48 protein-coding genes (2 of these 48 running past the window's edge) are annotated in these 57671 nt (G+C 67.6%); 29 read left to right on the forward strand and 19 right to left on the reverse strand.

What is annotated here, in order from left to right; genetic code table 11:
• The 4 genes from rpoA to Q0907_RS02190 all read left to right on the forward strand — a co-directional run.
• Positions 1–252, forward strand: partial view of a DNA-directed RNA polymerase subunit alpha gene (gene rpoA, locus Q0907_RS02175; protein ID WP_056878832.1) — the end only. Its footprint begins 747 nt before the window's first position; the window shows 252 of its 999 coding nt (coding positions 748–999); the start codon falls outside the window, past its left edge; the stop codon is at positions 250–252.
• A gap of 183 nt (positions 253–435) precedes the next feature.
• Positions 436–810, forward strand: a complete 375-nt coding sequence (rplQ, locus tag Q0907_RS02180; protein WP_296279029.1) for a 50S ribosomal protein L17 — start codon at positions 436–438, stop codon at positions 808–810.
• Between the two features lie 155 nt (positions 811–965).
• Positions 966–1481, forward strand: coding sequence for a disulfide bond formation protein B (locus Q0907_RS02185; protein ID WP_299341029.1), 516 nt, complete (start codon positions 966–968; stop codon positions 1479–1481).
• 51 nt (positions 1482–1532) lie between these two features.
• Positions 1533–2927, forward strand: a complete 1395-nt coding sequence (locus Q0907_RS02190) for a 3-deoxy-7-phosphoheptulonate synthase class II (RefSeq protein ID WP_299341031.1) — start codon at positions 1533–1535, stop codon at positions 2925–2927.
• Between the two features lie 15 nt (positions 2928–2942).
• On the opposite strand, the gene Q0907_RS02195 is transcribed toward Q0907_RS02190, so the two are convergent.
• From Q0907_RS02195 to typA, 4 genes are all read right to left on the reverse strand, one after another.
• Entirely contained in the window at positions 2943–6461 is a 3519-nt protein-coding gene (locus Q0907_RS02195) for an EAL domain-containing protein (RefSeq protein WP_299341033.1), read from the reverse strand.
• Positions 6462–6560: 99 nt separating this feature from the next.
• Entirely contained in the window at positions 6561–8165 is a 1605-nt protein-coding gene (locus tag Q0907_RS02200; RefSeq protein WP_299341036.1) for an amidase, read from the reverse strand.
• Positions 8166–8218: 53 nt separating this feature from the next.
• Complete coding sequence (locus tag Q0907_RS02205; protein ID WP_299341038.1) at positions 8219–8689, reverse strand: DUF2127 domain-containing protein; 471 nt, start codon at positions 8687–8689, stop codon at positions 8219–8221.
• Between the two features lie 15 nt (positions 8690–8704).
• The gene (gene typA, locus Q0907_RS02210; RefSeq protein WP_299341041.1) at positions 8705–10534 is read right to left on the reverse strand and encodes a translational GTPase TypA; all 1830 of its coding nucleotides are present in this window, start codon (positions 10532–10534) and stop codon (positions 8705–8707) included.
• Positions 10535–10893: 359 nt separating this feature from the next.
• Between typA and Q0907_RS02215 the strand changes: the two genes are divergently transcribed.
• The 6 genes from Q0907_RS02215 to prpE all read left to right on the forward strand — a co-directional run bounded on the left by Q0907_RS02215 (position 10894) and on the right by prpE (position 19240).
• Positions 10894–11391: a peptidylprolyl isomerase gene (locus Q0907_RS02215; protein ID WP_296279036.1), complete on the forward strand. Its 498-nt coding sequence runs from the start codon at positions 10894–10896 to the stop codon at positions 11389–11391.
• A gap of 54 nt (positions 11392–11445) precedes the next feature.
• Positions 11446–12222: a hypothetical protein gene (locus Q0907_RS02220; protein WP_299341044.1), complete on the forward strand. Its 777-nt coding sequence runs from the start codon at positions 11446–11448 to the stop codon at positions 12220–12222.
• 129 nt (positions 12223–12351) lie between these two features.
• Positions 12352–13554, forward strand: coding sequence for a pyridoxal phosphate-dependent aminotransferase (locus Q0907_RS02225; RefSeq protein WP_299341046.1), 1203 nt, complete (start codon positions 12352–12354; stop codon positions 13552–13554).
• A gap of 79 nt (positions 13555–13633) precedes the next feature.
• Positions 13634–14617, forward strand: a complete 984-nt coding sequence (locus tag Q0907_RS02230; protein ID WP_093487338.1) for a malate dehydrogenase — start codon at positions 13634–13636, stop codon at positions 14615–14617.
• 141 nt (positions 14618–14758) lie between these two features.
• Positions 14759–17185 carry a prolyl oligopeptidase family serine peptidase gene (locus Q0907_RS02235; RefSeq protein ID WP_299342598.1) on the forward strand — a complete coding sequence of 809 codons (2427 nt, stop codon included), beginning with the start codon at positions 14759–14761 and terminating at the stop codon, positions 17183–17185.
• Between the two features lie 153 nt (positions 17186–17338).
• Positions 17339–19240, forward strand: coding sequence for a propionate--CoA ligase (prpE, locus tag Q0907_RS02240; protein WP_299341052.1), 1902 nt, complete (start codon positions 17339–17341; stop codon positions 19238–19240).
• Positions 19241–19243: 3 nt separating this feature from the next.
• Here the strand turns inward: prpE and Q0907_RS02245 are convergent, their stop codons facing one another.
• Together Q0907_RS02245 and Q0907_RS02250 are read right to left on the reverse strand one after the other, a co-directional pair.
• Complete coding sequence (locus tag Q0907_RS02245; RefSeq protein ID WP_299341054.1) at positions 19244–20650, reverse strand: M14 family zinc carboxypeptidase; 1407 nt, start codon at positions 20648–20650, stop codon at positions 19244–19246.
• Positions 20651–20733: 83 nt separating this feature from the next.
• Positions 20734–21960 (reverse strand): citrate synthase family protein, encoded by a 1227-nt coding sequence (locus Q0907_RS02250; protein WP_299341057.1) that lies wholly within the window; start codon positions 21958–21960, stop codon positions 20734–20736.
• Between the two features lie 146 nt (positions 21961–22106).
• Between Q0907_RS02250 and prpB the strand changes: the two genes are divergently transcribed.
• The 3 genes from prpB (at position 22107) to Q0907_RS02265 (ending at position 24957) form a co-directional block, all read left to right on the forward strand.
• Positions 22107–22991 (forward strand): methylisocitrate lyase, encoded by an 885-nt coding sequence (prpB, locus tag Q0907_RS02255; protein ID WP_299341060.1) that lies wholly within the window; start codon positions 22107–22109, stop codon positions 22989–22991.
• A gap of 148 nt (positions 22992–23139) precedes the next feature.
• On the forward strand, positions 23140–24291 hold the full coding sequence (gene prpC, locus Q0907_RS02260; RefSeq protein ID WP_299341062.1) for a 2-methylcitrate synthase: 1152 nt from the start codon (positions 23140–23142) through the stop codon (positions 24289–24291).
• Positions 24292–24459: 168 nt separating this feature from the next.
• On the forward strand, positions 24460–24957 hold the full coding sequence (locus Q0907_RS02265; RefSeq protein WP_299341065.1) for a hypothetical protein: 498 nt from the start codon (positions 24460–24462) through the stop codon (positions 24955–24957).
• Between the two features lie 16 nt (positions 24958–24973).
• Here Q0907_RS02265 and Q0907_RS02270 read toward each other — a convergent pair whose 3' ends face one another.
• The 10 genes from Q0907_RS02270 to Q0907_RS02315 form a co-directional block, all read right to left on the reverse strand.
• Positions 24974–25585: a glutathione S-transferase N-terminal domain-containing protein gene (locus Q0907_RS02270; RefSeq protein WP_299341068.1), complete on the reverse strand. Its 612-nt coding sequence runs from the start codon at positions 25583–25585 to the stop codon at positions 24974–24976.
• Positions 25586–25807: 222 nt separating this feature from the next.
• A complete protein-coding gene (locus tag Q0907_RS02275) occupies positions 25808–26263 on the reverse strand; it encodes a cell wall hydrolase (RefSeq protein ID WP_296279047.1) in 456 nt (151 codons plus the stop codon).
• A gap of 515 nt (positions 26264–26778) precedes the next feature.
• The gene (locus Q0907_RS02280; RefSeq protein ID WP_299341071.1) at positions 26779–28818 is read right to left on the reverse strand and encodes an NADPH-dependent 2,4-dienoyl-CoA reductase; all 2040 of its coding nucleotides are present in this window, start codon (positions 28816–28818) and stop codon (positions 26779–26781) included.
• 88 nt (positions 28819–28906) lie between these two features.
• Positions 28907–29104, reverse strand: coding sequence for a hypothetical protein (locus Q0907_RS02285; protein ID WP_299341074.1), 198 nt, complete (start codon positions 29102–29104; stop codon positions 28907–28909).
• Positions 29104–30132, reverse strand: a complete 1029-nt coding sequence (locus Q0907_RS02290; RefSeq protein ID WP_299341076.1) for a hypothetical protein — start codon at positions 30130–30132, stop codon at positions 29104–29106. The genes Q0907_RS02285 and Q0907_RS02290 overlap by 1 nt, the downstream gene beginning before the upstream one ends.
• Positions 30129–33557, reverse strand: coding sequence for an SbcC/MukB-like Walker B domain-containing protein (locus tag Q0907_RS02295; RefSeq protein ID WP_299341079.1), 3429 nt, complete (start codon positions 33555–33557; stop codon positions 30129–30131). The genes Q0907_RS02290 and Q0907_RS02295 overlap by 4 nt, the downstream gene beginning before the upstream one ends.
• Positions 33544–34185 carry a DUF4194 domain-containing protein gene (locus Q0907_RS02300; RefSeq protein WP_299341082.1) on the reverse strand — a complete coding sequence of 214 codons (642 nt, stop codon included), beginning with the start codon at positions 34183–34185 and terminating at the stop codon, positions 33544–33546. Before Q0907_RS02300 ends, Q0907_RS02295 begins: the two co-directional genes overlap by 14 nt.
• A complete protein-coding gene (locus Q0907_RS02305) occupies positions 34182–35627 on the reverse strand; it encodes a Wadjet anti-phage system protein JetA family protein (RefSeq protein WP_299341085.1) in 1446 nt (481 codons plus the stop codon). The genes Q0907_RS02300 and Q0907_RS02305 overlap by 4 nt, the downstream gene beginning before the upstream one ends.
• A gap of 195 nt (positions 35628–35822) precedes the next feature.
• Positions 35823–36839, reverse strand: coding sequence for a zinc-binding alcohol dehydrogenase family protein (locus tag Q0907_RS02310; RefSeq protein WP_299341087.1), 1017 nt, complete (start codon positions 36837–36839; stop codon positions 35823–35825).
• 81 nt (positions 36840–36920) lie between these two features.
• Entirely contained in the window at positions 36921–38123 is a 1203-nt protein-coding gene (locus Q0907_RS02315) for an MFS transporter (RefSeq protein ID WP_299341089.1), read from the reverse strand.
• Positions 38124–38220: 97 nt separating this feature from the next.
• Between Q0907_RS02315 and Q0907_RS02320 the strand changes: the two genes are divergently transcribed.
• On the forward strand, positions 38221–39135 hold the full coding sequence (locus Q0907_RS02320; RefSeq protein WP_299341091.1) for a LysR family transcriptional regulator: 915 nt from the start codon (positions 38221–38223) through the stop codon (positions 39133–39135).
• 6 nt (positions 39136–39141) lie between these two features.
• Here the strand turns inward: Q0907_RS02320 and Q0907_RS02325 are convergent, their stop codons facing one another.
• Positions 39142–39945 (reverse strand): class III extradiol ring-cleavage dioxygenase, encoded by an 804-nt coding sequence (locus Q0907_RS02325; RefSeq protein WP_299341094.1) that lies wholly within the window; start codon positions 39943–39945, stop codon positions 39142–39144.
• A 311-nt stretch (positions 39946–40256) separates the two neighbouring features.
• Between Q0907_RS02325 and Q0907_RS02330 the strand changes: the two genes are divergently transcribed.
• The 4 genes from Q0907_RS02330 to Q0907_RS02345 all read left to right on the forward strand — a co-directional run bounded on the left by Q0907_RS02330 (position 40257) and on the right by Q0907_RS02345 (position 43272).
• Positions 40257–41357, forward strand: a complete 1101-nt coding sequence (locus tag Q0907_RS02330; protein WP_299341097.1) for an OmpA family protein — start codon at positions 40257–40259, stop codon at positions 41355–41357.
• Between the two features lie 200 nt (positions 41358–41557).
• Positions 41558–42067, forward strand: a complete 510-nt coding sequence (locus Q0907_RS02335; protein ID WP_296279058.1) for a hypothetical protein — start codon at positions 41558–41560, stop codon at positions 42065–42067.
• A gap of 42 nt (positions 42068–42109) precedes the next feature.
• Complete coding sequence (locus Q0907_RS02340) at positions 42110–42907, forward strand: pseudouridine synthase (RefSeq protein WP_299341100.1); 798 nt, start codon at positions 42110–42112, stop codon at positions 42905–42907.
• Positions 42908–42981: 74 nt separating this feature from the next.
• Positions 42982–43272 (forward strand): hypothetical protein, encoded by a 291-nt coding sequence (locus Q0907_RS02345; protein ID WP_299342660.1) that lies wholly within the window; start codon positions 42982–42984, stop codon positions 43270–43272.
• Between the two features lie 26 nt (positions 43273–43298).
• On the opposite strand, the gene kbl is transcribed toward Q0907_RS02345, so the two are convergent.
• Entirely contained in the window at positions 43299–44498 is a 1200-nt protein-coding gene (gene kbl / locus Q0907_RS02350; RefSeq protein WP_299341103.1) for a glycine C-acetyltransferase, read from the reverse strand.
• 173 nt (positions 44499–44671) lie between these two features.
• Here kbl and Q0907_RS02355 point away from each other — a divergent pair, with 173 nt between their 5' ends.
• The 6 genes from Q0907_RS02355 (at position 44672) to Q0907_RS02380 (ending at position 51012) form a co-directional block, all read left to right on the forward strand.
• Positions 44672–46138, forward strand: coding sequence for a porin (locus Q0907_RS02355; protein ID WP_299341106.1), 1467 nt, complete (start codon positions 44672–44674; stop codon positions 46136–46138).
• A 16-nt stretch (positions 46139–46154) separates the two neighbouring features.
• Positions 46155–47171, forward strand: coding sequence for a sulfate ABC transporter substrate-binding protein (locus Q0907_RS02360; RefSeq protein WP_299341109.1), 1017 nt, complete (start codon positions 46155–46157; stop codon positions 47169–47171).
• A gap of 1 nt (position 47172) precedes the next feature.
• Positions 47173–48033 (forward strand): sulfate ABC transporter permease subunit CysT, encoded by an 861-nt coding sequence (gene cysT, locus Q0907_RS02365; protein ID WP_299341111.1) that lies wholly within the window; start codon positions 47173–47175, stop codon positions 48031–48033.
• A 1-nt stretch (position 48034) separates the two neighbouring features.
• Positions 48035–48994, forward strand: coding sequence for a sulfate ABC transporter permease subunit CysW (cysW, locus tag Q0907_RS02370; RefSeq protein WP_299341114.1), 960 nt, complete (start codon positions 48035–48037; stop codon positions 48992–48994).
• Positions 48995–49006: 12 nt separating this feature from the next.
• Entirely contained in the window at positions 49007–50077 is a 1071-nt protein-coding gene (locus Q0907_RS02375) for a sulfate/molybdate ABC transporter ATP-binding protein (protein ID WP_299341116.1), read from the forward strand.
• A gap of 188 nt (positions 50078–50265) precedes the next feature.
• Positions 50266–51012, forward strand: a complete 747-nt coding sequence (locus Q0907_RS02380; RefSeq protein ID WP_299341118.1) for a TorF family putative porin — start codon at positions 50266–50268, stop codon at positions 51010–51012.
• A gap of 72 nt (positions 51013–51084) precedes the next feature.
• Here Q0907_RS02380 and tdh read toward each other — a convergent pair whose 3' ends face one another.
• Positions 51085–52119 (reverse strand): L-threonine 3-dehydrogenase, encoded by a 1035-nt coding sequence (tdh, locus tag Q0907_RS02385; RefSeq protein WP_296279068.1) that lies wholly within the window; start codon positions 52117–52119, stop codon positions 51085–51087.
• A gap of 181 nt (positions 52120–52300) precedes the next feature.
• Here tdh and Q0907_RS02390 point away from each other — a divergent pair, with 181 nt between their 5' ends.
• The 5 genes from Q0907_RS02390 to Q0907_RS02410 all read left to right on the forward strand — a co-directional run.
• Entirely contained in the window at positions 52301–54469 is a 2169-nt protein-coding gene (locus tag Q0907_RS02390) for a S46 family peptidase (RefSeq protein ID WP_299341121.1), read from the forward strand.
• 110 nt (positions 54470–54579) lie between these two features.
• On the forward strand, positions 54580–55224 hold the full coding sequence (locus Q0907_RS02395) for a histidine phosphatase family protein (RefSeq protein WP_296279070.1): 645 nt from the start codon (positions 54580–54582) through the stop codon (positions 55222–55224).
• Between the two features lie 42 nt (positions 55225–55266).
• On the forward strand, positions 55267–56079 hold the full coding sequence (locus Q0907_RS02400) for a TonB family protein (protein WP_299341123.1): 813 nt from the start codon (positions 55267–55269) through the stop codon (positions 56077–56079).
• 8 nt (positions 56080–56087) lie between these two features.
• Positions 56088–57353: a bifunctional tetrahydrofolate synthase/dihydrofolate synthase gene (gene folC, locus Q0907_RS02405; protein WP_299341126.1), complete on the forward strand. Its 1266-nt coding sequence runs from the start codon at positions 56088–56090 to the stop codon at positions 57351–57353.
• A 67-nt stretch (positions 57354–57420) separates the two neighbouring features.
• A protein-coding gene (locus Q0907_RS02410) for an SPOR domain-containing protein (protein ID WP_299341129.1) crosses the window boundary here: on the forward strand, positions 57421–57671 show its beginning. It continues 763 nt past the right edge of the window; the window shows 251 of its 1014 coding nt (coding positions 1–251); its start codon is at positions 57421–57423; its stop codon lies beyond the right edge, outside the window.

Here is a 57671-nt window from a genome sequence, read left to right on the forward strand (position 1 = left end):
CCGGTGCTGCTGCGCCCGATCGACGACCTGGAGCTGACCGTGCGTTCGGCCAACTGCCTGAAGGCCGAGAGCATCTACTACATCGGCGACCTGATCCAGAAGACGGAAGTCGAACTGCTCAAGACCCCGAACCTCGGCAAGAAGTCGCTGACCGAGATCAAGGAAGTTTTGGCGCAGCGCGGCCTGTCCCTGGGCATGAAGCTGGAAAACTGGCCGCCGGCCGGTGTCGCCCAGCACGGCATGCTCGGCTGATGATGTAACCCGGAGCTCCCGCGTCCGCGCGGGAGTTCCGTTGCAACACCACGTCGACGGACCTGAAGGCCCGCGGCGCTCCGGTCAAGGATGGCCGGTTAGGACCACCCGCAGTCCACAGTTGCAACGCCTGGATGGCGACAGCGAAGTCCAACGTCCCACTCTTCTTTAGGAATCCAACCCATGCGCCACCAGAAAGCCGGCCGCAAGTTCAGCCGCACCAGCGCCCATCGCGAAGCGATGTTCCGCAACATGGCCGCCTCGCTCATCAAGCACGGCCTGATCAAGACCACCCTGCCGAAGGCCAAGGAACTGCGCCGTGTCGCAGAACCGCTGATCACCCTCGGCAAGATCGATGGCGTCGCCAATCGTCGTCTCGCGTTCTCGCGCCTGCGCGACAAGGAAGCCGTCGGTACGCTGTTCACCACGCTCGGCCCGCGCTACCAGTCGCGTCCGGGTGGCTACCTGCGCATCCTGAAGTGCGGCTTCCGCGCCGGCGACAACGCCCCGATGGCGTACGTCGAGCTGGTGGACCGTCCGGAAGCGGCGGCCGAGTAAGCCTCGCCCCTCGCGATACCCGAAACCCCGGCCCCGGCCGGGGTTTTTGTTTTCCGGCGTGCGGAGGGGCTGTCCCGATGCGTCAGATCGCCGCGGGGTGACGTCACGGCCGATCGGCGTGGATAATGCGGACAGACCTCACGTCCTGGGTGCCGATGAATCCTCTCCGCTGGAGTTTCCGTGCGCAGTGCTTCCTGGGTTTCGCCATATGCGCGGGCCTGCTTGGCTATGCGCTGTACGTGCAGTTCGTGCACCAGTTGGAACCCTGTCCTTTCTGCATCTTCCAGCGGCTGGCGTTCGCCGCGACCGGCGTGTTGTTCCTGCTTGGCGCGTTGCAGGGGCCGCGCAAGCCCGGGGGCCGGCGCATGTACGGCGCGCTCGCCTTCCTGGGAGCCGCCGCGGGCATCGGCATCGCGGGGCGTCATGTCTGGGTCCAGCTATACCCGCCGCTGATGCCGAGTTGTGGCCCTGGCTGGGATTACATGATCGAGAACAATACCTGGCTGGGCGTCCTGCAGAAGGTGCTCGCCGCCAAGGGCGACTGCAGCACCATCGACTGGAGTTTCCTGGGCCTCACGATGCCGATGTGGAGCCTTGTGTGGTTCGGGGCGCTGGCCATCTGGGCGCTCTGGATCGGCTTTCGCGCGCGCAGGACCTCGACCTTCCGCTGATTTGACGCGGCGCACCAATCTGGCACGATGGTGGGCCCCCAGGAGTCCGCCATGAATCCGTCCGACCGCAACCTTCGCGCCGTCACTCTCCCGCCCCACTGGGCGCCGGGCAGCTGGCGGGAAAGGACGGCGATGCAGATGCCGATCTATCCCGATGCCGCGGCGCTCGAGTCGGCGCTGGGCGAGTTGCGCCAACTGCCGCCGCTGGTGACATCGTGGGAGATCTTCGCGCTCAAGAAGCAGCTTGCCGAGGCGCAGGAAGGCAAGCGCTTCCTGTTGCAGGGTGGCGACTGCGCGGAGAACTTCAGCGACTGCGAATCCGGGCTTATCTCGAACCGGCTCAAGGTGCTGCTGCAGATGAGCCTGGTGCTCGTGCATGGCCTGCGGCTGCCGGTGGTGCGGGTGGGCCGGTTTGCGGGACAGTATGCCAAGCCGCGGTCAGCGGACATGGAGACGCGCGATGGCGTGACGTTGCCCAGCTATCGCGGCGACGTGGTCAATGCGCCGGACTTCACGGCGGAAGCGCGCGTGCCGGACCCGCGTCGCATGATCAAGGCGCACGCGCGCTCGGCGATGACGATGAACTTCGTGCGTGCACTGATCGATGGCGGCTTCGCCGACCTGCACCATCCGGAGTACTGGAACCTCAACTGGGTCGGCTATTCGCCACTGGCGGCCGAGTACCAGCAGATGGTCGCCTCGATCGGCGACGCGGTGAGGTTCATGGAGACCTTGTCCGGTTCCGAAGTGCACAACCTCAACCGGATCGACTTCTACACCTCGCACGAAGCACTGCTGCTGCCTTACGAGGAAGCGCTCACCCGCGAGGTGCCGCGCCAGTGGGGCTGGTTCAACCTCAGCACGCACTATCCATGGATCGGCATGCGCACCGCAGCGGTCGATGGTGCGCACGTGGAATACCTGCGCGGCGTGCGCAATCCCATCGCGATCAAGGTGGGGCCGTCGGTGACGCCGGACCAGTTGCTGCGCCTGATCGATGTGCTGAATCCCGAAGACGAAGCGGGTCGCCTGACGTTCATCCATCGCATGGGTGCCGCGCAGATCGCCGGCAAGCTGCCGCCGTTGCTGGACGCGGTACGCCGCGATGGCCGTCGCGTGCTGTGGGTCTGCGACCCGATGCACGGCAATACGGAAAGCACGAGCAACGGGTTCAAGACGCGCCGCTTCGACAACGTGCGCAACGAGGTCGAGCAGTCGTTCGACCTGCATGCGGCGGCCGGGACGCGGCTGGGTGGCGTGCACCTCGAGTTGACGGGTGAAGACGTCACCGAATGCACCGGCGGGGCGCGGGAGCTGACAGATGCGGACCTGGAGCGTGCCTACCGCTCGACGGTCGATCCGCGCCTCAACTACGAGCAGTCGCTCGAGATCGCGATGTGCATCGTGCGCAAGCAGAACCAGCTGGCAGCCCCGTCGGCGCGCTGATCCCGGGCGCCGCCGTCAGGACCAGTGCGTATCGGCGCTGGGGGCGAGCTGGGGGATATGCCAGGTGGTGGCACGGGCATAGAGTTTCGCGAATTCGGCGGCCGGCAGCGGCTTGCTGAAGTAGTTGCCCTGTAGTTCGTCGCAGCCGTTGGCGGCCAGCCACGCGGCCTGCGCCGGCGTTTCCACGCCTTCGGCGATCGTGCGGCACTGCAGTTGCGCTGCCAGGCTGATGATGGCGCGGGTGATGGCGGCCTGGTTCGGTTCGGATACATCGCGTACGAACGACTGGTCGATCTTCAGTACGTTGAATCCGTAATTGCCCAGGTAGCTGAGGCTCGAGAAGCCGGTGCCGAAATCGTCGATGGCGATGCGCACGCCCAGGGCCTTCAGTGCGCGCAAGGTGCGATCGGTGCGTTGCACGTCGCGCATCAGCGTGGTTTCGGTGACTTCTAGTTCGAGGAACTCGGCGGCCAGTCCGCTGTCCTTCAGCGCCTCGACCACCGTATCCACCAGGTCGTCGGTGTCGAAGTTGGCGGCGGCGATGTTGACCGACACGCGGATCGGCGGCAGGCCGGCCTGCTGCCAGATCCGGTTCTGCCGGCACGCGGCGCGGATCGCCCACTGGTCGATGTCGACGATCAGGTTGGTTTCCTCGGCGATCGGGAGGAACTCGCCCGGCATCATCAGGCGTTCGCCGCGCTGCCAGCGTGCGAGGCCCTCGACCCCGACGATGCGACCGGTGAGGCGATCGACCTGCGGCTGGTAATGGAGGGAAAGATCGCCGTTGCGCAGGCTTCGCCGCAGGCTGTTCTCCAGTTCGATGCGGGCGTCCACGCTGGATGCCAGCTCGCGCGTGTAGAAACGCGTGGCGTTGCGGCCATTTCGCTTGGCCAGGTACATGGCCGCATCGGCACGCATCATGAGCGTCGCCGCGTCGTAGCCGTCTTCCGGGAACAGGCTGATGCCGATGCTGAACGCCTGGTGCAGTTCGTGCGAGGCCACCGTGTAGGGCGTTCCGCTGAGGGCGAGAAGACGGTCGGCGATCTGCAGCACGCTGTCGCGCGTCACTACATTCGGCAGCAGCACCACGAACTCGTCGCCTCCCGTGCGGTACACGGTGCCGAGATTGCCGATGTTGCGCTGCAGGCGTCGCGCGACCTGCTGAAGCAGTTCATCGCCGGTGTGGTGGCCGAGGGCATCGTTGACGTGCTTGAAGAGGTCGAGGTCCAGGAACAGTACCGCGATGCCGTTGCCATGGTTGGTCGCGTGCGTGATCGCCTGGCCCAACCGCTCGTTGAGTTGCAGCCGGTTCGGCAGCCCGGTCAGGACATCGTGGTGGGCGAGGAAGGTCATGCGCGAGCTGAGTGCGCGGGATTCGGTGATGTCGCGCAACACCATGACGGTGCCCACCATGCGCTCGTCGCGGTCATGGATGGCCGACAGCGAACGTTCGACCAGCATGCGGCTGCCGTCGCGGCGCAGCAACTGCAGGTCGCCCGGCTGCCCCATGGTGTGGGGTTCCTCGACATTCGGCTGCGTATCGATGCGGACCAGCGAAGCGACCTGGTCCAGGGGGTGCCCCAATGCCTGGTCCAGTCCCCAGCCGCACAGCGCTTCCGCGGCGGGGTTCATGTAGGTGACGCGGCTTTCGATATCGACGGTGATCACCGCTTCGCTGATCGACGTCAGCGTCACCTCGGCCAGTTCGTTGGCGTCGTGCAGCGCGTGTTCCAGGCGGGCCTTCTCCGTGATGTCGATGGACATGACGAAGAAGCCGCAGACCTTGCCGGTGTCGTCGACATCGGGCGTATAGAAGCTGTGCATGCTCCGGGTGCCGTCGGCAGTGGCGAAGCTGCTTTCGAACTCGCCATCGCGCCCGGACAGTGCGGCATCGATCTGCGGCATGCGGCGCAGGTAGGCGTCCTCGCCGAAGAGATCGCGCATGTGGGTGCCGATCCTGGGGGGGCTGCGCCACTGGACCTGGTCGGCGAAGGCGCGGTTGTGGAAAACCAGACGGTGCGCTGCATCGAATTGGGCAATCAGTGCGGGCAGGCGATCGGTGACGCGCTTGAGGTGGTCGCGCGCCATCGCCAACTCGCGGTGCGCGCGCCGCTGTTCACCGACGTCGTTCCCCATCAGGTACCAGCCGGCGATCCTGCGGCCGGGCTCCACGTCGGGGACCAGATAGAGATGAACCGGTCGCGCCGGCCGGCCCAACTCGCCTTCCCAGGTCGTCCAATGGTCCGGCGTGCAGTCCTGCATGGCGCGCCTGAGCGAGGCGAGGAAGTCGGGAGCGTCCGCATGGACGTCGTCCACGTGCCTGTCGCTCCAATCCGTCGGCGTGCCGGACCATGCGCGGCATGCGCGATTGGCGAAGCCGTAGCGGCCATCCCCATCGATATACGCGATCAGCGCGGGAAGGTGGTCCGCAACCGCATCCAGCAGGGCGCGGCTGCGCCGCTCCGTCCGCGCCAGGTTCTGCAACAGCAGGAATAGTAGCAGCCCCAGGCCGATCCCACACACGGTCAGCAGCACGATCGACGCCAGGCCGGGCAATGCGTCGCGCAACGGTGGCGACTGCAGTACCAGCCGCCACTCGCTGCCCAGCAGCCGCAGTTCGCGCTGAGCGGTGAAGGCCGGCTGCCAGTCGCCCCGGTAGCGGTCGTGCAACGCCCGTGTCTGGTAGATCGGCTCGCCACCGTGATCGCGGGCGAGCAACTGCAGGTCGAACTCGTCGCCGCCGGAGCGACCGACGGCGTCTTCCACGACCCGTTGCCAACCGAAGCCGGCGGTGGCGAAGCCACGCAGCAGGCGCCGTCGTGCCTCCACGCTGGCGCGTGCGGCGACGGGGTCGGCGTACACCGGCGCGTACAGCAGGAAGCCCGCCAGGCCGGTACTGCCCTTGGTGGCATCCCCCAGCGCGACCAGCGGCGCGGCGGCCAGCTCGCCACTGTCGCGCGCCGACGCGATGGCCTGCGCGCGCACGGCTTCGGCCATCACGTCGCGGCCGAGCAGGGGACGCATGCCCGGTACATCGGGATAGAGTACGTCGATCACCACGTATTCGCTGCGATCGCCCCCAGGGTGGATGGCGAACGCATCGCCGTACCGAGCGCGCTGGGTCGTGACGTATGCATCGCGTTCGGCGTGCGTCACGCGACGCGCGAACCCGAGTCCATGCACGGCCGCCTGGCGCGTCGGCATCTGCAGTTTTTCAACGAATACGTAGAAGCTGTCGCGTTCGATGTCCTGCCGGCCTTCCAGCACGGCGGCGGCGGCACGCACGGTGTCTTCGTACGCATTCATGTTGGCCGAGATCGCGGTGGCGATCGCGTCGGCGCGCGCCTCGAACTGCGCGCGGGCGTGTTCCTGCGCCTGTCGCCACTGGGTGGCACCGGACCACAGCGACAGCAGGCATGCGATGACAAGGATGCCCCATGCCAGCGAATCGAGGTTGCGCTGCCGCAGCCGGGCAGCGGCGCCCGACCCGCTGAACGCCCGCAGTTCCGATGCCCGGTCCGCGCCAGATTCCACGCGATAGACCCCCCGCTGCTGCCGTGGGGCTATGACGCCATGATCCCGCTACCGCTGCAAGCATCTCCGCACCGCAAACGGCTCACACTTTCGCGGCGCTCAGCGCAGCGGCATGCGCGCCGACAGCGTCGGCCAGTACTCGGGGGGCTTGCGTGCGCGGGTGCGCTGTTCGTAGTCGTAGCCCAGTGCGATCAGCCGCGCTTCGCTCCAGGCGGTTCCCATGAACACCAGTCCTAGGGGCAGGCCATCGCTGTGACCCATCGGGACGGTGAGGCTGGGATACCCCGCCACGGCCGCTGCGCTGTAACCGGCGCCGGGAAAATGATCGCCGGTCTTGTGGTCGGTCAGCCAGGCGGGGCCCGTCGTGGGCGCGATCAGTGCGTCGAGTTGCTGCGCCTTGAGCGCGGCATCGATGCCCTCAGGTCCGGCCAGCCGGCGCGCCCGGCTGCGCGCGGTGATGTAGGCGGCTTCGCCGAGTCCGCCCTTGGCATTCGCCTGCTCGAACAGTTCCTGGCCGAAGTACGGCATTTCGGAGACGCGGTAACGTTCGTTGTAGCCGATCAACTGGGTCAGCGTGGTCAGCGGGGCTTGGCGCTCGGTGAGATAACGCTCCACGCCGTGCTTGAACTCGTACAGCAGCAGCTCGAGTTCGTCGGCATTCCATTGGCCGTCGGTGGGAATCTCCGCATCGACGACGGTCGCGCCTGCCTCCCGCATCACCTGGATGGCGATGTCCAGCGCGGCGGCGGCGTCGGGATGGATAGCCGCCTTGCTGCGCAGCACGCCGATGCGCGCACCTTTCAGTGCGCCGGGTTTGAGTCGCGCACTGAAGTCGAGGGTCGTGTTCCAGGCGGCCTGGGTGGTCGCCGCATCCGCGGTGTCCCGACCGGCCAGGGCGGCCAGCAGCAAGGCCGCATCCGACACATTGCGTGCGATGGGGCCGGCGGTGTCCTGGCTGTGCGAGATGGGCAGGATGCCCTGCCGGCTGACCAGGCCGACGGTCGGCTTCAGTCCCACCACACCGTTGATCGCGGCAGGGCAGACGATGCTGCCGTCGGTCTCGGTGCCCACACTGACCGCGACGAGGTTGGCCGACACCGCGACCGCGCTGCCCGAACTCGATCCGCACGGATTGCGGTCAAGTGCATAGGGATTGCGCGTCTGCCCGCCACGGCCGCTCCAGCCCGAGGTGGAGTGCGATGAGCGGAAGTTCGCCCACTCGCTGAGGTTGGCCTTGCCGAGGATGACGGCACCCGCTTCGCGCAGGCGCCGGACCAGGAAGGCATCCCTAGCCGGCCGGAAATCCTTGAGCGCCAGGGAACCGGCCGACGTCGCCATCGGCACCGCATCGATGTTGTCCTTCAACAGGACCGGGATGCCGTGCAGCGGGCCGCGAACGGCATTGGCACGGCGTTCCACGTCGCGCAGCGCGGCCTCTTTCAGCGCATCGGGGTTCAGTTCGATGACCGCATTCAGCTGAGGCCCCGCCTTGTCGACGGCGGCGATCCGGTCCAGGTACGCCTGCGTCAGGCGACGGCTGTCGAGTTCACCGGACTGCATGCGGGACTGCAGGTCGGCGATGTCGAGCTCGGCATAAAGGAAATCGGTCGGTGCGGCGGGCGCCGTCGCATCGGGCGTCGTCGCCGGCTGGCAGGCAGCCAGGGCGAGCACCATCAGGCCGAGCGGCAGCAGGAATCGACGCATGCGGGCATCTTGGCAGGGTTGCCGCGCAGGCTACGCAGCGGCCGCCCCGCCCGTCAAATCACCTTGCGGCGACGGATGTCCCGCCACAGCACCCACACGATCACCAGGTTCACGATCAGGAGCGCCCAGGTGTGCCAGCCCGGATGGTGGTACAGCGCATAGACGTCCAGCGGCAGGTAGGCGGCGGACCCGATGCAGCCCAGCCACGACGCCCAGGCGCGGGCACGCCACAGGCCCCAGCCCTCCAGCAGGCGCATGCCGGCGTAGAGCGCGATGATCAGCACGGTGACGTGGATGGATTCCGGATTGATCCGCGCCATCCATTCGCTCACCACGCCGGGACCGGCATCGGGGATGATGCGGGTGACGATCGCCTGCACGCTCTCGCGCAGGCGATCCGGGCCCAGCGCCAGCAAGCCGCCGGCGAAGGCGAGGGCGAGCACGCCCTTGGCGCCCTCGAACAGGGCGATGGCGTGCAGCCCAGGGTGCGCCTTGGGGTCCGGGTTGTAGGCGGTGTCGTCCAAGGCGCGGCGCGGCGGTCAGGCCGCGCGGGAAGCGCGCTTGCGGTCGCTCTCGGTCAGGAACTTCTTGCGCAGGCGGATTTCCTTCGGCGTGATCTCGACCAGCTCATCGTCGTCGATGAAGTCCAGCGCCTGCTCCAGCGAGAACTTGATCGCCGGGGTCAGCTGGATGGCATCATCCTTGCCCGAAGCGCGCATGTTGGTCAGCGGCTTGGTCTTGATCGCGTTGACGGTCAGGTCGTTGTCCTTGGAGTGGATGCCGATCAGCTGGCCTTCGTACACGTTGTCGCCCTCGGCGGCGAACAGCTTGCCGCGCTCCTGCAGCGGGCCGAGCGAGTAGGCCGGCGTGGCGCCCGGCGCATTGGCGATCATCACGCCGTTGAGGCGCTTGGCGATGGCGCCCTGTTCCTTCGGGCCGTAATGGTCGAACACGTGGAACAGCAGGCCCGAGCCCTGGGTCAGCGTCTTGAATTCGTTCTGGAAACCGATCAGGCCACGCGCCGGGATCTGGTAGTCCAGGCGCACGCGGCCCTTGCCATCCGGCTCCATGTTCTTCAGCTGGCCCTTGCGGACGCCGAGCTTCTCCATCACGCCGCCCTGGTGGTTCTCTTCCACGTCGACGACGAGCTGCTCGATCGGCTCCATCAGCTGGCCGTCGATTTCCTTGATGATCACTTCCGGACGCGACACGGCCAGTTCATAGCCCTCGCGACGCATGTTCTCGATCAGCACCGACAGGTGCAGTTCGCCACGGCCGGAGACCAGGAACTTGTCCGCGTCTTCCAGCTGCTCGACCTTCAGCGCGACGTTGTGCACGGTCTCGCGTTCCAGGCGCTCCTTCAGCTGGCGGCTGGTCAGGAACTTGCCACCCGACAGGTCCTTGTGGCCGGCGAACGGCGAATTGTTGACCTGGAAGGTCATCGAGATCGTCGGCTCATCGACCGTCAGCGCCGGGAGCGCTTCCGGGGTGTCCAGCGCGCAGACGGTGTCGGAGATCGTCAGGTCCTGGATGCCGGAGATGGCGACGATGTCGCCGGCTTCGGCGCTGTCCTGCTCGATGCGCTCCAGGCCCAGGAAGCCCAGCACCTGCAGCACCTTCCCCTGGCGCTTCTTGCCTTCACGGTCGATCACGGCGACCGGCATGTTCTTCTTCAGCGTGCCGCGCTGGATGCGGCCGATGCCGATCACGCCGACGAAGTTGTTGTAGTCCAGCTGGCTGATGCGCATCTGGAAGGCGCCTTCCGGATCGACTTCCGGCTTCGGCGCGTGCTTCATGATCGCTTCGTACAGCGGCGTCATGTCGCCGCCGCGCACCGTGTCCTCGAGGCCGGCATATCCGTTCAGGGCAGAGGCGTAGACGATCGGGAAATCCATCTGCTCGGGCGTGGCACCCAGGCGGTCGAACAGGTCCCACACCTGCTCCACGACCCACTCCGGACGCGAGCCGGGGCGGTCGACCTTGTTGATCACCACGATCGGCTTGAAGCCCATCGCGAACGCCTTCTGGGTGACGAAGCGCGTCTGCGGCATCGGGCCGTCCATCGCGTCCACCAGGATCAGCACGGTGTCGACCATCGACAGCACGCGCTCTACTTCACCGCCGAAGTCGGCGTGGCCGGGGGTGTCGACGATGTTGATGCGGTTGCCGTTCCAGGTGATGGCGGTGTTCTTCGCCAGGATCGTGATGCCACGTTCCTTTTCCTGGTCGTTGCTGTCCATCACGCGCTCGGCCAGCACGGTGCGCTCGGAGAGGGTGCCGGACTGCTTCAGCAGCTGGTCGACGAGGGTGGTCTTGCCATGGTCGACGTGCGCGACGATCGCGATATTGCGGAGGTTTTCGATGGACATGGATTCTGGGATCGGAAAAGCGCACCCGGATACCCCTTCGACGGGGCAGGCGCGAGGACGTGGGCGGAAAGAAGCGGCGTATTATAGCGGGCTATGGTGCGCTAAGCACCTGATTTATCGAAAAACGCCTGAATGGATGCCGCCGCACGGGGCCCGCCCTTGAAATCCCCTGACGGCGCCGTGATCTGGCAACGGTGCAGGACCTGCGTGACGGGTCCGGCTTGCGCATCGCAGTCCCGGCCATCAGTGGCCGGGTGGCGGGACGGATGCTTTCCTTCTTGCCCCGCCGCCAGGGCGGGGCAGGGGAGAGAGCCGCCGATGTCCCGCCGTTCCCTCTTTTACCCCTGGAGAACCGTTCCATGAGTCAGCTGACTGCCACCTTCGACACTTCGCGCGGCCCGATCACGATCGAGCTGTACCCCGACAAGGCCCCGCTGACGGTGGCCAACTTCGTCAACCTGGCCAAGCGCGGCTTCTACGACGGATTGAACTTCCACCGCGTGATCCCCGATTTCATGATCCAGGGCGGCTGTCCGGAAGGCTCGGGCCGGGGCGGCCCGGGTTACCGCTTCGAGGACGAAACCACCAACGGCGTCCGCCATGAGCGTGGCGTGCTGTCCATGGCCAATGCCGGCCCCAGCACCAACGGCAGCCAGTTCTTCATCACCCACGTGCCCACGCCGTGGCTGGACGGCAAGCACACCGTGTTCGGCAAGGTCACCGAAGGCCTGGATGTGGTCGACGCGGTGAAGCAGGGTGACCTGATCACCAAGGTGACCATCAGCGGAGACGCCGACGCGGCGCTGGCCGCCAAGGCCGACCGCGTGGCGGAGTGGAACCGCATCCTGTCGGCGTGATCGAATGGAAGGGCCGGTCATCGTACCGGCCCTTTCTTTTTGTGGAGCACCACCATGAAGGATCATTGCCGGCGCGCGTTGCGCGCGGCCCTGTTGCTGGCCGCCGCCCTGGCGCTGGGCGCGTGCAACAAAGGCGCGAACACCCCACCGGATCCCGTCGCAGCGACCGCCGTGGAGGCGCCGGCGGAGCACTTCCAGCAGAGTCTGGAAGGCCTGTGGAGCACGAATCACAGCGAAGGCGACGACGCCGAGACCCTCTACGCCATTGCCTGGCAGCCCGACGCGGGTCTGCAGGTCGTGCGTGACGGCGCCTGGCTGGATGGCAAGGTGGAGGACGTCGACCTCGACAATGGCACGCTGGCCCTGCACCTGACCTCCGATACCGGGCCCAGCGAGACGGTGACCCTGCGCAAACTGCAGGACCAGAGTGGAAACGGCTTCACCCTGCGCATCACCTGGGGTGCCGGCCAGACCGACGAGCTGGGCTTCGTGCGCCGGCTGACCGAACGCGACCGCAGCGAGCTTGCTGCTGCCGTGGCCGCGGCCCGGACGCCGGATCCCGCGACGGTATGCGAAACCGATGCCCCGGCGGGCAGCATCCGCGCCACCTTGGTCTGCGGGCACGAGGAGTTCGGCGCGCTGGATGTCGGGATGCGAAAGCAGTTCAAGGAACTGGCGGATCGCTATCCCGACGGCGACCGCACGGTCCAGGCCGCCACCCGCCAGTTGGACGCCTGCGATACCCCCGCCTGCCTGCGCGCGGCGTATGCGCAGTGGCAAGCGTATTTCGACGAGAACTACGACCTGGGCGACGTGGTGGATTACCAGTAACCGCGCCCCGCCGCGCGGGCCGGGGTAGACCATGGGCTAGTCGGTCTCGGCGGGGTGGCGTGATACCATTTTGCGCCGCAAAAAAGACGGCGGCGACGCTCCCTAACCGTTTCCACGCGAGGTTGTGCAATGCCCCTGCTTGCCCGGCGCATCGGTCGCGCCAAGCCAAGTGCGATCATGGCGGTGGCCGAAAAGGCCAAGAAGCTGAAGGCCGAAGGCCGCGACATCATCAGCTTTTCGATCGGCGTTCCCAATTTCCTGCCCGGCGACCACGTCTACCAAGCTGCGCGCGACGCGCTGGCGAAGGACTCCGGCCAGTACGGCAGCAACCGCGGCACCGACGCGCTGCTCGATGCGTTCCTGCGGCACATCGAAGCGCTGGGCCTGACTGGCTACACGCGCGCCAACGTGTCCACCGGCATCGGCGCCAAGCACATCCTCTACAACCTGGCCGAGTCGCTGCTGGACGAGGGCGACACCATCGTCTATCCGTCGCCGTACTGGACGACCTACGCCGACATCGCCGACATCGTCAACGCGAAGGCGGTGCCGCTGCCGTGCCCGGCCAGCCAGGACTACAAGCTGACACCCGCGCAGCTCGACGAAGCGCTGACGATCCACACGCCCAAGGTGTTCCTGTTCAACAACCCGTCCAATCCGACGGGCATGGTCTACACGCGCGAGGAAGTCGCCGCGCTGGCCGACGTGCTGGTGAAGCATCCGGAGACCTGGATCGTCACCGACGACATCTACAACCGCATGCTGTTCGACGGCCTGGCCTACACGAACTTCGTGCAGGCGCGGCCGGAGCTGCGCGATCGCACGGTCTTCGTCGATTCGCTGTCCAAGACTTATGGCATGCCGGGCTGGCGCGTGGGCTTCATGGCCGGTCCCGAGGTGGTCGCCAAGGCGCTGACCACGATGAATTCCAACCACATCACCAACGTGCCGGAAGTCGTCACCGCCGCGGCCATCGCCGCGCTGACCGGCCCGCAGGACGTGCCCGTGGCGAAGAACGCCGAATTCCAGGCCAAGCGCGACCAGGTGCTGGCCGCGATGGAAGCCATCCCGGGCGTGGTGTGTCCGCGTCCGCAGGGTGCGTTCTACGTATTCCCCGACATCAGCTGCGCCTTCGGCAAGTCGCATGACGGCGTGAAGATCGAGGACGACGTCGACTTCTGCAATGCGCTGCTCGAAGCGAAGGGCGTGGCCTGCGTGCCGGGCTCGGCGTTCGGCGAGCCGCGCGCGCTGCGCATCAGCTACACCTGCCCGACGCCGCAACTCGCGCCGGGCCTGCAGCGCTTCCAGGAATTCTTTGCCGAACTGAAGTAACCGTTGCGTGGGCGCAGGCCCACTCTTTCCCCACGCGGTGGGCCGACGCCCACCCTACGAAACCCCGAGGAACCGCACCATGAAAACCCCCGTCCGTGTTGCCGTCACCGGCGCTGCTGGCCAGATCGGCTACGCGCTGCTGTTCCGCATCGCTTCCGGCGAAATGCTGGGCAAGGACCAGCCGGTCATCCTGCAGCTGCTGGAGCTGCCGCTGGAGAAGGCCCAGGCCGCGCTGAAGGGCGTGATCATGGAGCTCGAAGACTGCGCGTTCCCGTTGCTGGCCGGCGTCGTCGGCACCGACGATCCGGAAGTCGCGTTCAAGGACGTCGACGTGGCCCTGCTGGTCGGCGCGCGTCCGCGCGGCCCGGGCATGGAGCGCAAGGACCTGCTGCTGGAGAACGCCAAGATCTTCACCGCCCAGGGCGCCGCGCTGAACAAGGTCGCCAGCCGCAACGTCAAGGTGCTGGTGGTCGGCAACCCGGCCAACACCAACGCCTACATCGCGATGAAGTCCGCGCCGGACCTGCCGTCGAAGAACTTCACCGCCATGCTGCGCCTGGACCACAACCGCGCGCTGTCGCAGCTCGCCAACAAGGCCGGCGTGGCTGTGGGCGACATCGACAAGCTGGTCGTGTGGGGCAACCACAGCCCGACCATGTACCCCGACTACCGCTTCGCCACGGTCAACGGCCAGTCGCTGAAGGACAAGATCAACGACGCCGACTGGAACGCGAACACCTTCATCCCGCAGGTTGGCAAGCGCGGCGCCGCGATCATCGAAGCGCGCGGCCTGTCGTCGGCCGCTTCGGCCGCCAACGCCGCCATCGACCACGTGCGCGACTGGGTGCTGGGCAGCAACGGCAAGTGGGTGACGATGGGCATTCCGTCCGACGGCAGCTACGGCATCCCGGAAGGCGTGATGTTCGGCTTCGCCGTCACCACCGAGAACGGCGAGTACACGATGATCAAGGACCTGCCGGTCGACGATTTCAGCCAGAAGGCCATCGACAAGACGCTGGCCGAGCTGGAAGAAGAGCGCAGCGGCGTGGCACACCTGCTCTGATAGCGGGCATGTCGCACGCGATGGAGAAAAGGGGTGGCGCGAGCCGCCCCTTTTTTTGTCGTGTTACTTTCTGGTTTTCCTCAAAGGGGGTGGGTGATGCGGAAAGGAAGGATATTGCTGGCGGTGGGATTGGCCCTGGCGATGCCGTCATTGGCGGTGGCGCAGGAGGCGCGCTACCTGCAGCCGCCGGAACCACTCCTGCAGGTGTTTCGCGCCCCGCTCAATCCATCGCCGTCGCTGGACCCCACGGGTACGCGCGCGATCCTGATCCGGCAGTCGCAGTATCCGCCGATTGCCCGTGTCGCCGAACCCTATCTCAAGCTCGCCGGCGTCCGAGTGGAGCCGCGCAACCACAGCCGCCACGATCGTTCCAATGGCTACGGCATCCGGACCTGCCTGGAGAGCTTCAGCGTGCTGGAGCTGGCCAGTGGCAAGGAAACTGCCGTCGCGCTGCCTGCGGGCGCCTGCCCGGGCAACCCGTCGTGGTCGCCGGACGGCACCCGGTTCTCCTTCGACAACACCACCGACTCAGGCGTGGAGTTGTGGGTCGGCCGCGCTGCTGACGGCCAGGTGCGTCGCGTGGAGGGCGTGAAGCTCAACACGATCCTGGGTGGTGCGGTGCAATGGCTGGGCGACAAGCCCTCGATGCTCGTGAAGCGGGTGCCCACCGACATCGGCGCCGCGCCGGTGCGCTCCGCGGTCCCTCCTGGGCCGGAGATCAAGGAAGCGATCGCCGGCAAGGGCGAGAGCAGTACGTACGAAGCGCGCGATACCTTGTCCGGTCCCGAGGACGAGACGCTGTTCGACTACTACGCCACGTCGCAGCTGGCGGTGGTCGATGCCGACAGCGGCACCGTGACGCCTGTGGGCGCCAAGGCTGTGTACGGCACCGTCGACGCGGCGCCGGATGGGCGCCACGTGCTGGTGGAAGTGCTGGCGCGTCCGTACTCCTACGTCACCACCTGGCAGCGCTTTGCCAAGGACCTGGGTGTACTCGATTTGAATAATGGTCGCGTGACGCCGCTGGCGAAGCTACCGGTCGCCGACCGTGTCCCCGTGCGCGGCGTTCCCACCGGTCCACGCAGCCACGCCTGGCGCGCCAATCAACCGGCGACGCTGGTATGGGCCGAAGCGCTCGACGGCGGCGACTGGAAGAACGACGTGCCGGCCCGTGATCGCCTGCTGATGCTGGCGGCGCCATTCACCGGCAAGCCGAAGGAGATCGCGCGACTGAAGCAGCGTTACGCCGGTCTTTCGTGGTTCCGCGAAGGCGGTCGCGCGCTGACCTACGAGTACGACGCGAACCGGAGCTGGCAGACGACGACGCTGGTGGACGTGGACAAGCGCGTGCCGGCACGCGTGCTGTGGGATCTGTCCAGCGACGAGTTGTATGCCGACCCCGGCAACCCGGAGTTGCAGCGACTCGCGAACGGCGCCTGGGTGCTGCGTGAAGAGGACGGCGCTCTGTTCCTCAGTGGCATGGGCGCGACGCCGCAGGGCAACCGGCCGTTCCTCGATCGCTACACGATCGACGACGGCAGCACGCGGCGCCTGTTCCGCAGCGATGCGACCGCGTACGAGGTCTTCGTCGGCTTCGAGGGCGACGACACCCGTCGCCTGCTCACCTGGCACCAGTCGCCGAAGGATCCGCCGAACCTGCAGCGCCGCATCCTCGCGGACGCCATCGAAGGCGCGGCGCCGGCGGAAGCAGCCGTACGCTCCGAGCCGATGCCGCTGACCCGATTCCCGGACCCCACGCCGCAGGTGCGGGACATCAAGAAGCGGCTGGTGACCTACAAGCGCAAGGACGGCGTGGACTTGTCCTTCACCCTTTACACGCCGCCGGGGTACCAGGAAGGCACGCGCGTGCCGGCGATCCTGTATGCCTACCCGATGGACTATGCGGACCCGTCGAAGGCCGGTCAGGTAAGCGGTTCGGAGCAGACCTTCACGCGCCTGTCGAACTACCGCCTGTTGCTGCTCGCCGGCTACGCGATCATCGACAACGCGTCGTTCCCGATCGTCGGCGACCCGAAGACGGCCTACGACACCTACCTGGAGCAGCTGGTCGCGAACGCGGAAGCTGCGGTCGACAAGGCGGTCGAACTCGGCGTGGTCGACCGCGGCCGCATCGGCGTCACCGGACACAGTCACGGCGCGCTGATGGCGGCCAACCTGCTGGCGCACTCGGACATGTTCCGTGCCGGCGTGGCCTCCAGCGGCGGCTACAACAAGACGCTGACCCCGTTCGGCTTCCAGAACGAACGCCGCTCGTTCTGGGCGGCACCGAAGGTGTACGACCAGGCCTCGACGTTCTTCCACGCCGACAAGGTCAACGAACCGCTGCTGATCGTGCATGGCAGCGACGACGCCAACCCGGGCACCGAATCGCTGCAGTCGCCGCGGTTGTTCCAGGCCATCCGCGGCACGGGCGGCACGACTCGGCTGGTGATGCTGCCGTTCGAGCCTCACTGGTACACGGCGCAGGAATCGAACGAGCATTTCATCGCCGAGATGCTGGCCTGGTTCGACCGTTACGTGAAGCCTGAGCCCGCGACGCGGAAGTAATGCCCCGTCGCTGTGGCTTCAGGGGAAACGCCGGGCCCATGCCCGGCGTTTTTCTTTTGGGTGCGACGGAATGTCCCATGCGACCAAGGTAGGAAGGTGGCGGCGGCGGGGCGGGTCTATGCTGATCCCGGTGTAGGATCCGGGGAGGTTCGCATGGCATACGAAGACGTGTATCGGCGCTCGATCGAGCAGCCCGAGGCCTTCTGGGGTGACGAAGCGAAGGCCATCCATTGGCACGTGCCGCCTCGGCAGGTGCTGGAGTATTCGCAGCCGCCATTCCGTCGCTGGTTCGTCGGCGGCCAGACCAACCTCTGCTACAACGCGGTGGATCGCCATGTCGCCGGGCGCGGCGACCAACTGGCGCTGGTGGCGGTGTCCACCGAAACCGATGTCACCCGCGAAATCAGCTACCGAGAGCTGTACCGCGAAGTGAACGCCTTCGCCGCCGTGCTCAAGCGGCTCGATGTCGGCCGTGGCGATCGCGTGGTCATCTACATGCCGAACATGGCCGAAGCCGTGTTCGCGATGCTGGCCTGCGCGCGCATCGGTGCCGTGCATTCGGTGGTGTTCGGCGGCTTCGCCGCGCACAACCTGGCCCTGCGCATCGACGACGCGCAACCGAAGCTGTTGATCGCCGCCGATGCGGGCAGCCGTGGCGGCAAGGTCATTCCCTACAAGCCGCTGGTCGACGAGGCATGCGCGAAGGCGAACACGCCGCCGGCCAAGGTGCTGATCGTGTCGCGCGGCCTGGATGCGGCCGAGCCGAAGGTCGCCGGCCGCGATGAGGACTACGCCACGTTGCGCGCCGCCGTCGGCGATGCCGAGGTGCCGGTCGAATGGCTGGAATCGAACGAGCCCAGCTACCTGCTCTACACCTCCGGCACCACCGGCAAGCCGAAGGGCGTGCAACGCGATGTCGGCGGGTATGCGGTCGCCCTCGCGCTGTCCATGCGCACGGTGTTCGACGTGGGGCCGGGGCAGGTGATGTTCTCCACATCCGATGTCGGTTGGGCGGTGGGGCATTCCTACAACGTGTATGGCCCGCTGATCGTGGGCGCGACTTCGGTGCTCTACGAAGGGCTGCCGATCACGCCCGATGCCGGCATCTGGTGGGCGCTGTGCGAACAATATGGCGTGCGCACCATGTTCTCGTCGCCGACGGCAGTGCGCGTGCTGAAGAAGCACGACATCGATTTCATCAAGCGCCACGACCTGTCCGAGCTGAAGTACCTGTTCCTCGCGGGCGAGCCGCTCGACGAGCCGACGGCGCACTGGATCACCGATGCGATCGGCAAGCCGGTGATCGACAACTACTGGCAGACCGAGACCGGGTGGCCCGCGCTGACGCTGCTACCGGGCCTGGACATGAAGCCCGTGCGGTTCGGTTCGCCCGGGTTCCCGAACCTCGGTTACAGGATGAAGGTGATCGACGAAAGCACCGGCGAGGAAGTCGGGCCTGGCAAGAAGGGCGTGCTGGTCATGCAGCCGCCGTTGCCGCCCGGGTGCATGACGACGATCTGGAACGACGACGCGCGCTTTCTCTCCAGCTACTTCAGCCACTTCAAGGAACTGCTGTACAGCTCGCTGGACTGGGCGATCCGCGACGAGGACGGCTATACCTTCATCCTCGGCCGCACCGATGACGTCATCAACGTCGCCGGCCATCGCCTGGGCACGCGCGAGATCGAGGAATCCGTGTCCGGCTTCCCTGCCGTGGCGGAGGCTGCCGTGATCGGGGTGGCCGACGAACTGAAGGGCCAGGTGCCGGTGGTGTTCGCGACGCTACGCCAGGCCACCGACGAGCCGCATGAACGCGTGCAGGCCGCCGATGGCATGCGGCGCACGGTAGAGCAGAGCCTGGGCGCGGTCGCGCGGCCGGCACGCGTCTACATCGTCAATGCGTTGCCGAAGACGCGCTCGGGCAAACTGCTGCGGCGCTCGCTGCAGGCGCTGGCGCAGGGCGCGGATCCCGGCGATCTCTCCACGCTGGACGATCCCAATGCGCTGGAGGAAGTGAGGCGCGCGCTGCAGCGCGGGCCCGAGGTCGGCAGCTGACGGTCAGCGCGCCGGTGGCGCGGGTGTCGCCGGGTCCACACTTCCGTCGAGCGTCCACACTACGTCACGGCCCTGCGGATCGCGGCTCAGTACGAAGCGCGCGCTGGCGCCCGGCGTGAGCGGCAGGGGCGAGCGCGGTTCGTCGTTGTCGCCGTCGTCGTTCGCTTCGATCACCGTGCGTTCGCCCGCATGTCCCGGGATCGGCACGATGAACAGGTCGCGTGCGTCCAGGGTGCGGCGTGCCTTCTTGGTGCCGAGGTCGCCGATATCGGCGATGGCGCCGTCGGTCTCCATCAGCGGATTGCGGAAATTGACCAGCAGGTCGGCCTTCGTCGGCGGACGCCCCGGCACCGACAGCGTGCCGCCACGCACCAGCAGATCGGGCCACACATCGCCGTTCTCCGGCAGTTCGCGATAGAGCGCAGGCGTTACGCCCACGTGGCTGCCGGTCGCGATGCTGTCCAGCGCGGCCACCAGGCCGAGGAAGTAGAGCTTGCGCAGACGCTGCTTCTGCACGTCGCCCTCGATGCCGCCCGCTTCGATCAACACCGTGCTGGCGCCCCACTGCGTGGTGAGGTCGCCGAACGCGCGCGGGTCGAAGGTTTCGTCCCAGCGTGCGATGTGGCCGGCCAGGTAGGGTTCCAACGCCGTGCGGATCACGCCGGCCACTTCGATGGCGCGCGTGCGCACATCGTTGACGTCGGCGGCGTGGTTGTAGGGCGGCGACAGCAACGCGATGGCGGTGCCGCGATCGGAATCGCCGGCGCGGTAGCCGACGCGCTGGTCGTGCAGGTTGAAGCCGTACATCGGTTTCACCCGGTCGTACAACGCCTTCAGCGTGCGCGCTTCCGGCGTCGCCAGCATGCGCGCATCGCGGTTGAGGTCGATCCCCTGCACGTTGCGTCGCTGGAAGCGCGCCGCGCCGTCGGGATTGACGATGGGGAAGACATGCAGCGTGGTGTTCGCGCGCAGCTGCCTCACCAGCGGATGGTCGGGATGGTCGCCGAGAAAGCGGAACAGGTCCGCCAGCGCCATCGACGCCGTACTCTCGTCGCCATGCATCTGCGACCACAGCAGCACGGGGATCCTGCCGTCGCCCCAGCGCACATGGCGCAAGGGGCGGTCCTCGACGCTGCGGCCGATCTCTTCCACGTGGAAGCCGTGCGTACGCGCCAGCAACGGCGTGGCGACCGACCACCAGTGTTCAGCGTTGAACGTGCGGTCCTCCAGGCCGGCGACGCGCAGTTCCGCGTCGTAGAGCGCATCGAGCCCGGACAGCCACGCCGGGGGTGGGGGTATCGCGGTCGGGGCCTCCGTCGACGCATCCGCACGTGGCATGTCGGTGTTCCGGGCGATGGTGGTGGGGATCATCATCGTCAGCAGCAGGCACAGGGCTAGGGTGGGGCGCATCACGGCAGCAGCAGGAGCGGTCACTTGCAGGGTCGGTGCATGCGTCATCGATGTCAAATCCGTGCGGGCGCAGCGCATGCGCGTCACGCCGACGGTGTCGATGGCGTGATGCCGGTGTAGCGCGCACGTGGACGGATCAGGCCGCCCATCGCCTGTTGTTCCAGCGCGTGCGCCAGCCAGCCGGCCAGGCGGCCCGCGGCGAACATCACCAGCGCGGGCGTCGCCGGCAGGCGGTTGAGGTGGCAGATCGCCGCCAGCATGAAGTCGATGTTCGGGCGCAGGCCGCTGATGTCTTCGGTGGCGGCGATCAGTGTTTCCAGTGCGGCCATTTCGCGCTCGCCTGCGTGGCGCTCGCGGGCGCGCGCCAGCAGCTCGGCACCGCGCGGATCGCCCTGCGGATACAGCGCATGGCCGAAGCCCGGAAGATCATCGCCACGCTGCCAGCGCTCGCTGATGAAGCGGCGCGCGTGGCCGGCGTCACGGGCATCGGCGATGAGTGCGTACGCACGCGCCGTCGCGCCGCCATGGCGCGGCCCGGACAGCGCGGCGAGGCCGCTGCAGACGGTGGCGTGCAGATGCGCACCGGTGGAGGCGACCACGCGCGCTGCGAAGGCGGAGACATTCAGTTCGTGGTCCGCGCACACGACCAGCGCGGCACGCACGAGGTCGGCGAACCCGTCGTCGCCCGGATGCCAGGCCTGCGCGAGCACGCGATGCACCGGCGCGCCGGAAGGCGGCTGTGCGACCAGCAGGGCCGCGTTGTGGCGCAGCAGTCCGGCGGCGATCTCGTGGCGCACGCGGGGCGCCGAGTTGAAGGAGTGGCGCACGTCCAGCGCCAGCAGCGGGATCGCCGCCATCGCGCGCTCGAGCGGCGGCAGCGCGAGATCGGAGGCGAGCGGCGCGACGAGCGTCGGCCACGGGGTCGACGAAGGCGCGGCGAACGGGTCCTCCTCGCCGCAGTCCCAGAGTTGCCGCGCGACGTCTTCCAGCGTGGCGCCGTCGTGGACCATGCCGATCGCCGAACGACCGCGGTAGTAAGGGCCATCCGGGCGGATCAGGGAGATCTGCGTCTCCAGAACGGGCAGGCCCCGGTCCAGGCTCTGCGCCGCGCCCCGCGCCGCGCCGCGCCCCACCTGCTTGCGCTGGGCCAGGCGCTCCACGTCCTGGCGCAGGTAGAGGCGGCTGCGGTGGTCCTTGCCGGGGCGGGATTCCAGCAGGCCACGGCTGACGTAGGCGTACAGCGTGGCCTGGCTGATGCCCAGCAGGCGGCAGGTGTCGCGGGCGGACAGAAGGTCGGTCGCGGAGGCCATCGAGAAATATTGATTCGTTCGATCAAGATTGATCAACCCTGAGGATGGTGCCAGATTTGCGTCCCGAAGAGGGGCGTACCCTTCACGCACCTCCGGCACCGGCCCCAGGCCGAGGCCGCTCGCTGACCGATGAGGAGTCACGTCGCATGAGCACCCCGTCCGCAGGCGCGCAGTTCCGCGCCGCGCTCGCCGCCGAATCGCCCCTGCAGGTGATCGGCGCGATCAACGCCAACCACGCCCTGCTGGCCAAGCGCGCCGGCTACAAGGCGATCTACCTGTCCGGCGGCGGCGTCTCCGCAGGGTCGCTGGGCTTGCCCGACCTGGGCATCAACACGCTGGAAGACGTGCTAATCGACGTGCGCCGCATCACCGATGTCTGCGACCTGCCGCTGATGGTCGACATCGATACCGGCTTCGGCCCCAGCGCGTTCAACATCGAGCGCACGGTGAAGTCGCTGATCAAGGCCGGCGCCGCCGCGTGCCACATCGAGGACCAGGTGGGCGCCAAGCGCTGTGGCCATCGTCCCGGCAAGGAAATCGTGTCCGCCGGCGAGATGGTCGACCGCGTGAAGGCGGCCGCCGATGCCAAGACCGATCCGGACTTCTTCCTGATCGCGCGTACCGACGCCATCCAGGTCGAAGGCGTGGACGCCGCCATCGAGCGTGCCATCGCCTGCGTCGAGGCCGGCGCCGACGGCATCTTCGCCGAGGCCGCCTACGACCTGCCCACCTATCAACGTTTCGTCGATGCGGTGAAAGTGCCGGTGCTGGCCAACATCACCGAGTTCGGCAAGACGCCGCTGTTCACGCGCGACGAACTGGCCTCGGTCGGCGTGGCGATCCAGCTGTATCCGCTGTCGGCGTTCCGCGCGATGAACAAGGCCGCGGAGAACGTGTACGAAGCGATCCGCCGCGACGGCCACCAGCAGAACGTGGTCGACAGCATGCAGACGCGCGAGGAGCTGTACGACCGCATCGGTTACCACGCCTTCGAGCAGAAGCTCGACACCCTGTTTTCCGCAAAGAAGTAAGGATATTCCTTCTCCCTTCGGGAGAAGGTGCCCTAAGGGCGGATGAGGGTACGGCGAAGCCAGCGATGTTCGAGCTGCACGGATTTCGCCGAACCCTCACCCCGACCCCTCTCCCATCGGGAGAGGGGCTCCAAAACAAGATGAGGAATTGAACATGTCAGAGAGCGTCCCCTTCAAGCCGAAGAAATCCGTCGCCCTGTCCGGCACCGCCGCCGGCAACACCGCGCTGTGCACCGTCGGCCGCAGCGGCAACGACCTGCATTACCGCGGCTACGACATCCTCGACCTGGCCACGACCAGCGAGTTCGAGGAAGTCGCCTACCTGCTGGTGCACGGCAAGCTGCCCAACCGCGCTGAGCTGGCCGCCTACAAGGCGAAGCTGAAGTCGCTGCGCGGCATCCCGGCCGCGGTGAAGGCCGCGCTGGAAGAGCTGCCGCCGTCCGCGCACCCGATGGACGTGATGCGCACCGGCGTGTCGATCCTCGGTTGCGTATCGCCGGAGAAGGACGACCATAACCATCCCGGCGCGCGCGACATCGCCGACAAGCTGATGGCCTCGCTGGGTTCGATGCTGCTGTACTGGTACCACTGGAGCCACAACGGTCGCGCGATCGACGTGGAGACCGACGACGACTCCATCGGTGGCCACTTCCTGCACCTGCTGCACGGCGAGAAGCCGCGCGAGTCTTGGGTGCGCGCGATGCACACCTCGCTGATCCTGTACGCCGAGCACGAGTTCAACGCGTCCACCTTCACCTGCCGCGTCATCGCCGGCACCGGCAGCGACATGCATTCCTGCATCGCGGGTGGCATCGGTGCGCTGCGCGGCCCGAAGCATGGCGGAGCGAACGAAGTGGCCTTCGAAGTGCAGAAGCGCTACGAATCGCCCGACGAAGCGGAAGCCGACATCAAGGCGCGCGTGGAGCGCAAGGAAGTCGTGATCGGCTTCGGCCATCCTGTGTACACCACCGGCGATCCGCGCAACGACGTCATCAAGCAGGTGGCGAAGGATCTGTCCGCCGAGCAGTCGAGCATGAAGATGTACGACATCGCCGAGCGTCTGGAGTCGGTGATGTGGGACATCAAGAAGATGTTCCCGAACCTCGACTGGTTCAGCGCGGTCAGCTACCACATGATGGGCGTGCCGACGGCGATGTTCACCCCGCTGTTCGTGATCGCCCGCACCAGCGGCTGGAGCGCGCACGTGATCGAACAGCGCATCGACGGCAAGATCATCCGCCCGAGCGCCAATTACACGGGGCCTGAGGATCTGGCCTTCGTGCCGATCGACCAGCGCTGAGGCCAGCGCAGCTGTCCCGCGGGGCCGTTTCGACGAAGGTCAGGCGGCCCCGTGTCGTTTGTGTGACCCGCGTGGCAGCCGGGGAGGGCCGGGCCGGGGTACTACTGGCGGACAGGGGAACGTCGTAGCCGCGGGAGGGGCCCGCCGCGCGTCGTTTTGGGGGATGCCATGCAGACCAGATGGTGCAAGACCGAGGCCGGACGCAACGAGATCCAGCAACGCACGCGCAAGTTGCCGGCCGGTCTGCGTTCGATCCTGCTGCTGGTCGATGGCCAGCGCAGCGACGACGAACTGCAGGCGATGATGAGCGGCCTGCATGCGCCCGACGATGCGCTCGGCAAACTGGCGACGGACGGACTGATCGAACGCCGCTCCGGTGCTGCCTCGATGCTGGCTGCAGTGGCCGGCACCAAATCGAACGACGGTGCGCTCCCGGTCATCATGACCTCCGCCGAACGCTACAACCTGCTGTATGCGCGCATTACCGACGACATCCGTTCGCACATCGGCCTGAAGGGCTACTTCCTGCAGCTCAAGGTCGAGCGTTGCGCGAACGCCGATGATCTGGAAGCGCTGCTTCCCGATGTCGCCACCGCGATGACGAAGGCGCGCGACCACACCTTCGCCACGCGTTGGCTGGAGGACGTGCGCGCGTCGTTGGGCTGACGCGCGCCGCGCAGGATCAGGCCAGGCCTTCGGCCTTCAGCGCGGCCTGCACGCCGGCATCGGCCTCCATGCGCTGCTTGAACGCGGCGATGTTCTGCAGGCCCGACAGGTCGACGCCCATCCGGTCTGCCCAGCGCAGCGTGATGTAGAAATACGGATCGGCGAAGCTGCGGAAGCCGGCCAGCCAGTCGCGGCCTTCCAGTTGACTGTCTGCCTGCTCGAACAAGCCGCGCACGCGCTTGCGCGCTGCGTCCTTCACCGCCTCGAACTGCGTCTCGTCGCCGATGAAGCGTGCCGGTCCGAACAGCGGATGGAACGCCGGGTGCAGGTCGGAATTGACGAAGGACAGCCACTTCGCGGCCAGCGCGCGCTGCCGCGGCGAACCGTCGCCGGCCAGGTGCGCCTGCGGATACGTGTCGGCGATGTAGCCCATGATCGCGGCGTTCTGGGTCAGCACGAAATCGCCATCGACGATCGCCGGCACCGCGCCGGTGGGATTGATCGCCAGGTACGCCGGCGCCTTCATCTCGGCGGCCGTCATCACCTGCACATCGAACGGCTGGCCCGTCCACTGCAGTGCGATGTGGTCGGCGGTCGAGCACGCGCCGGGCTTGGTGTACAGCTTCATGGTGTCCCCTGGGAAAAAGAAAGGCCCGCGATTATCGCGGGCCTCGGATGTTTCCAATGTGATGCGCGGTGCAACGGATCGTGTCGCCTACGAACCGCAGGCATCGCGGGGGTTTGCCCTCACCCCTTGCCCTCTCCCGCGAGAGAGGGGGAGCAGGGGCCATGCGGCTCCGGCTGCGGCGAACGGATCAGCGCGTGCACGTGGCTTCGAAAGCGCTCGGTCTCAGGAGCGGGGCTTGAGCTTCTGCACGCGCAGGAACGTGTGGTCGCCGATGGTGGCCACGTGGTACGCGTTGCGCCAGCTCGGGCTGGCGATCTGGTGCGCCATGAAGTGGCTCGCGCCGGGTACGATTTCCTTGCGCTGGCCGGGCGGCAGGGCCCAGTTGCGTTCGGCGTTCAGGGCGACGGTGACCGACTGGGCCCAGGCCTCCGGGTTCTTCAGGCGGGTATTCGGCCCGACGATGGTCGGTGCGAACTGCTTGCGGGCGGTGACCACGGAGCAGACGGAATCACCCCACAGGCCGCTGTCGCGGCGGCGCAGGGCGACCTCGGCAACGGCCTGCTGGCCGCGGAGGGTCTGGTCGCGGGCTTCCAGGTAAACGGTGGTGCTGAGGCAAAGCGAATCGGCGGCCGGCTGCGGCAACATCTGCGACAGCCATAGGATCCAGGCCAGTTTCATGGGAACTCCTTGCTCCGTCTTTCCCGCACCCCTGCCTCTCCCATCACGCGGGGAGCGGCAAACCTGGGACATGCGGCAGGGCGTCATGGGGAGGCAGCCTTCACACGGGCTGCCCGGGGACCGGCAAGGCCGGATCAGAGGGATCCGAGCGCCGGGCTCAGCCCGCCTGAACTGGGCGGCGGGCCGGAAAGTGGGCGCAAGGTAGGGGGGGGCGTCCCAACTCGGCCTGAACGGGCCGGCTTGACGGCGGGGGCACCCATCTGGCTGGAAACTGTGAGGGACGTCGCAGGAAGCAGGCCCTTGGAGCGGAGATTGCTCCGTCCCTCAGCCCGAGTCGCTGCCGCATTCCGGGCGTTCGGGAGTGGAGCAGGCTCAACGCGACGACGTCTTTAACGGCTGTGTTCGGGCTGGTTCCAAGCGCCAGTAGAGCGGAGCTTGCTCCGCTGCTCTTGCCCGAATTTCCAGAATTCCAGCCGTTCCGCAGTCGAGCAAGCTCGACTCTACGGAGGGCATGCCTACAGACTTGCCGCCAACCGGCTGCCCTGGTCGATCGCGCGCTTGGCGTCCAGTTCGGCGGCCACGTCGGCGCCGCCGATCAGGTGCGCCGTCCGGCCGGCGGCCAGCAGGGCGGCCTGCAGCTCGCGCCGCGGCTCCTGGCCGGCGCAGACCACCACGTGGTCGACCGGCAGCAGCTGGTCGGCGCCGTCCACCTTGATGCGCAACCCGGCATCGTCCACGCCCAGATACTCCACGCCACCCAGCATCTTCACCTGCTTGGCCTTGAGTGTGGCCCGGTGCACCCAGCCGCTGGTCTTGCCCAGGCGGGCACCCGGCTTGCCCGGGCTGCGCTGGAGCAGCCAGACCTCGCGGGCGGGCGGCTCCGGATGCGGGCGTGCCAAGCTGCCGCGGGCTTCGAAGGTGGGATCCACGCCCCATTCGGCCATCCAGCGGGCCGGGTCCAGCGAGGACGAAGGCCCTTCATGGGTCAGGTACTCGGCGACGTCGAAGCCGATGCCGCCGGCACCGATCAGTGCGGCGCGTGCGCCCACCTTCACCCGGCCCGACAGCACGTCCACATAGCTGACGACCTTGGCGTGGTCGGCGCCCGGGAAGGCGACCTTGCGCGGGGTGATGCCGGTCGCCAGCACGACTTCGTCGAAGCCGGCCAGATCGGCCGCCGCGACCGGAGAAGAGAGTTTCACCTCCACGCGTGTCTCTTCCAGCTTGTGGCGGAAGTAGCGCAATGTCTCGTGGAACTCCTCCTTGCCCGGGATCCGCTTGGCGTAGTTGAACTGCCCGCCGATCTCGTCGGCCGCGTCGAACAGGGTCACCCGGTGGCCGCGCTCGGCGGCGACCGTCGCGCAGGCCAGGCCGGCAGGGCCGGCACCGACCACCGCGATGGTCTTCGGCGCGAACGTCTTCTTATAGGTGAGGTCGGTCTCGTGGCAGGCGCGCGGATTGACTAGGCAACTGGCGAGCTTGTTCTCGAACACGTGGTCCAGGCAGGCCTGGTTGCAGGCGATGCAGGTGTTGATGGCCTGCGGTGTGCCGGCGCGCGCCTTGGCCGTCCATTGCGGGTCGGCCAGCAGCGGGCGCGCCAGCGACACCATGTCGGCCTTTCCGGCGGCAAGGATGCCTTCGGCGACCTCGGGCATGTTGATCCGGTTGGTCGCCACCAGCGGCACGCGCACGTGCGGCTTGAGCTTGGCGGTGACGTCGACGAAGGCCGCGCGCGGCACCGAGGTGACGATGGTCGGCACGCGCGCCTCGTGCCAGCCGATGCCGGAATTGATGATCGTCGCGCCCGCGGCTTCCACCGCCTTGGCCTGCTGGACGATCTCGTCCCACTGGTTGCCGTCTTCGACCAGGTCCAGCAGCGACAGCCGGTAGATGATGATGAAGTCCGGGCCCACCGCCTCGCGCACGCGCCGCACGATCTCCACCGCGAAGCGCATGCGCTTCTCCGGCGTGCCACCCCAGGCGTCGTCGCGCTTGTTGGTGCGCGGCGCGGTGAATTCGTTGATGAAATAGCCTTCCGAACCCATGATTTCCACGCCGTCGTAGCCGGCGTCGCGCGCCAGCTTCGCCGCGTTGGCGTAGGCGCTGATCTGGCGTTCGATCCCGCGGGCCGACAGCGCGCGTGGAGTGAACGGATTGATCGGTGCCTTGAGCTTCGACGGCGCCACGGTCAGCGGGTGGTAGCCGTAACGGCCGGCGTGCAGCAACTGGGCGCAGATCTTCGCCCCATGCTCGTGGACGGCCTTGGTCACGAACTTGTGCGGCCGGGCCTCCCACGGCCACGACAGCTTGCCGCCGAACGGCTTCAGCCAGCCCACCAGGTTGGGCGAGAAACCGCCGGTGACGATCAGGCCCACGCCGCCGGCCGCGCGCTCGGCGAAATACGCCGCCAGGCGCGGGAAATCCTTGGCCCGGTCCTCCAGCCCCGTGTGCATCGAGCCCATCAGCACCCGGTTGCGGACCGTGGTGAAGCCCAGGTCGAGCGGCCTGAACAGGTGGGGGTAGGGCGAGGAGTCGGTGGCGGCGGTCGACGTCATGCGGGCAGTGGATACGCGGGCGTATGGGTGGGCGCACGATGCCGTGAAACACCGGGGCACGCAAGCGCGGTCGGGACAGTGGAGGCCATCATCGCGCGGCGAGGTCTGTAGGAGGCAGGCGGGCGGGCAGGGCTTCCTGCTCGATGCACAGAGGCTCCGCGCGCAGCGCGTCAGCGACGCCCGCCCAGCCAGCACGTCCAGCCCATCGGCACATGGCCTGCAGCAGGTCGGGTGCAGGTACCGACACGTCGTGCACGGAGATCGGCAGGATGTCCGCAGGCGTCATCAGCCATGGCCGCAGCCGATGGCCGCTCGCGGCGACGGTATGCGCGAGGACGGCAGCGATGCGGAAGCCGCCCTCGTCAATGTCTCCCCAGTGCCACACCGAATGTCCGGGGGCAGCGAACTCAGCAGTCGGGCATAAGCGCGCCGCCAGGCCGGAGACGGCATGCCGCCGGTGTAGACCACCAGCGCGCGCTCTACGCCTGCCGTACGTGCGGTGTCGTGGAAGCTGGCCAGGTTCTCCACGCTCAGCACGCATGCGGCGCCGGTCCGCACGCCGCGCACGGCGTCGAGCGGAACGCCGAGGAAGGTCGTGGCGAGCGGCAGTTCCACGTCGCTGTCCAGCAGCAGCGTGCCGGTACCGGCGACCAGCAGCGGCTGCGGCTCGCGGCGAAGGCCCAGCGAGGCCCAGACGTGCTCCTTCTCGAGGAGACCATCGGCAGCCAGCTGACCGCTACCCAGCAGGTCCAGCCACGGGGTGAGCTGTTCGAGCCGCTTGCTCGCCTGCGCACGCCCTGCGAACAGGCGTGCGCTCTCGCGGCGGAGAATGCGTTCATGGGCCTCGTCGGTGAGGCGGGCGCGCACTGCCAGCGCGGCGTCGGCGAGGTCGAGTGCCGCCTCCGGACCGTGGCCGCGCACCTTGCGGCCGGCCCGCCACGCCGCCAGCACGTCATCCAGCATCGGGAAGTCCGTCAACCACGCCGACAGCGCCCCGGCAGCTTCGCGGACGCGGGCGTCCAGCAAGGGCACGCCCAGGTGGTCGGCCAGTACCTCGAGGTCGATCACGTTGAGCCGCAGCAGGCGCTCACCGTCGCCGCGATGCCGGTCGCGCTCGACCTCGACCGCGCCGGCGCGTTCGGCGATGGCGACCTGCGCGTGGAAGCTCTCGCGTTCGGCCAGCGTGCGCAGCGACGCATAGTCGCGCGCGCTGGCTTCGGTCATCGGCAGCGAGGCGGGGGAGGCATCGCCGCGCAGCCGGGCGCGTTCGCCCTTACGCAGCAGCCGCTCCAGCACGCGCCGAGCGTCGCTCACGCCGGCGCCTGCTGCCTTTCGATGCGGGCAGTTTCCTCGGCCAGCAGCTCCGGATGCAGGTCGAACTGGTCGGACAGCAGGAGTGCGCGCGCGGCGGCCTGCACCTCGATGCGCTCGGCCTGCAGCAGGTCGCCATCGCGGAACAGTTCGATGTAGCTGTCCAGTACGCCGCTCAGCGTGCCCTGCGCCGTGTCAGGTGCGGCCAGCACCAGCTGCAACCCCAGCGAGCGCAGGTAGTTGGTGGTGGCGCGTGCATTCTGCGCGTCGATCTTGTCGCCGAACTCGTCCAGCAGGATCAACCCGAGGCCGCCCGGATGCGCCTCGCTCTTGCCGTAGGCCGCCGCCAGCGCAGCACCGGCGATCACGTACAGCGGCGCCCGGTGCTCGCCGCCGGAACCGGACCGCATGCGCTCGCTGAGCGTCCCGATCACGGCGTCGTCCTGGCGGATCTGCACTTCGAAGCGGAAGAAGCGGCGGTAGTCGTCCAGCGGGGAGGTGGCAGTCCGTGCGGCAGCGCCGTCCTCGATCAGCTCCCGGAACGCCGCCGGCACCTCGCCGGCCGTGCCGAACAGGGTGTCTTCACCGCCGATCTCCACGGCGCGCTTGATGAAGCGCTCCAGTTCGCGGAACTCCGGCACCACCTCGTAGTGGAACTGGTAGCGCTCGTTGTTGGAGAACGGCGGGCTGCTGCGCAACGTCCGGTTGAGTGTGGCGATCTGCTGGCGCAGGCGGATGAAGTTGTCGTTCAGCGCCGCCGCTACGCCGGCGCGGAAGGTGTCCACGGCGGTGTCATAGGCCTGGCGCGCCTCGCCTTCGTAGCGCACCAGGTCGGTGTCGCGCAGCTGGGCCAGTTCGCGCTGGAGCAACGCCAGCGCCGGTCGCCACGCACTGGCGTCGAAATCGACGTCCAGCTGATGGTCGCGCGCGTACTGGGCCAGCGTGCTCCAGGCCTCCGGCAGCAGCTTGGCGAGCTGTCGGTCGCTCTCGTCGGCACGCCGCTCGCAGGTGGCGCTACGTTCTTCCAGGGTCTCGACCTTGGCATCCAGTTCGTCGCGATGCCGCTCGATCAGGTTGGGATCGACGTCGGGATCCCCGAAGGCATCGACGGCGCGACGCGCGACTCGTTCCTCCTGTTCGCGCAGACCGGCGAGCAGGCGGCGACTGCGGTCCAGATCGGCCACGGCGACCGCTTCCTGCCCGACCAGGGCATCGGTACGCGCCTCGCACTCGCCGAGTTGCGTGGCGAGTGCGCGCACGGCATCGGACAGGCGGAGCAGGTCGGGATCCAGCGCGGCGAGGCGGCTTTGCTGCGCAGCGCGATAGCGTCCCGCGACCTGGCGATGTTCCACCGCGCGCTCGTGCAGCGCCTGTGCGACCGCATCGGCGTCGGCCAGCCGCGCCAGGCTGCGCTGGCATTCATCGGCGCGGCGCAGGTGCGGCTCGATCTCGCGGACCTCGCGTTCGGCTTTCTCGATTTCTTCGTGCAGCACGCGCGAACGGGCGCGGTTGTCGGACGCGCCGATGCGAAGCTCGCCGGCGGCAGGCAGGCGCAACCGCTCGATGCTGCCGCCGCGCGCCAGCAGGCCGTCGCGGGTCAGGCCCTGGCGGCTGCGCACCAGCTCGGCTTCGGTGTCCACGCAGCGCAGCTCGCCCAGCTGCCGGCGCAGGAACGCCAGGGCATCGTCGTTGACGCCTTCCAGCAGCGCGGCGACGCTGCCGACCGCAGCGTCCCGCCCGCGCAACTCGCGCGCCTGGCTGGACAGCGCCAGTTTCACGCCGTAGACCGAACGCCCGCCGGACAGGCCGCGATACAGCTTGACCGCGCGTTCTTCGTCGGCGGCGGGAATCAGCAGCGCCTCCACGTTGCTGCGCAGATAGGCTTCGATGGCGGGCTGCCATGCGGGATCCGCGACGCGCACCAGGTCGCAGACGGGGCGCGCATCGATGCCCGCCTCGCGCAGGTAGCTCATCAGCCGCACGGTATCGGCATGCAGTTCCGCCTGTCCGGCGGCCAGGCGCTTCTGGTTCTGCCGCGCGGCCAGCAGCGCGTCGCGCGCCTTGTCGTACGCGGCGTGCAGGTGACGGGCGTGCTGGTCGACCTGCTCGCGCAGGGGCGCGGACCTGCTCAGCGCCTGGCGTGCGTGCGCGAACAGGTCCTCCGGCGTCCAGGGCAGCGCCTCCCCGTCTGCCAGCGACGCCAGCGCGGCATGCCATGTGTCCCACTCCGCGCGCGCCGCGTCCACGGCACCGGCCTCGATGCCGTCGAGCGCGAGCGCATCGAGTTGGCGGAAGGTATCGCAGACGAAACCGATATCGCGCTGCAGCTCGCGGATCACCTGTGCCAGGCGCTCGCGATCGCGCTCGGCCAGTTCGTCGAGTTGCGCCTGTTCCCCATACCCGCTGCTCCCCTGCAGGCGGGCGGTGGCACGTGCTTGTTCATCGCGCAGCGTGTCGCGTTCGGCGCGCGTGTCGATCAGGTGGCGGCGGGTATCGGCGAGGCCGTTTTCCGCACGGGTCACGGCGCCTTCGGCCTGATCCAGCTGTTCGCGGTACAGCTCCCGCGCGTATTCGGCGGCCAAAGCGCGGTAGGACGCGGCCCGCACGGCCTGGGTGGCGATGCGGTCGTACTGCCGCTCGACGCCTTCGGCCGCTTCGATGCGCTGGCGCACCTGTGCGATGCGGTCGCGGATCTGGCGGAAGCTCTCCAGCAAGGCACGGAAGCGGGCGATGTCGGTGGGCCTGTCCTCGGCTACCAGCGTGCGCACGAACAGGTCCACGTCCTCCACACGCTGCAGGTTGAGGGCGTTGAGGAACGCCTTGCGATAGGCGTTGATGTCGGGGTTCGCGGTGGGCGAGGCGCGCAGGCGCAGCAGCAGGTCCTTCACGAAGCGCTCGGCCACGGTGTGCAGTTCGGGCGCACCGCCGGCCGCCTTGCAGCGGCGCACGGCCATCTCGCGGAAGGTCGGCCAGGCCAGCGGCAGTTCCTTGCCCTTGACCTGTTCTACATGGTCGGCGAGCTCGAGCGCCACGCCCGGCAGCAGGTACAGCCCGTGCAGCCGATGGTCGGGCTCGTCGACCGATGCGCCGAGTGCGATGCCGGCGGTCAGCAGGTCGCCGGTGTCGGTATCGCGGAACACCAGCGAGATGTAGGTGGTGGCGGTGCGCCGCTTGCGTCCGTCGTCGCCGCTGCGGAACACGCCCAGGCAGTAGTCGCGGATGGTGCGCGCACGATGGCTGCCGCCGGCCTGCGCGTTGAACCGGATGCGGCTGCGGTCGCCGCCCAGCAGCACGATCTGCAGCGCATCGAGCAAGGCGCTCTTGCCGGCGCCATTGGGCGCGATGATGGCGGTGGTGGCGTCCAGTTCGAGGGTCTGTGCCTCGAACAGGAAGAACTGCACCAGGTGCACGCGCTCAAGCTGCTGCATCGCCGTCCTCCGTGACGTCGTCGTTGTCCGCGCCGCCGGCGTCGTCGTCGCGGTTGTGCTGGTCCAGCCGTTGCAGCCACTGTTCGCCGACGATCTCCACGATGGCGGGGCGCACGTGCAGGTGGAATGGCTGGGGATCGTCCGGTTCCGACTCGACCAGCCGGCAAGTGCCCCAGCGTCTCAGGGTGCGGGCGAGTTCGCGCAGGGTGCCGACATCGGGCATCGGCCGCCCGGCCAGTGCCTGGTAGGCCTCCTGCAGTTCCGGCAGCTCGACGGTGACGACGCCTTCGTCCTCCACCATGCCTTGCCGCATCGCCTCGTCGTAGCGTTGCCGCAGGACCAGCAGCAAGAGCGTTTCGCCCAGCGTCACCGGCACGCCCTCGGCATGCGCGGGCAACGCCACCACGTAGCGATAGTGGGCATTGCGCTCCAGGCGGATGCCGAGCGGGGCGAGCGCGGCGATGAAGTCGTCGAAGTGGTCTTCCACCAGGTGGTACGCCAGGCGCGTATTGCGGTCGCTCGCGTACAGCACCTGCTCCACCACCAGGCGGTAGGCGGCGCGTTCGAAGTCCTGGGCGGCGTAGACGCCGTTGGAGAGTTGGCTGAGCGTGTTCCAGCTGCGTTTCATGCGGTTTTCCGTGAGGGCGTACCGATGCGGCGCACGATGAAGCGTGGCGCGCGCAGATAGCCGTTGTCGTCGTGGCCGCCGGCATCGAGCAGTTCGACGCGATACCCGCGCAGCAGTCGGCCCAATGGATCCTCGCGTCGCAGGCCGCCGGCGCGATGACTGCGCAACGCGAGCGTGAGCAGGGTCTGGTAGGCGCGCAGGTCTTCGATGCTGGCGATGGAGAACGCGACGGAGTCGACGGCATCCGTCGTCTCCAGGTGCGGGCCGACATAGCGCGCCATGTCCTCGGCGGTGACCAGGCGCGCGCGCTTCATCCGGCGCAGCAGGTTGAGCCGCGCGAGTTGCTCGGGTGTCGGCGGCTGCGTGGCGTTGGCGCTGCGCGGAATGGGCTGCGGCTTCTGCCGCGGTGGGCGCAGGCGGCTCGCGTCCATCAGAGCGCCTGGCGCCACCGGCAGTCGCAGTGCGGTTTCCGGGGCATGCTGCACGCCACGGCAGGCACGGCGCAGCAGGATGTCCAGCTTGTCGGGGGCACGCAGGCGATAGTCGAGGAAGGCGAGCGCACGCCGGTTCGCCTGGCGGATGTCGTCGTCCAGCCGTCCGAGGTATTCGTCGATGCGGTCCAGTTCGCGCAGGCGCCGCAGGCTTCGCGCTAACCGCTGGCCGCCGCGCTCGCCGTCGCCGCCGCCCACGTGCTCGCGGTACCACGCCAGCAGCGCCGTGCGGCGCTCGCCGGTCTCGATCTGCTGCGCCATCGACAGGATCGCGCTGCGCCGCGCCAGCGGATGGTCGCCCGTGTGCAGTTCGGCGTAGTCGCCGATGAAAAATTCGCCGACATAGCGTTCGAACCACTGGCGGGCGAACTGCGCAGTGGATTCGGCCTTGCTCAGCTCCGGCATGAGGTCGCGCACCTGCAGGCTCATCGACGACAGCGACACCAGCAGTCGCCGCGCCTGGTCTGCGGCTTCGTCCAGGGCATCGCCCGATGCCTTGCCGTCCGTCACCAACTGGAGCTGGTGTTCGATCGAGCGCATCTTCGCCGACACGAAGGTCGGTCCGTGTTCCGCGAATTCGACCAGCAGCGAAAGGAACTGGTGCACGACCGGCGGCATGGTGACCATCTCTCGTGCACCGATGCGGTCCTGGCGCAGCCAGCCCGCGCTACGGAAGCGGTCGTAGATGTGGTTGGCCCGCACCGGCAACGGGGTGTCGGGCGAGTCGCCGTCCTCGTCTTCCCAGGGATCGTCCGCCAGCAGGTAGCGCTCGAGTGCGGCGGTGATCTCCCGGCGCTGGAAGCCCATGCTCGGCGGCACGGGCGCGTCCGGCCCGAAGAATTCGTCGAACAGGCGGCACAGCAGCAGCCAGTAATGCTCCCGGTTTGCCGATGCCAGCGGACCGAACAGGCCGCTTGGCAGCAACGGGAACAGAGCGGGCGGTTGCGTCATGGCCGCGGGGCCCGCCGCGTCAAGCCGGCAGTGTGATGTGGCAGGCGCGGCGGCGCCGGGAAAAGGGGCATGGCGGAATCGTACGGGCGGGCGGATCGCGCAGCAGCGCGCGGCGGCCAGCCACGATAGCGCAAGTCCCCGGCGCGTCGGTACCCAGCGCCGGCGGACTGCCGGCCGGCGCGTCGCTCCTCCGGCCTACCAGCCGGCCAGCACCAGCTTGCCAATGGTGGTGCCGGATTCCAGCCGGCGATGCGCTTCGCGCAAGTTCGCTGCGTTGATCGGCGACAGCGTATCGGTCAGCGTGCCGCGCAACTGGCCGGCATCGATCAGGTCGGCGACGCGGTCCAGCAGGGCGCCCTGTTCGCCCATGTCGGCGGTGCGGAAGCGCGGGCGGGCGAACATCATCTCCCAGTGGATGCCGATGCTCTTGGCCTTGTAGGGGTCGCCGATGCGCAGTTCGCCCTTGGGTTCGACGATCAGTCCGACATGGCCGAGCGGTGCGAGCAGTTCGCCCAGCTCGGTCCAGTAGCGGTCGGTGTCGGCCAGGTTCAGCGCCGCATCGATCGTGTCGAAGCCCAACGCCTTCAGCTGCGGTCCCAGCGCTTCGCGATGATTGACCACGTGGTCGGCGCCCAGCGCCTTGCACCAGTCGATGGTGTCCTGGCGCGATGCCGTCGCGATGACGGTGAAGCCAGCGCGCTTCGCCAACTGGATCGCGATCGATCCCACGCCGCCGGCACCGGCGATGACCAGCAGCGACTTGCCTTCACCGCCGCCGTCGATGGCGTACGGCATGCGGTCGAACAGCAGTTCCCATGCGGTGATCGTGGTAAGCGGCAATGCGGCGGCTTGCGCGAAGTCGAGCGATGCGGGTTTGCGGCCGACGATGCGTTCGTCGACGAGTTGGAATTGCGCGTTGCTGCCGGGGCGGGTGATGTCGCCGGCGTAGTAGACCGCGTCGCCGGGCTTGAAGCGGGTCACGGCTTCGCCAACCGCTTCGACCACGCCCGCGGCGTCGTAGCCCAGCACCTTGGGTTGCGCTTCGACCTGCGGCTTGGGCGAGCGCACCTTGGTGTCGACCGGGTTCACCGACACGGCCTGCACGCGCACGAGGATGTCGTGGCCGGTGGCGGTGGGCGTATCGAGTTCGACGTCCAGCAGCGATTGCGGATCATCGATGGGCAGGTAACGGGTGAGTGCGATGGCTTTCATGGCGGTTCCTGGTGGGGAGTCGGGACACGTGCCGCGATGATGCGGCGCGCAGAACAAAGAGGCGATGCGACGAAGGGAGGATCAGGCGCAATCGGCGGCGAGCGCGAAGCGCTGGCGGCGCTCCAGCGCAAGCGCCCACAACGCGACGGCGAATGCGGAGGCCGGCACGAGCGCGGCGACCCACGGCAATGCGGAAAGGCCAAGCCCTTGCGAAATCACCAGGCCGCCCAGCCACGCGCCGAGCGCGTTGCCGAGGTTGAAGGCGCCGATGTTCAGGCTGGACGCCAGACTCTGCGCATCGCTGGCCTTCTGCAGCACCCACAGCTGCAGCGGCGACACCGTGGCGAACGCCGCGGCACCCAGCAGGCCGGTGAAGACGATCATCGCCCAGCGGCTGTGCAGGGCGAAGCTCATCACACCCATCACCAATGAGAGCGCCGCGAGCGTGCCGAGCAGGGCGGTGGCGTGACGGCGATCGGCGAAGCGCCCGCCCAGCAGGTTGCCGATGATCATGCCGACGCCGAACACGAGCAGGATCGGCGACACGGCCGCATCGGCGAAGCCGGTCACCTGCGTCAGCAGCGGCTGGATGTAGGTGTAGACGGTGAACATGCCGCCGAAGCCCAGTACCGTCATCAACAGGCCCAGCAGCACCTGCGGGCGGCCGACGACGCGCAGTTCGTTGCGGAACGACAGCGGCGCGGGCGCGCTGCGGTCCGCCGGCACCAGCGTGGCGATGATGACGGTGGCGAACACGCCGATGGCGGTCACGGCCCAAAACGTCGCGCGCCAGCCGTATTCCAGGCCCAGCCAGGCGCCGGCCGGCACGCCGAGCAACGTGGCGACGGTGAGGCCGGTGAACATGATGGAAATCGCCGAAGCCTTGCGGTCTTCACTGACCAGGCCGGTGGCGACCACCGCGCCGACACCGAAGAAGGTGCCGTGCGCCAGCGAGGTGACCACGCGCGCGGCCATCAGCAGTTCGTAGTTCGGCGCGAGTGCGCACGCCAGGTTGCCCAGCGTGAAGACGATCATCAGCGCGACCAGCACCGCCTTGCGCGGCATGCGGTTGGTGGCGGCCGTCAGCAGGGGCGCGCCGACGAACACGCCCAGCGCGTAGCCGGAGATCAGCAGGCCCGCCGCAGCGATGGAGACCTGCAGGTCGGCGGCGACCTGCATCAGCAGGCCCATGATGACGAATTCGGTGGTGCCGATGCCGAAGGCGCCGGCGGTGAGCGCATACAGGCCCAGCGGAAGCCGGGAGGACGTGGGAGCTGGAGGCATGGCGGGAGCCCGGAAGGAACAAGGCGCGCAGCTTGCACCTTTCCTTCCTGATGGGAAACGGTGAATATGCCGAATCACTATCAATGGAATATTGATAATGGATCGTGTCGGCGACCTGGCCCTGTTCCTCCGCGTGCTGGATCTCGGGTCGATCACCGCGGCCGCCCACAGCCTGGACCTGTCCGTGGCGGTGGCCAGCCAGCGACTGAAGCGGCTGGAGAAGGAATTGGGGGTGCGGCTGCTGCACCGAACCACCCGCCGCCTGCACCCGACGCCGGAGGGTGCCGCGCTGGCCGAGCAGGGGCGGGTGCTGGTGGAGGAACTCGAGACGCTAGGCACGGGGCTGCGCGAAGCCGCACGCGAAGTCGCCGGCACGCTGCGGGTCACGACCTCTGCCTCGTTCGGGCGCCAGTACGTCTCGCCGCTGCTGCCGGCGTTCCTCGCGCGGCACCCGAAGCTGCGGCTCAGCATCCATCTGAGCGACAACGTGGTCGATCTGGTCAGCGAGGGCTTCGACCTTGCGATCCGCATCGGCGCGCTCGACGATTCGCGCCTGGTCGCCCGGCGCATCGCCACGAACCGGCGCGTGCTGTGCGCCTCGCCCGACTATCTGCGCCGACGCGGGCGACCGCGCACGCCTGAAGACCTGGCCCGGCATGATTGTCTGCTGCTGTTCGGCAGCGGTGGCCGCCAGGACGTGTGGCGGCTGGGCACGCCGGCGGGCGGCGAGGTCGCCGTACGCGTGCAGGGACGCTTCGAAAGCAATTTCGGCGAGGTACTGCGCGATGCCTCGCTGGCGGGCGAGGGCGTCGTGATCCATTCGCTGTGGCACGTCGCCGACGACCTGCGCGCCGGCCGGCTGGAAGTGGTGTTGCCGGATTACCCGCTGGCTACGACTGCGATCAGTGCCGTGATGCCGCAACGTCGCCTCGTACCGCCGCGTGTGCGGGCCTTCACCGACTTCCTGATCGAGCAGTTCGGCGATCACCCGCGATGGGAGCTCGGTCTTTAGGGCGGGTCAGGCGGTGTCGAAGGCGAACGCGTCCAGCGCCAGGCCACCCATTTCCACGTCGCGATGGAGCAACCGCCCGTTGGCGCCAACGCCGCCGGCACCTAGCGCTACATACAGCGGGAAGAGGTGTTCGGTCGTCGGATGGTTGCGATGTGCTTCGGGCAATGCGGTCCAGTCGAGCGCACCCGCGACGTCTCCCGCCAGCAATCGGTCGCGCAACGCGTCGGTGAAGTCGGCGACCCAATCGTAGGGCGCTGCGTGCGCGTGTTGCCAATCGAGGGCACGAAGGTTGTGCGAGAACCCGCCGGACCCCACCACCAGCACGCCCTGCGCGCGAAACGGCGCGAGCGCCAGCCCGATGCGGTAATGCCAGTCGGCGGTCTGCGACGGATTGACGGATAGCGCGACGACGGGGATCTCCGCATCGGGATACATCCGCCGCAGCGGGACCCACACGCCGTGGTCCAGGCCGTGGTGGTGATCCACCTGCGCGGCGAAACCCGCGTCGCGCAGGTGGTTCGCGACCTGGTCCGCGAGCGCCGGTGCGCCTGCGGCCGGGTACTGGATGCGATACAGCGCGTCCGGAAAACCGCCGAAATCATGGATCGTGTCCGGCGTCGGAGCGGCCGTGAGCGTAGGTTGCGCGTGGACGAAATGCGCAGATGCCACGAGGATCGCGCGTGGCCGCGGCAAGCGCGTGCCGAGATGGTCCAGGAACCGCCCCGTCGGCGAATCCTCGACCGCGAGCATCGGCGAGCCATGCGACAGGAAGAGGCTGGGAAGGGGGGCGAGCGGGGAGGCGGCATTCATGGCGCGAAGGATCGTCACCTTCCGGGGCCGTACCAAGGGTCTGCGCTGCACCAGTGCGTTGCGAACCCGGGACACCACCGGGAAAGGGTCCGCTTTGACAGGCCAGGCGTGAAGATCTGCGCCACTTCGCTTGAAGAGTGTTAACCTTGCCCGACTTGTTATGGTACCGTTAACACAGTCTTCACGTACCCCCGCATAATCTGTTCAGCAAGGCGACGGGTGTCTGTCGCCTCGGATAACAACTAGAACCGCTGTTGGCAAAGCACTTCGGTTTTTCTAACACTGAACTTTTACATGGAAAGGAGCTGCAAATGAACAAGAAGATTCTCTGCGCCGCGCTGCTCGGCGGCCTGAGCCTCGCGAACACTGCGATGGCGCAGGAATTCGACGACCGTTGGTACCTGACCGGTTCGGTGGGTCAGAACATGCAGGATTCGGATCGTCGTACCGACGATACCCAGTTCGGCACCTTGGGCCTGGGTAAGTTCATCAGCCCCAACTGGTCGATCGACGGCGAGCTGAACTACCAGAACCCGGGTTTCGAGTTCAATGACGACCTGAACTGGAGCCAGTACGGTATCTCGCTCGATCTGCGTCGCCACTTCATCCAGGAAGGCCGCGGCTGGAATCCGTACATCGTGACGGGCCTGGGCATGCAGCGTTCGGAAGAAGAGTACGTGATCAACAGCCCGGCCTCGCCGGCGCAGCGTCGCGACAACAACCTGGCTGCCAAGCTGGGTATCGGTCTGCAGGGCACCTTCGACAAGCGCGTCGCCGTGCGTGCCGAAGTGGCCTACCGTGCCGACTTCGACGACCAGAGCTACACCGCTGAAGGTGGCATCCACCAGCAGTCGGAAAGCTGGTTCGGCGACGTGCTGGCTTCGGTCGGCGTCGTGATCCCGCTGGGCCCGAAGGCCGAAGCCGCTGCTCCGCCGCCGCCGCCGGCCGCTCCGAGCTGCGCCGACCTGGACGACGACGGTGACGGCGTCAACAACTGTGACGACAAGTGCCCCGGTTCGCAGGCTGGCCAGACCATTGGTCCGGACGGCTGCCCGGTGCAGGTCTCGATCGACCTGAAGGGCGTGAACTTCGACTTCGACAAGTCGACCCTGCGTCCCGACGCGATCGCGATCCTGAGCGAAGCCGCCGAGATCCTGAAGCGCTACCCCGACCTGCGCGTCGAAGTGGCTGGCCACACCGACCTGTGCGGTGCGGACGCCTACAACCAGTCGCTGTCGCAGCGTCGTTCGCAGACCGTGTACGACTACCTGACCAGCAACGGCGTCAGCGCCTCGCGTCTGGTGGGTCCGATCGGTTACGGCGAGAGCCGTCCGCTCGAGCCGACCGCGCAGACCCTGCCGGGCTGCAAGAGCGAGCGTAACCGTCGTACGGAACTGAACGTCCAGAACTGATCGGACGCTCTTCCAGCACCATCCGAAGCCCGGCCTTGTGCCGGGCTTCGTTTTTTTCGGCGTGATGCGTGCGAATTGCGTGATCGCGCTTCGTCTTTCCGCATCGGATGCGCTGCACGCCCGTTAATTTCTTGCCTTGCCATGAGGCGCTGCCTAAACTCCGGGCACGTCCCGCAAGAAAATGTCACGGAGCTTCGCCGATGCATCGCCACGTCCTTGCCAGTCTGTTGTGCATCGCCGTCACGCCCGTCGCATATGCCGCGCCGGACTGCGCCGGGAGTCTGGTTCCGCCGCCGCTGAAGACACCCGCGACTGTGATCGCGCCGGTGGCACCGGAGTTCACCGCGGCCGCCACGCAGCTGGGTGCGCCCTCCGGCGTGCTGGCGTCGCATGCGTTCGACGAGTCGCAGTCGGTTGACCGTGTGCTGATGCGCCTGCGTATCGAAGGCTGCCGCAACGTCGCCAAGGCGATGCCCGCCGTTACGGCGCCTTCTGCGTCGGCCGCCACCGCCAGCCCGGCGGCCTACCAGCCCAAGACGGCGCACGACAACACGCCCTGGCGGTTCGACATGAGCCAGAACGGCAAGCGGATGACCGCAGACGAGTTCGATGCCTGGATGAAGTCGCGCGGCGTGCGCGTGGTCAAGGCTCCCGGTGCTCCGGCTGCCGCGCCTGCGCCTGCACCCGCCGAGCCCGCCAAGAAGAACTGATGCCCGAACGGCCGGTTTCCCGGCCGTTCTGCTGTCGGGACCATGACGACGCGCAGGCCTCCTTTCCGCGACACCGCGCGTGGCGGGGTGCGCGCGCGCGTCAATGATGCGAAGGGCGCGCGTCACGGACTCGCTCGCGTATTGTCGAAGCAAGGGGTGTGTTCGCGCAGCGAGGCCGCCCGCTGGATCGTCGAGGGCAGGGTGTCGGTCGATGGCCGCATCGTGCGGGATCCGGAGTTCCCGGTGGTCGCGGGCCGTGCCGCGATCCGGGTGGATGGACAGGCCGGTACCGCACCCGAGCGGCTTTACCTGATGCTCAACAAGCCCCGCGGCCTGGTGACCACGGCGCGCGACGAACAGGGACGGGACACGGTTTACCGGTGCCTGGAAGGCGCGCGCCTCCCATGGATCGCGCCCGTGGGCAGGCTGGACAAGGCCAGCGAGGGCCTGCTGCTTTTCACCAACGATCCCGAATGGGCGGCGCGCATCACCGATCCGGCACACGGTCCCGACAAGACGTACCACGTGCAGATCGATCGTTTGCCGGACGCCGCGTTGCTGCAAGGCCTGACGGACGGCGTGAGCGTCGACGGCGAAACCCTGTCCGCCCATGGCGTTCGCATCCTGCGAAGCGGAGCGCGCAATGCGTGGCTGGAGATCGTCCTGGACGAGGGACGCAACCGGCAGATCCGTCGCCTGCTGGCCGCGTTCGATTTCGGGGTATTGCGCCTGGTGCGTGTCGCGATCGGACCGGTGGTGCTGGGCGAACTGGGCAAGGGCGCATGGCGCGCGCTCGAGGCGCATGAGCGGGATGCACTCGCCCCGACAACCGGGCGCTGATTGCGCGACGGCGGTCCGGGTTCGGCGCAGTCCGCCTGTCTACACTCGCTCACGCTGATCCTGGGGAACCCACCATGTACCGTTCGAACCTGCGCCTGCCACTGTGCGGCGCCATGATGATCGCCGTCGGCCTGTCGACGGGCTGCGCGTCGACATCCTCGTCCTCCGCGATCAGGAAGGATGCGCCGGAAGACGTGGTCACCGTGAAGGCCGGCCCGCACGGCCACCGGTTCGACATGCAGCAGAACGGGCGCAGCATGACGGCGGAAGAATTCGACGCGTGGATGAAGGCACGCGGCATCCGCGTCGCGAAGGGCGCGCCGGCCAAGCCAAGGACCGCCAGTACGGCGAAGCGCGCCCGCTGACCCGGCAAGGCGCGCCGGTCCCTGCATCAGGCGTTCAGCACGTCCAGGTCGCGGCTGATGCGGATGAACGCGTCGATCGCGCGGTCCAGGTGTTCACGCGTGTGCGCGGCGCTTATCTGCGTGCGGATGCGCGCCTGACCCTTCGGCACCACGGGAAAGAAGAAGCCGATCGCATAGATGCCTTCCTGCAGGAGGCGCTCGGCGAAACGCTGCGCCAGCGGCGCGTCGTACAGCATGACCGGACTGATCGGGTGCACTCCCGGTTTGATGTCGAAACCGGCCGCCGTCATCTTCTCGCGGAAGTAGCGCGTGTTTTCCTGCAACCGTTCGCGAAGGTGGCCGGCCGCGGACAGCATTTCGAACGCCTTGATGCCGGCAGCCACCACGTGCGGTGGCAGCGAGTTGGAGAACAGATACGGGCGTGAGCGCTGGCGCAGCAGCTCGATCACTTCCTTGCGGGCGGTGGTGAACCCGCCCAGCGCGCCGCCCATCGCCTTGCCCAGCGTGCCGGTGATGATGTCGATGCGATCCAGCACCCCCTTCACTTCGGCCGAACCGCGACCGGTGGCGCCGAGGAAGCCGGTGGCGTGGCATTCGTCGATGTGCACCAGCGCGTTGTATTTCTCCGCCAGCGCGGTGATCTCGTCCAGTGGGGCGATGAAGCCGTCCATCGAGAACACGCCGTCGGTGGTGATGAGCTTGGTCTTGCAGCCGGCCGCATCGGCCGCCTGCAGTTGCGCTTCCAGGTCCGCCATGTCGCAGTTCGCATAGCGGAAGCGCTTGGCCTTGCACAGGCGCACGCCGTCGATGATCGAGGCATGGTTCAGCGCGTCGGAAATGATGGCGTCTTCCTCGCCCAGCAACGGCTCGAACAGGCCGCCGTTGGCATCGAAGCAGGCAGCGTACAGGATGGTGTCCTCGGTGCCGAAGAAGTCGGCGATCGTCTTCTCCAACTGCTTGTGCAGGTCCTGCGTGCCGCAGATGAAACGCACCGAGGCCATGCCGAAGCCGTGCGTGTCCAGCGCGTCCTTGGCCGCGGCAATGATGTCCGCGTGATCGGCCAGGCCCAGGTAATTGTTCGCGCAGAAATTCAGCACCGTGCGGCCGTCGGCGAGGGTGATTTCGGCGGACTGCGGGCTGGTGATGATCCGCTCCGACTTGAACAGGCCCTGGGCGCGGATGTCATCGAGGGTGGCGGCGTAATGGGCAGTGAGTGGGTTGGCCATGGCACGGGGCTGGGAAGGGAAGGCGCCATTCTACCCGCGGCCACAAAACGCCCTGTTGCGTCATGCGCGTACGGCATAAGCGACCCCCGTTTCGTCATTTCCCTGTCCGCATGTGCGCCCGCAGCATCGCCTCTCCGGCCCAGGACGGGGCCTTCACACGGGGAACAGCGGTCATGCGGACACACTCGGGCCCACGCAAGCGCAAAGGCAGTGGCGTCGCCATCCTGGGCGCATTGGCCTGTTCGCTCGCGCTTCCCGTATCCGCACAGAACCAGCCCACGGTGCAAGACCTGCTGCAACGCCTGGAAGCGCTGGAGCGCCGCGTCGGCGATGCGCCGACGGCGGCAGCGGCCGAAGGCGAAACCGGTCCGGCCACGCTGGGCGACCTGGATCAGCGCCTGCGCATCCTGGAGCGGCGCATAGAGCTGCAGCAGGAAGAAACGGCGGCCAAGGCCAAGGACGCTCCCGTGGTCGCGGTGAACGACAAGGGCGCGTCGCTGAAGTCGGCCAATGGCGACTACGAGTTCAAGCTGCGCGCCCTGATGCAGGGCGACGCGCGCTTCTTCCTCGACGACGACGTGGTGCCGCAGAACGACACCTTCCTGTTCCGCCGTATCCGCCCCACCATCGAGGGATCGCTCGGCAAGCTGGTGTCGTTCCGGCTGACGCCCGAGTTCGCCGGCGACAGCGCGACGATCGTCGACGCGTACGTCGATGTGAAGCTGGATCCGGCACTCACGCTGCGCGCCGGCAAGGTCAAAGGCCCCATCGGACTGGAGCGGTTGCAGTCCGGCGGCGCGATCGGACTGATCGAGCGCAGTTTTCCCACGGAACTGGCGCCCAACCGCGACCTGGGCATCCAGACGCAGGGTGAGTTCGCGGAAGGACGCGTGACCTATGTGGCGGGCGTGTACAACGGTGCGCCGGATGGCCGCGATGCGGCGACCACCAATCCGGATGACGAATTCGAGTATGCGGGCCGGCTGTTCTTCGAACCGTTCAAGAACACCAGCAGTTCCTGGTCCGGCCTGGGCTTCGGCATCGCCGGCAGCATCGGCGACAAGCAGGGCACGGGCAACAACTTCCTGCCGCGCTATCGCACCCAGGGGCAGGCGCAGTTCTTCAATTACCGCAGCGCGGTCGCCGCGGATGGCGAGCACAGCCGCATTTCGCCGCAGGGCTATCTGTATCGCGGCCGTTTCGGCCTGCTGGCCGAATACATCGCCTCGAAGCAGGAACTGCTGGTCACCAGCGGCGCGGCGGCAGGCACACGTGCGGATCTCGAGAACACCGCCTGGCAGGCGACGGCGAGCTGGGTGCTGACCGGTGAAGACGCCAGCTACCGCGGCGTGGTGAAGCCCTCGAAGCCGTTCAGTCCCGGCAGTGGCTGGGGTGCGTGGGAACTGGTGGGCCGGTACGGCGAACTGGAGATCGACGACGGTGCCTTCCCGCTGTTCGCCGATCCGCTGGTCGCTGCGCGGCGCGCCAAGGCATGGACGCTGGGCGTCAACTGGTACCTCACCAACAACCTGAAGCTGGTCGTCAATTATCTGGACACCCAGTTCGGGGGCGGAACTGCCGCGGGCGCTGACCGCGAAGACGAAAAGGCCGTGTTCTCGCGACTGCAGGTCGCCTTCTGATTCCCGGAGACCCTCCATGAAGACTTCCATCCGCCACCATGTCCGCACTGCGCTGCTGGCCTTCGGCCTGACGCTGGCCGCCGCCTCAGGCGCCAAGGACATCAACCTGCTCAACGTGTCGTACGACCCGACGCGCGAGTTCTACCGCGAGTTCAACGCCGCCTTCGCCGCCGACTGGCAGAAGACCAGGGGGCAGAAGGTCAGTATCGAGACCTCGCACGGCGGTTCCGGCAAGCAGGCGCGCTCGGTCATCGACGGCCTGGAAGCCGACGTGGTGACGCTGGCGCTGGCCTATGACGTCGACTCCATCGCACAGCGCGCCAAGCTGTTCCCGGCCAACTGGCAGTCGCGGCTGCCGGAGAACAGCGCGCCGTACACGTCGACCATCGTGTTCCTGGTGCGCAAGGGTAATCCGAAGAAGATCCGCGACTGGCACGACCTGGTGAAGCCCGGCATCTCGGTGATCACACCGAATCCGAAGACCTCGGGCGGCGCGCGCTGGAACTACCTAGCGGCGTGGGCGTATGGGCTGAAGATCTTCAAGGGTGACGAGGCCAAGACGCGCAACTTCGTGCGCGCGCTGTTCCGCAACGTGCCGGTGCTCGACACGGGTGCGCGCGGGTCCACCACGACATTCGTCCAGCGCGGCATCGGTGACGTGCTGCTGGCGTGGGAGAACGAGGCGTTCCTGTCGATCGAGGAACTGGGCCCCGACAAGTTCGACATCGTGGTGCCCTCGCTGTCGATCCTCGCCGAGCCGCCGGTCGCGCTGGTGGACCGCAACGTGGACAAGCACGGCACGCGCGAGGCGGCCCAGGCCTACCTCAAGTACCTGTATTCGCCGACCGGCCAGCGCCTGGCTGCCAAGCACTACTACCGTCCGCGCTACCCACGGTACGCGGCGCGGGAAGACATCGCACGCTTCCCCAAACTGGAGCTGGTGACGATCAACGGCGTTTTCGGCTCATGGGCGAAGGCCCAGTCCACGCATTTCGCCGACGGCGGCGTGTTCGACCAGATCCAGGCGAAGTAACGTGGCGGCAGTGCATCCGTGGTCCGGAAAGGCGCGCCCGCGGCGCATCATTCCCGGTTTCGGCCTCAGCCTGGGCTACACGCTCGCGTGGCTGGGGCTGATCGTGCTTATTCCGCTGGTAGGGGTGTTCGCCAAGGCGAGCGGGCTCGGGCCGGCCGGCCTCTGGGCGGTCTGGACGGAGCCGCGCGTGCTGGCGGCGCTGCGGATCAGTTTCGGCACGGCGCTGGTGGCGGCCGCCTTCAATGCCGTGATGGGCACGCTGGTCGCGTGGGTGTTCGTGCGCTACCGCTTCCCGGGCAAGCGGGTGTTCGACGCGATGATCGATCTGCCGTTCGCCTTGCCCACCGCCGTGGCCGGCATCGCATTGACGGCGCTGTACGGGCCGACCGGCTGGCTCGGGCAATGGCTGGAAGCGGCCGGCATCAAGGTCGCGTACACGCCGCTCGGCATCACCGTGGCCCTGGTGTTCATCGGCCTGCCGTTCGTGGTGCGCGTGGTGCAGCCGGTGCTGGCGGAGATCGAGACCGAACTCGAAGAAGCGGCGGCCACGCTCGGCGCAAGCCGCTGGCAGGCGGTGCGCCATGTGGTGCTGCCGACGCTGTGGCCGGCCGTGCTGGCCGGCTTCGCGCTGGCGTTCGCGCGCGGCGTGGGCGAATACGGTTCGGTGATCTTCATCGCCGGCAACCTGCCGGGCGTGTCGGAGATCGCGCCGCTGCTGATCACGATCAAGCTGGAAGAGTTCGACTACGAGGGCGCCACCGCGATCGCCGCCGCGATGCTGTTGTTGTCGTTCGCGCTGCTGCTGGTGATCAATACCCTGCAGGCGCGGCTGCAGCGGACCGGCAAACGGGCGGGCGGGTAGCATGGGCGACGCCCTCTCCGCCGTCATCGCCGTTCCGCCGGAGTCGTCTGTCGTGGATGCACCTGCACGTCCCGTACGCCACCATGCCGCTACCACCGAGCCCGCCTGGGTGCAGGTGCTGCTGGTACTGGGTGCGCTCGCGTTCCTGCTCTCGTTCCTGCTGCTGCCGCTGGCATTGGTGTTCGTGGAAGCGCTGCGCGGCGGCTGGACGGCCTTTGCGGCCGCCATCACCGAAACCGATGCGCTGGCCGCGGTACGACTGACGCTGCTGGTGACGGCGATCGTGGTGCCGCTCAACCTGGCCTTCGGCGTCGCGGCCGCGTGGGCGGTCAGCAAGCACGAGTTCCGCGGCAAGCGGTGGCTGGTGACGCTGATCGATCTTCCGTTCGCGGTATCGCCGGTGGTCGCCGGGTTGATCTACGTGTTGATCTTCGGTGCGCAGGGCTGGGCCTACGCGTTGATCGACGAAGGCTGGCGCTTCCCGCTGCCACTGCTGGGCGAGCTGCACGTGCAACTGCCGAAGATCATCTTCGCGCTGCCGGGCATCGTGCTGGCCACGATCTTCGTGACGTTCCCGTTCATCGCGCGCGAACTGATGCCGCTGATGGAGCAGCAGGGTACCGACGAAGAGCTGGCTGCGCTCAGCCTCGGCGCCAGCGGCTGGCAGACGTTCTGGCGCGTCACGCTGCCCAACATCCGCTGGGCGCTGCTGTACGGCGTGCTGTTGTGCAGTGCGCGAGCGCTGGGTGAGTTCGGCGCGGTCTCGGTCGTGTCCGGCCACATCCGCGGCCGCACCAATACGCTGCCGCTGCATGTGGAAATCCTCTACAACGAGTACGCATACAGCGCTGCGTTTGCGGCGGCCTCGCTGCTGGCGCTCACCGCGCTGGCGACGCTGGTGCTGAAGACCTGGCTGGAATGGCGCCACGGCGAAGCCCTGGCCGCCAACCACCGTCATTGAGAAGGCGACATCATGGGCATCAAGATCGAACACCTGGGCAAGCAGTTCGGCGACTTCGCTGCGCTGGATGACGTGTCGCTGGACATCCGCCAGGGCGAGCTGCTGGCGTTGCTCGGACCCTCGGGCTCTGGCAAGACCACGTTGCTGCGCATCATCGCCGGACTCGAGCATGCCGATCGCGGGCGCGTGCTGTTCGACGGCGAAGAGGCGACACGTCTCAGCGTGCAGGCGCGGCGGGCGGGCTTCGTGTTCCAGCACTACGCGCTGTTCCGCCACCTGACGGTGGAGGAGAACATCGCCTTCGGCCTGCGCGTGCGCAAAGGCCGTCATCGCGTGCCCGATGCGACCATCCGTGCGCGGGTCGCGGAACTGCTTTCGCTCGTGCAGCTCGACGGCTTCGGCGCGCGCTACCCGGCGCAGCTCTCCGGCGGTCAGCGGCAGCGCGTGGCCCTGGCGCGGGCGCTCGCCATCGAGCCACGCGTGCTGCTGCTCGACGAGCCGTTCGGTGCGCTCGATGCACAGGTGCGTCGCGACCTGCGGCGCTGGTTGCGCGAACTGCACGACCGAACCGGGCTGACGACCATCTTCGTCACCCACGACCAGGAGGAGGCGCTGGAGCTGGCAGACCGCGTCGCGATCCTCAACCGGGGCCGCATCGAGCAGGTGGACAGTCCAGCCGATGCCTATGACGTGCCGGCATCGCCGTTCGTGTATTCGTTCGTCGGTGCGGTCAACCGGCTGCCCGCGCGCTGGGAGGACGGCACACTGCGTGTCGCCGGCTTGCTCTTGCAGTCGCGCGGCCAGGCGGGGCAGGAGGGGGATGCGGACGTCTACGTGCGGCCGGAGGATCTCCATCTCGTAGATGCCGCCGGCGCGTCGTCCTGGCCCGCGACCATCGTCGACGCGCAGCGGACCGGGCCGCGCCTGCGCCTGCGCACGCGTCTGGTCGACAGCGGCGTGGAGCTCGACGTGGAATTGCCCGCCGACCGTGAAGGCCCGGCGACGCTGCCAGGGCAGTCCATCCATTTGGCACCAAAACGGTTCGGATGGTTTCCCCGCGGCGGTGCAACGGCACCAGCCTGATGCGGCCTAACTGCATGAATTGATTGAAAAAGAAACCAATTTCCGATGACTTCGTCCAGCACTTGACGCAGGCGATTGGTGCGGCGCACTATCAGGTTGCAGTTAAAAAACCGTGAAGCTGTGATTACGGTGCGATATCGATCACCGCCTCCGCCGCCACCATCCGCCAACCGATCAGGAGACTCCGGATGAAGCCCGTCAAGCTCGCCACCGCCCTTGCCACCGCTCTGCTGCTGGCCCTGCCGCTGTCCGCGTTCGCGCAGGATGCCGAGGAAGAAGCCTCGTCACCTTTCAGCGCCACATTCACCGGCACGTCCGACTACGTCTTCCGAGGCGTCTCGCAGACGGACAACAAGCCGGCGTTCCAGGTCGGCGCCACGTATTCCGCTCCGTTCGGCCTTTACGTGGGCGCGTGGGCGTCGAACGTGGACTTCGGACGCGGCGGTCCTGACATCGAAGTGGACTACTTCGTCGGCTGGAACAAGGATCTCAACGACGCCTGGAACATCGACCTGGGCGTGAACCGTTATACGTACGAGCGCGCCGCCAGCGATTACGGCGACATCGACTACAACGAGTACCTCGCGAAAGTCACGTGGAGCGGTCCGGTCACCGTCGGCGGCATCCTCGGTTATGCGGACGATTACGGCAACACCGGCGCGGACCAGGTGTATGCGGGCGTGTCGGCGAGCTACGACATCGGCGACAGCGGGTTTTCCGTGGCCGCGAGCACCGGGTACACGTCCATCGATTACGGCAGCGACGGGCGCGTCGACTACTACGACGGCTCCATCTCCGTGTCCAAGGCGTTCGGCCCGGCGACCGCGACCCTGGGGTACTACGACACCTTCGGCTCGGATGCCTCCGAGCTTCGCAGTGCTTCGGACATCTACAAGCCGGGTCTCGTCCTGACGGTCGGTATCGCCGTGCCCTGACGCTGGCAGCTGCGTGTAAGGAAAAGGGCGCCTCGCGGCGCCCTTTTCATTTGTCCTGTGCCTTATGCGACCTCAGTTCCAGCTCAACACCACCTTGCCGGCCTTGCCCTGTTCCATCAGGTCGAAGCCCTTCTGGAAGTCGTCGATCGGCAACTGGTGCGTCAGCACCTTGCCCAGCGGAAAGCCGCTCAGCACGAGCTGCGTCATCTTGTACCAGGTCTCGTACATCTTGCGGCCGTAGATGCCCTGCACCGTGAGGCCCTTGAAGATGATGCGGTCCCAGTCCACGCCGGCACCCTTGGGCAGGATGCCGAGCAGCGCGATCTTGCCGCCGTGGTACATGCAGTCGAGCATGTCGTTGAAGGCGCGCGGGTTGCCGCTCATCTCCAGGCCCACATCGAAGCCCTCCATGTGCAGGTCGGCCATCACGTCCTTCAGCGACGTGTTGGCGACGTTGACCACGCGGGTGGCGCCCATGTCGGCCGCCAGTTTCAGGCGGAAGTCGTTGACGTCGGTGACCACCACGTTGCGCGCGCCGATGTGCTTGCAGATGCCGGCGGCGATGATGCCGATCGGGCCCGCGCCGGTGATCAGCACGTCTTCGCCGACCACGTCGAACTCCAGCGCGCAGTGCGCAGCGTTGCCGTACGGGTCGAAGAACGCGGCCAGCTCGCTGGGGATCTGGTCCGGGATCGGCCACAGGTTGCTGGCGGGCATCACCATGTACTCGGCGAAGGCGCCATTGCGGTTCACGCCGATGCCCACGGTGTTGGGGCACAGGTGCTGGCGACCGCCGCGGCAGTTGCGGCAATGGCCGCAGACGATGTGGCCCTCGGCCGATACGCGCTGGCCGACCTCGTAGCCCGTCACCGCCGAACCCAGCTGCGCGATGCGGCCCACGAATTCGTGGCCGATGGTCAGGCCTGGCTTGATGGTGCGCTGGCTCCACTCGTCCCACAGGTAGATGTGCAGGTCGGTGCCGCAGATGGCGGTCTTTTCCAGCTTGATCAGCACCTCGTTGGGACCGGGCTGCGGGACGGGCAGTTCCTCCATCCAGATGCCTTTGCCGGCTTCGCGCTTCACCAGCGCCTTCATCGTCTGTGCCATCGGGCATCGATCCAGGGAAATGAGGGCGCGGATTATACGCCCCGGTCCATGGTGGACCCGTGGCGGGGTCCGTGGCGCCTCTGCGTGGCGTGGAGGCGGGGCCGGTGTAGGACAAAAGTCATGGTCGGCCGGGGCGGCAGGTTCATTACAATCGCAACCTTCTGTCCGTTCCGGGATTTCCATGCGTCCGAACCTGCTCGCCGCCGCCCTCGCGGTTCCGCTCTCCCTGCTCGCCGTCCAGATCGCCCAGGCGGGCGAGGGCATGTGGGTGCCTCAGCAACTGCCTGAAATCGCTGGCCCGCTGAAGAAAGCGGGGCTGAAGCTGTCGCCGCAGCAGCTCTCCGACCTCACGGGCGATCCGATGGGCGCGGTCGTCGCGCTGGGCGGCTGCACCGCCAGCTTCGTCTCGCCGAACGGACTGGTGGTCACCAACCACCATTGTGCCTACGGCGCGATCCAGCTGAACTCCACCGCCGAAAACAACCTGATCAAGAACGGCTTCAACGCGCCGACGACCGGCGATGAAGTCAGCGCGGGTCCGAATGCGCGCGTGTTCGTGCTGGACGAGATCACCGACGTGACGAAGGACGCGAAGGCGGCCATCGCCTCCGCCGGCGCCGACGCGCTGGCGCGCACCAGCGCGCTGGAGACCTTCGAGAAGAAGCTGATCGCCGACTGCGAGGCCGAGGCCGGTTTCCGCTGCCGTCTCTACAGCTTCTCCGGCGGCAACACCTACCGCCTGTTCAAGAACCTGGAAATCAAGGACGTGCGCCTGGCGTACGCGCCTCCGGGCAGCGTGGGCAAGTACGGCGGCGACATCGACAACTGGATGTGGCCGCGCCACACGGGCGACTTCGCCTTCTACCGCGCCTACGTGGGCAAGGACGGCAAGCCGGCGGCGTTCTCCAAGGACAACGTGCCGTACCGGCCGAAGCATTGGCTGAAGTTCGCCGACAAGCCGCTGGGTGAAGGCGATTTCGTGATGGTGGCCGGTTACCCGGGGTCGACCAACCGTTATGCGCTGGCCGCCGAATTCGACAACACGGCCGCCTGGACGTACCCGACCATCGCGCGCCACTACAAGAACCAGATCTCGATGGTGCAGGAGGCCGGCAAGAAGAACGCCGACATCCAGGTGAAGTACGCGGCCACCATGGCCGGCTGGAACAACACGAGCAAGAATTACGATGGCCAACTCGAGGGCTTCAAGCGCATCGATGCGGCCGGCCAGAAGAAGCGCGAAGAGGCTGCCGTGCTGGCATGGCTCAAGGGCCAGGGCGTGAAAGGCCAGCCTGCACTGGATGCGCACGCAAAGCTGCTGGCCTTGTTGGATCAGAACAAGGCCACGCGCGAGCGCGACCTTACGCTGGCGATGTTCAACAACACCGCGATGATCGGCTCTGCCACGCAGCTGTACCGGCTGTCGATCGAGCGCGAGAAGCCCAATGCCGAGCGCGAATCCGGTTACCAGGAACGCGACCTGCCGGCCATCGAAGGTGCGCAGAAGCAGCTGGAGCGCCGCTACGTGGCCTCGATGGATCGCCAACTGCAGGAGTACTGGTTGAACGAGTATCTCAAGCTGCCGGCGGACCAGCGGGTGGCGGCCATCGATGCGTGGCTGGGCGGCAACGATGCTGCCGCAGTCAAGCGGGCGCTGGATCGCCTGGCGGGCACCCGGCTGGGCAGCACCGACGAGCGGCTCAAGTGGTTCGCGGCCGATCGGAAGGCGTTCGAGGCCAGCAACGATCCGGCCATCCAGTACGCGGTGGCGGTGATGCCGACGCTGCTCAAGCTCGAACAGGAGCGCAAGACGCGCACCGGCGAGAACCTGGCTGCGCGCCCGGTCTATCTGCAGGCGCTGGCCGACTACAAGAAGAGCCAGGGCGAGTTCGTCTACCCGGACGCCAACCTGTCGCTGCGCATCACCTTCGGCAACGTGATGGGTTACGCGCCCAAGGACGGCGTGGCGTACACGCCGTTCACCACGCTGGAAGGCGTCGTGGCCAAGGAAACCGGACAGGATCCGTTCGACTCGCCCAAGGCATTGCTCGATGCCGTGGCCGCCAAGCGCTATGGCGGACTGGAGGACAAGCGCCTCGGTTCGGTGCCGGTGAATTACTTGTCCGATCTGGACATCACCGGCGGCAACTCCGGCTCGCCGGTGCTGGATGCGCACGGCAAGCTGATCGGGCTCGCCTTCGATGGCAACTGGGAATCGGTGAGTTCCAACTGGGTGTTCGATCCGAAGATGACCCGCATGATCGCCGTGGACGGTCGATACCTGCGCTGGATCATGCAGGAGGTCTATCCGGCTCCCCAACTGCTGAAGGAAATGGGCGTCGGCCAGTAACACCTGCAACCGAGCGGCAGGCACGGGACGGGAGCGGGTATGATCCGCTCCCGTCCTCGTTTCCAGCTTCCGGAAACGGGACCGCTTCTCACGAATGGACACACCGACGCATGCGCATCCTGCTTGCCCGCCACGGCGAGACGCCGTGGAACGCCGAAGGCCGCTACCAGGGCCAGATCGACATCCCGCTTTCTCCCGTCGGCGAAGGGCAGGCGACCGCACTGGGCCTGCGCCTGAAGGACGTCCGCATCGATCGGGCGGTGGCATCGCCACTCTCGCGTGCGCAGCGGACGGCAAAGCTGGCGTTGGGCGAGGCGCGTGCCGACCTGCTGCAGACGGATGCGGACCTCCAGGAGATCGCGCACGGTGAATGGGAAGGTCTGCTCGCCAGCGAGATCCAGGACAAGGACCCGGCGCGCCTGCTCGCATGGCGCGAGGAACCCGACACGGTGCTGATGCCGGGCGGAGAGTCGCTGCGCCAGGTGCTGGACCGTTCATGGCGCGGCCTGGCGCGCGCCGTCGACGGCCTGGGCGACGACGACACCCTGCTGATCGTGGCGCACGATGCGGTGAACCGTGTCCTGCTGTGCCGCATCCTCGGCCTGCCGATCGCGAAACTCTGGACGTTCCGCCAGGCGCCGACCACGCTCAACCTGCTGGAGGGCCCGACGGTCGACCAGCTGGAGGTCGTGCGCCTCAACGATTGCGCGCACCACACGCCCTTCTTCGGCGAAGCCAAGCACCGCGCGCTCTGAGACTGCGCTACGCTCCGGACGGGGGAGAAAGGGGAGACTGCGATGAAAGCCTGGATCCTGGTCCTGGCCATGACCGGCCTGCTGTCGGCGGCGGGCGCCGGTGCCGTGGACGACATCGGTGCGCACGTCGTGACGAAGGTGCCGCCGAAGTACCCGACCGACGCCGCGCGTGCGGGCATCTCCGGGACCGTCGTGCTGGTCATCACGGTCACGGCGACCGGTGCGGTGGAGAGCATCCTGGTCGAGCGATCCTCCGGCAACCGGTCGCTGGATACCGCCGCGATCGATGCGGCGAACGAATGGACGTACGCGCCGTCGATCGAGCACGGCAAGGCCGTCCGTGGCCGCGTGCGCGTGCCGGTCGACTTCACGATGGGGGACGAGGACGAGCCCGTGCGCGCCGCCGTCGCGCATCTCGCGCCGCGCCTCCGCGTGCCGGTCGTGACGCCGGATGCCGATGGAACCCTGCCACGGTTCATCCAGGATCCATTGCCGCTGGAAGCCGACGGCGTCGCCGCCACCATGGCATTGCTGGAGGCGCAGGCCACGCCGATCGACCTTCCCGACTTGCCTGCCGACATCGCCCTCTATACGTGGACGGGCGAAAACGGCGAGACCCGTTGGGAGGTGTACACCGGTGAGATACCGCACGCGCCCACACTGGTCCGCACGCGTCTGACCACGGATGGCAAGCATGGCTTCTCCGTGACCCGCGTGCTGTGCGAAGCGAAGGATGCGGAGGCCTGCAAGCGGTTCCTCGGCCATGTGCAGCGTTCCGGACGCCAGCGCGCCGTGCCCCTGAAGATGCCGGAGGCGGGTGGCGCCGGATCGAAGGGCGCCGTGCCTGGGGGATAATGGCGCGCATGCGCACCCTCGACGACTGGCTTTCCCATATCGAACACCAGCACCCCAGGTCCATCGAAATGGGTCTGGAGCGCGTGCGCGAGGTCGCCGCGCGGATGTCGCTCGGCAAGCCCGCGCCGCGCGTCATCACCGTCGGCGGCACCAACGGCAAGGGCTCGACCGTCGCCTTCATCGAGGCCATCGCGCGCGCGGCCGGATGGAAGGTCGGGGCGTACACGTCGCCGCACCTGCTGCGCTACAACGAACGTGTCCGCATCGATGGCGTCGATGCCGACGATGCTTCGCTCGCCGCCGCCTTCGAAGCGGTGGACGCCGCGCGCGGCGGCACGACGCTGACCTACTTCGAGTTCGGCACCCTGTCGGCGCTGTGGTTGTTCGGGCGCGCATCGCTCGACCTGGCCGTGCTCGAGATCGGCCTGGGCGGGCGCCTGGATGCGGTGAACATCGTCGATCCCGATGTCGCCGTCATCACGACGGTCGACATCGATCACACCGACCTGTTGGGCCACGACCGCGAAAGCATCGGCGCGGAGAAAGCGGGCATCGCCCGTGCATGGAAGCCGTTGGTCCTCGGCGAGGTGGATTCGCCCTCCAGCGTGTTGCGCCATGCCTATGCCATCGGCGCGAATGCGCTACGTCTCGGCAGCGATTTCTTCCACGAGCCCGTCGACAGCCAGCGCTGGCGCTGGCGCGAAGTCGGCGCCGAACTCGACCTGCCCGTGCCGGTCCTGTCCGCGCCTTCGCAGCGGGCGAACGCCGCCACCGCGATCGCCGCGTTGCGCGCCTTGCCGGGAGACGCCTTGCCCGACGAGGCCTTTTCGAAGGGCGTGGCCAGCGCGATGCTGCCGGGCCGCCTGCAGCGTGTCCGGCATGCAGCCGTGGATGTGGTGCTGGACGTCGGCCACAACCCGCAGGCGGCGCGCGAACTGGCGTCGTGGTTGCAGGCCAATCCGATCGGCGGCAGCACGCGGGTGGTCTTCGCCGCGCTTGCCGACAAGGACGTGCAGGGCGTGACCGGTGCGCTCGCCGACTTGCCGCTGCAGTGGTTTCTTGCGGGACTGACGCTGGGGCCGCGGTCGCAGGCCGCCGAACAGCTTGCGGCCCGACTGCAGGACGGCATCAGGCAAGTGGCATCGTTGCATAGGGGTGTGGCGGAGGCGTTGCGTGCGGCGCTCGACGCATCGGCGCCGGGCGATCGCGTGCTGGTGTTCGGCTCCTTCCACACCGTCGCCGACGCGTTGCAGGTCCTGCATTCAGGTCGATGACGGGGTGCGCCGCGATGCGCGCCGTATAATCGCTGCGGCATTCCCGCCGCAGCTGCCGTGGACCTGGATGGATACTGCCCTGAAACAGCGCCTGATCGGTGCCGTCGTGCTGGTGGCGCTTGCCGTCATCTTCCTGCCCATGCTGGTGAAGGGGCCTGCACCCGACAGTGGCGTGTCCGACGTGCCGCTGGACGTACCGCCCACGGCCGATGGCGAATTCGAAACGCGTGAACTGCCGCTGGTGACGCCGGGCAACGCACCTGCGTCCGGTGCCGTGGGACTGCAGGGCCAGGTGGCTGCGCCCGCCGCGGAGCCGGC

The sequence above is a fragment of the uncultured Pseudoxanthomonas sp. genome (genome assembly GCF_947498795.1).
Lineage (GTDB): Bacteria > Pseudomonadota > Gammaproteobacteria > Xanthomonadales > Xanthomonadaceae > Pseudoxanthomonas_A.

What these genes read in the sequence shown, in the direction of transcription:
- Q0907_RS02220 (WP_299341044.1), top strand. Translation starts at nt 11,446, where the DNA reads ATGAAGGATCATTGCCGGCGCGCGTTGCGCGCGGCCCTGTTGCTGGCC.
- Q0907_RS02325 (WP_299341094.1), bottom strand. Translation starts at nt 39,945, where the DNA reads ATGAATGCCGCCTCCCCGCTCGCCCCCCTTCCCAGCCTCTTCCTGTCG.
- Q0907_RS02225 (WP_299341046.1), top strand. Translation starts at nt 12,352, where the DNA reads ATGCCCCTGCTTGCCCGGCGCATCGGTCGCGCCAAGCCAAGTGCGATC.
- Q0907_RS02190 (WP_299341031.1), top strand. Translation starts at nt 1,533, where the DNA reads ATGAATCCGTCCGACCGCAACCTTCGCGCCGTCACTCTCCCGCCCCAC.
- kbl (WP_299341103.1), bottom strand. Translation starts at nt 44,498, where the DNA reads ATGGCCAACCCACTCACTGCCCATTACGCCGCCACCCTCGATGACATC.
- Q0907_RS02285 (WP_299341074.1), bottom strand. Translation starts at nt 29,104, where the DNA reads ATGACGCCTGCGGACATCCTGCCGATCTCCGTGCACGACGTGTCGGTA.
- Q0907_RS02380 (WP_299341118.1), top strand. Translation starts at nt 50,266, where the DNA reads ATGAAGCCCGTCAAGCTCGCCACCGCCCTTGCCACCGCTCTGCTGCTG.
- folC (WP_299341126.1), top strand. Translation starts at nt 56,088, where the DNA reads ATGCGCACCCTCGACGACTGGCTTTCCCATATCGAACACCAGCACCCC.
- rplQ (WP_296279029.1), top strand. Translation starts at nt 436, where the DNA reads ATGCGCCACCAGAAAGCCGGCCGCAAGTTCAGCCGCACCAGCGCCCAT.
- Q0907_RS02300 (WP_299341082.1), bottom strand. Translation starts at nt 34,185, where the DNA reads ATGAAACGCAGCTGGAACACGCTCAGCCAACTCTCCAACGGCGTCTAC.
- Q0907_RS02215 (WP_296279036.1), top strand. Translation starts at nt 10,894, where the DNA reads ATGAGTCAGCTGACTGCCACCTTCGACACTTCGCGCGGCCCGATCACG.
- Q0907_RS02330 (WP_299341097.1), top strand. Translation starts at nt 40,257, where the DNA reads ATGAACAAGAAGATTCTCTGCGCCGCGCTGCTCGGCGGCCTGAGCCTC.
- Q0907_RS02400 (WP_299341123.1), top strand. Translation starts at nt 55,267, where the DNA reads ATGAAAGCCTGGATCCTGGTCCTGGCCATGACCGGCCTGCTGTCGGCG.
- prpB (WP_299341060.1), top strand. Translation starts at nt 22,107, where the DNA reads ATGAGCACCCCGTCCGCAGGCGCGCAGTTCCGCGCCGCGCTCGCCGCC.
- Q0907_RS02345 (WP_299342660.1), top strand. Translation starts at nt 42,982, where the DNA reads ATGTACCGTTCGAACCTGCGCCTGCCACTGTGCGGCGCCATGATGATC.
- Q0907_RS02390 (WP_299341121.1), top strand. Translation starts at nt 52,301, where the DNA reads ATGCGTCCGAACCTGCTCGCCGCCGCCCTCGCGGTTCCGCTCTCCCTG.
- Q0907_RS02185 (WP_299341029.1), top strand. Translation starts at nt 966, where the DNA reads ATGAATCCTCTCCGCTGGAGTTTCCGTGCGCAGTGCTTCCTGGGTTTC.
- Q0907_RS02305 (WP_299341085.1), bottom strand. Translation starts at nt 35,627, where the DNA reads ATGACGCAACCGCCCGCTCTGTTCCCGTTGCTGCCAAGCGGCCTGTTC.
- cysW (WP_299341114.1), top strand. Translation starts at nt 48,035, where the DNA reads ATGGGCGACGCCCTCTCCGCCGTCATCGCCGTTCCGCCGGAGTCGTCT.
- Q0907_RS02315 (WP_299341089.1), bottom strand. Translation starts at nt 38,123, where the DNA reads ATGCCTCCAGCTCCCACGTCCTCCCGGCTTCCGCTGGGCCTGTATGCG.
- Q0907_RS02270 (WP_299341068.1), bottom strand. Translation starts at nt 25,585, where the DNA reads ATGAAGCTGTACACCAAGCCCGGCGCGTGCTCGACCGCCGACCACATC.
- Q0907_RS02320 (WP_299341091.1), top strand. Translation starts at nt 38,221, where the DNA reads ATGGATCGTGTCGGCGACCTGGCCCTGTTCCTCCGCGTGCTGGATCTC.
- Q0907_RS02360 (WP_299341109.1), top strand. Translation starts at nt 46,155, where the DNA reads ATGAAGACTTCCATCCGCCACCATGTCCGCACTGCGCTGCTGGCCTTC.
- tdh (WP_296279068.1), bottom strand. Translation starts at nt 52,119, where the DNA reads ATGGCACAGACGATGAAGGCGCTGGTGAAGCGCGAAGCCGGCAAAGGC.
- Q0907_RS02245 (WP_299341054.1), bottom strand. Translation starts at nt 20,650, where the DNA reads ATGCGCCCCACCCTAGCCCTGTGCCTGCTGCTGACGATGATGATCCCC.
- Q0907_RS02395 (WP_296279070.1), top strand. Translation starts at nt 54,580, where the DNA reads ATGCGCATCCTGCTTGCCCGCCACGGCGAGACGCCGTGGAACGCCGAA.
- Q0907_RS02265 (WP_299341065.1), top strand. Translation starts at nt 24,460, where the DNA reads ATGCAGACCAGATGGTGCAAGACCGAGGCCGGACGCAACGAGATCCAG.
- Q0907_RS02250 (WP_299341057.1), bottom strand. Translation starts at nt 21,960, where the DNA reads ATGGCCTCCGCGACCGACCTTCTGTCCGCCCGCGACACCTGCCGCCTG.
- Q0907_RS02310 (WP_299341087.1), bottom strand. Translation starts at nt 36,839, where the DNA reads ATGAAAGCCATCGCACTCACCCGTTACCTGCCCATCGATGATCCGCAA.
- Q0907_RS02280 (WP_299341071.1), bottom strand. Translation starts at nt 28,818, where the DNA reads ATGACGTCGACCGCCGCCACCGACTCCTCGCCCTACCCCCACCTGTTC.
- Q0907_RS02375 (WP_299341116.1), top strand. Translation starts at nt 49,007, where the DNA reads ATGGGCATCAAGATCGAACACCTGGGCAAGCAGTTCGGCGACTTCGCT.
- prpE (WP_299341052.1), top strand. Translation starts at nt 17,339, where the DNA reads ATGGCATACGAAGACGTGTATCGGCGCTCGATCGAGCAGCCCGAGGCC.
- Q0907_RS02295 (WP_299341079.1), bottom strand. Translation starts at nt 33,557, where the DNA reads ATGCAGCAGCTTGAGCGCGTGCACCTGGTGCAGTTCTTCCTGTTCGAG.
- Q0907_RS02235 (WP_299342598.1), top strand. Translation starts at nt 14,759, where the DNA reads ATGCCGTCATTGGCGGTGGCGCAGGAGGCGCGCTACCTGCAGCCGCCG.
- Q0907_RS02230 (WP_093487338.1), top strand. Translation starts at nt 13,634, where the DNA reads ATGAAAACCCCCGTCCGTGTTGCCGTCACCGGCGCTGCTGGCCAGATC.
- Q0907_RS02335 (WP_296279058.1), top strand. Translation starts at nt 41,558, where the DNA reads ATGCATCGCCACGTCCTTGCCAGTCTGTTGTGCATCGCCGTCACGCCC.
- Q0907_RS02275 (WP_296279047.1), bottom strand. Translation starts at nt 26,263, where the DNA reads ATGAAACTGGCCTGGATCCTATGGCTGTCGCAGATGTTGCCGCAGCCG.
- Q0907_RS02340 (WP_299341100.1), top strand. Translation starts at nt 42,110, where the DNA reads ATGACGACGCGCAGGCCTCCTTTCCGCGACACCGCGCGTGGCGGGGTG.
- Q0907_RS02200 (WP_299341036.1), bottom strand. Translation starts at nt 8,165, where the DNA reads ATGCGTCGATTCCTGCTGCCGCTCGGCCTGATGGTGCTCGCCCTGGCT.
- typA (WP_299341041.1), bottom strand. Translation starts at nt 10,534, where the DNA reads ATGTCCATCGAAAACCTCCGCAATATCGCGATCGTCGCGCACGTCGAC.
- Q0907_RS02355 (WP_299341106.1), top strand. Translation starts at nt 44,672, where the DNA reads ATGCGGACACACTCGGGCCCACGCAAGCGCAAAGGCAGTGGCGTCGCC.